Source organism: Bradyrhizobium guangxiense (assembly GCF_004114915.1).
Classification (GTDB): domain Bacteria; phylum Pseudomonadota; class Alphaproteobacteria; order Rhizobiales; family Xanthobacteraceae; genus Bradyrhizobium; species Bradyrhizobium guangxiense.
In genome coordinates this window covers 6,308,236-6,364,175 of the sequence record NZ_CP022219.1, presented here as the reverse complement: position 1 = coordinate 6,364,175, position 55,940 = coordinate 6,308,236, and the positions used below count along the sequence as shown (strand labels likewise).

The window sequence follows — 55,940 nt, the reverse complement described above, 5'->3', positions numbered from 1 at the left end:
GGGCCATGTGCTCCTCGGGCTCGGCCTTCAGCCAGATCGTGTAGAACGAGGTTAGGATCTGGTCGAAGGTGAGCGGCTCGGAAACGATGCCGCCGCCGGTTGCCAGCACCATCAGCTCGTTGCGCGCGAGCAGCTGCTGCAGCGCCGCCTGTTCCATGCGGCGAAAGCCTTCCTGGCCGTACAGCGCGATGATCTCGGCAACCGAGAGGCCGTTCTGCTGCTCGACCTCCTTGTTGAGCTCGACGAAGGTCCAGCCGATCTTCTTTGCGAGCATTCTCCCGAGCGTGGACTTGCCGCCCCCGCGCAGCCCGATCAGCGCGATGCCGCAGAATGGCGCGCGGCGCGGTGCGGTTGCGCTGCCGCCGGTGAGCAAATCCTTGGCCTGCGCGATCTGCGCCGGCGTTGCCTTGCGCAAGAGGTCGCGAAACATCTGCCAGTCCGGCGTCGGCTCGGCCGAGGGAAGCAGGTCCTCCAGATGCGCGCCCATCGCGTCCGAGACACGGCGCAACAGCACGATCGAGACGTTGCCCTTACCGCTTTCGAGCTGCGCGATGTAGCGCTCCGAGATTCCTGACACCTTGGCGAGCACTTTGCGCGACATGCCGCGCAGCGCGCGCATGGTGCGCACGCGTTGGCCGAGCTGTTCGAGAAAGCGGGATTCGGCGTCGGGACTGTCGGTCATGAGCCTTCTTTACAGATGCCCTCTTGAATGAGGTCCTGCGGCGCGTTTTAATGAAACATAGTGCCTGCTGGCATTGACAGCAAGCCGACGCGGTGTCTTTCTATGAATTATAATTCTAAAATTCAGGGGAGAAGTCCGTGAGCGAGGGATCCTACAACGCGGTGACCTGGCTGCTCGATCGTAACGTCGAGGAGGGCCGGGGCAGCAAGCTGGCGTTCGACGACACCGTCTCGCGGCTCACCTATGGCGAGCTGCAGCAACAGCCCCGCCGCGCCGCCAACATGTTGCGCCGGCTCGGCGTTCGCCGCGAGGAGCGCGTGGCGATGATCATGCTCGATACGGTCGACTTTCCGGTCGTGTTCCTGGGCGCGATCCGCGCCGGCATCGTGCCGGTGCCGCTCAACACGCTGCTGACCGCGGACCAATACGCCTACATTCTCGCCGACTGCCGCGCGCGTGTGCTGTTCGTCTCCGAAGCGCTCTACCCTGTCATCAGGGACGTCGTCGGCCGCATGCCGGATCTCGAGCATGTCGTGGTCTCCGGCGCCAAGCAGAACGGACACAAGCAGCTCGCCGAGGAACTCGCCGGCGAGAGCGATCAGTTCACCACCGCGGCGACCCATCCGGACGAACCGGCGTTCTGGCTCTATTCGTCGGGGTCAACGGGCATGCCGAAGGGCGTGCGCCATATCCATTCCAATTTGCAGGCGACCGCCGACACCTACGCCAAGCAAGTGCTCGGCATCCGCGAGAGCGATGTGTGCCTCTCCGCGGCAAAGCTGTTCTTCGCCTATGGTCTCGGCAATGCGCTGACCTTCCCGATGTCGGTCGGCGCCAGCGTGATCCTGAACAGCGAGCGCCCGACGCCGGCGCGCATGTTCGACCTGATGAACCGCTACAACCCCTCGATCTTCTACGGCGTGCCGACCCTGTTCGCGGCGATGCTCAACGATGAGGCCATGAAGGCCGAGCGCGGCGGCAAGAGCTTGCGCATCTGCACCTCTGCCGGCGAAGCGCTGCCGGAATCGGTCGGCAACAGCTGGAAGGCGCGCTTCGGCGTCGACATTCTCGATGGCGTCGGCTCGACCGAGCTCTTGCACATCTTTCTCTCGAACGCGCCCGGCGACATCAAATACGGCTCGTCCGGCAAGCCGGTGCCGGGCTATGCGGTGCGGCTCGTCAACGAAGCCGGGCAGGACGTTGCCGATGGCGAGGTCGGCGAACTGCTGGTCGACGCGCCCTCCGCCGGCGAAGGTTACTGGAATCAGCGCCACAAGAGCCGCCGTACCTTCGAAGGACCGTGGACCCGCACCGGTGACAAATATGTCAGGGACGGCGAGGGCCGTTACACCTTCTGCGGCCGCGCCGACGACATGTTCAAGGTCTCCGGCATCTGGGTCTCGCCGTTCGAAGTGGAGAGCGCGCTGATCACGCATCCGGCCGTGCTGGAAGCCGCCGTCGTGCCCGAGGCCGATCCGGAAGGGTTGCTGAAGCCCAAGGCCTTCGTGGTGCTGCGCCCCGGCGCGACGACGACGGAGTTGCAGGAGGCGCTGAAGGAGCACGTCAAGCAGAAGATCGGTCCGTGGAAATATCCGCGCTGGATCGACGTGGTGGACTCGCTGCCGAAGACGGCGACGGGCAAGATCCAGCGGTTCAAGCTGCGGGAAGGGGCGCATTGATGGTGCAGGCGGCGGACTCGCTTCCTTACCCTCTCCCTCCAGGGGAGGGTGGGCATCTCGGTATTGGCTAGGAATGGGAATTCGACCATGACCCAACTCACCCCCACCGGTTTCCTCAGCATCGATGGCGCCAGCCTCGAATACAAATGGCTCGCGCCGCAATCCGCGGATGCGCCCACTATCGTCATGCTGCATGAAGGTCTCGGCTCGGTCGGGCTGTGGGGCGACTTCCCCGAGAAGCTGCAACAGGCCATCGGCGCGGGCATCTTCGCCTATTCGCGCGCGGGCTACGGTCAGTCGAGCCCGGTGACATTGCCGCGGCCGCTGGACTACATGCAGCGCGAGGCGCTCGATGTGCTGCCGAAAATCCTCGGCGCGATTCCGTTCAGGCGCGGCCTCCTGCTCGGCCATTCCGACGGCGCCTCGATCGCTGCGATCTACGCGGGAGCACATCAGGACCATCGCTTGAGCGGCCTCGTGCTGATTGCGCCGCATTTCATCGTCGAGGACATCTCGGTGAAATCGATCGCGGAGATCAAGACGGCGTTCGAGACCACCGACCTCAAGACAAAGCTGGCGCGCTGGCACAAGGACGTCGACAACGCCTTCTACGGTTGGAACGGCGCCTGGCTCGATCCGAAGTTCCGCGATTGGGACATCTCCGACGATCTCGGCTATATCCGCGTCCCTGTCATGATCGTGCAGGGCGTGGACGACCAATACGGGACGCTGCGCCAGGCGGAGATCGCGCAACAGGAATGTTACTGCCCGGTCGATCTGAAGGTCATTGCCGGCGCAGCACACTCCCCGCATCGCGAGACCCCGGGGCCCACGCTCGATGCTATCACGCAGTTCGCCAGAGCCGCCCTGCGGGACGATCCTGGGCTTGAGGCCGCATGAGGCGCATGTCCGTCGGGATGAAGCAAAGTGCATGCGATGCCTAGGTTTGGGCTAGACTCACCCGACAAGATGCATTATTGTGCATCTAACGCTACGACGAAAATGCATAATCAAGCTCAGGGATGACCCATGGCCGGGGAAGATCGGCGCCTCGCAGGCGGCGCGACATTCATCGATTTCCAGACCGAACCGTCCCGCTACAAGCATTGGAAGCTCGCGGTCGACGGCGATGTCGCGACGCTGACCATGGACGTCGACGAGAATGGCGGCCTGTTCGAGGGCTATCTGCTCAAGCTCAACTCCTATGATCTCGGCGTCGACATCGAGCTCGCGGATGCGGTCCAGCGGCTACGCTTCGAGCATCCGGAAGTGAAGGTCGTGGTGATGCGCTCGGCCAAGAACCGCGTGTTCTGCGCCGGCGCCAACATCCGCATGCTTGCTGGCTCCACCCACGCCCACAAGGTCAATTTCTGCAAGTTCACCAACGAGACCCGCAACGGCATGGAAGACTCCTCGGAGAATTCCGGCCAACGCTTCATCACCGTGGTGAACGGCTCGGCTGCCGGCGGCGGCTACGAGCTGGCGCTTGCGACCGACCACATCATCCTGGCCGACGACGGCTCCTCCGCCGTCGCGCTGCCCGAGGTGCCGCTGCTCGCGGTGCTGCCCGGCACCGGCGGGCTGACCCGCGTCGTCGACAAGCGCAAGGTGCGGCGCGACCATGCCGACTTCTTCTGCACCATCGAGGAAGGCGTGAAGGGCAAGCGCGCCGTGCAGTGGCGCCTCGTCGACGAGATCGCGCCGAACTCCAAGTTAGAGGCCAAGATCGCCGAGCGTGCCAAGGAGTTTGCGGCGGCTTCGAAGCGCAACGGCAGCGGCAAGGGCATCGCGCTGACGCCGCTCAAGCGCGTCATCGACGACACCAGCATCCGCTACGGTTTCGTCACGGTCGACATCGATCGTGCGGCGCGCATCGCCACCATCTCGATCAGGGCGCCGGAGGCTGCGCCCCCCGCCGACATCGACGGCATGATGGCGCAGGGCGCGTCGTTCTGGCCGTTGCAAGTGGCACGCGAGCTCGACGACGCCATCCTGCACTTGCGCATCAACGAGCTCGAGATCGCCATGTTGGTGTTCAAGAGCCACGGCGACCGTGCCCATGTGCTCGCGGCCGACGCCTTCCTCGAAGCCAACAAGGCGCATTGGCTGGTCAACGAGATCCGCCATTACTGGAAGCGCGTCCTGAAGCGCATCGACGTCACCTCGCGCACGCTGGTGACGCTGGTCGAGCCCGGCTCCTGCTTTGCCGGCACGCTCGCCGAGCTCGTCTTCGCCGCCGACCGCTCCTATATGCTGATCGGCACGCGCCAGGGCGACAACCGCCCGCCGCCGTCGATCGAATTGTCGGCCATGAACTTCGGTCCCTATCCGATGAGCCATGGCCTGACGCGGCTGCAATCGCGCTTCCAGGCCGATTCCTCGGATGTCGAGCGCGCGGAAGCCACGCTCGGCACCGCGCTCGATGCCGAGCAGGCGGAGGAGCTTGGCCTCGTCACCTTCGCGCTCGACGACATCGACTGGGACGACGAGGTCCGCGTGTTTCTCGAGGAGCGCGCCAGCTTCTCGCCCGACAGCCTCACCGGCATGGAGGCGAGCCTGCGCTTCGTCGGCCCCGAGACGATGGAATCAAAGATCTTCGCGCGCCTGACGGCATGGCAGAACTGGATCTTCCAGCGCCCGAACGCGGTCGGCGAGGAAGGCGCGCTGCGCCGCTACGGCAGCGGCCAAAAGCCGAAATTCGATATGACGAGAGTTTAAGGAGCGCACGGCCATGAACATGAACATCATGAACGTCGACTACTCGACCAAGATTCCCAACAACGTCAATCTCGCCGAAGACCGCCAGGTGCTCAAAGCGCTGGAAGGCTGGCATCCCGGCTATATGGATTGGTGGAGCGACATGGGGCCGGAAGGTTTCCAGGAATCGCTGGTCTATTTGCGCACTGCCTATTCGGTCGACCCGCGCGGCTGGGCCAAGTTCGACTATGTGCGCATGCCCGAATATCGCTGGGGCATTCTCCTTGCGCCCCAGGAAGAGAATCGCGTCGTACCGTTCGGCGAGCATTATGGCGAGCCGGCCTGGCAGGAGGTGCCGGGCGAGCACCGCGCCATGCTGCGCCGCCTGATCGTGATCCAGGGCGACACCGAGCCGGCCTCGGTGGAGCAGCAGCGCCATCTCGGCAAGACCGCGCCCTCGCTCTACGACATGCGCAATTTGTTCCAGGTGAACGTCGAGGAAGGCCGTCACCTCTGGGCGATGGTCTACTTGCTGCAGAAATATTTCGGCCGTGACGGACGTGAGGAAGCCGACGATTTGCTGCGCCGCCGCTCCGGCGATGCCGATGCGCCGCGCATGCTGGGCGCTTTCAACGAGGCGACGCCGGACTGGCTATCCTTCTTCATGTTCACCTACTTCACCGACCGTGACGGCAAGATGCAGCTGCACTCGCTGGCGCAGTCCGGCTTCGATCCCTTGTCGCGCACCTGCCGCTTCATGCTGACGGAGGAAGCGCACCACATGTTCGTCGGCGAGACCGGCATCACCCGCGTCGTGCAGCGCACCTGCGATGCGATGCGCGCGGCCGGCATCACCGATCCCACCGACATCGCGAAAGTCCGCGCCCTCGGCGTGATCGACCTGCCCACGATCCAGAAGAAGCTGAACCTGCACTACACGCTGTCGCTCGACCTGTTCGGCTCCGAGGTCTCGACCAACGCGGCCAACGCCTTCAATGCCGGCATCAAGGGCCGCTATCACGAGACCCAGATCGAGGACGACCACCAGCTCAAGAACTCCACCTATCCGGTGCTCAAGCTGATCAACGGCGAGATCAAGCTGGTCGACGAGCCGGCGCTGACCGCGCTCAACATGCGCCTGCGCGACGATTACAGCCAGGATTGCGTCAAGGGCATGCTGCGCTGGAATAAGGTGATCACGACCGCGGGCTATGACTTCCAGCTCAAGCTGCCCAACGTCGCCTTCCACCGCCACATCGGCGAGTTCAAGGACGTGCATGCGACGCCGGACGGCATCCTGATCGACGATGCCACCTGGGCCAAGCGCAAGGACGAATGGCTGCCGTCGGCAAGCGACGGCGACTTCATCACCTCCCTGATGCAGCCCGTCACCGAAATCGGCCAGTTCGCCTCGTGGATCTCGCCGCCGAAGGTCGGCATCGACAACAAGCCGGGCGACTTCGAGTACGTGAAGATCGAGTCGTAACAGACGGGTTTCGAAGCTCTCACAACGCAAATGCTGTCATCGCCCGGCGATCCAGTATTCAAGAGACGATTGTGCCATAGCCGAGAGGCCGCGGCGTACTGGATGCTCCGGTCAAGCCGGGGCATGACAGCGGAGTGTGAGACGAGCGCACCACGCTAAGCCCCCCGGTCTACCCCGCGATCTCCAGCCCGGCATTCGCATACACCACGCCGCCGTCGACCGCGATGGTGTTGCCGACCACGTAATCGCCCGCACGCGAGGCGAGATAGATCGCCACCCCTGCCATGTCCTCGTCGGTGCCGATCCGCCGCGCCGGGATGCGCTTTGCAACCTCGTCCGCGTGGTCGCGCGCGGCGCGGTTCATGTCGGACTTGAACGCGCCCGGTGCGATCGCGGTGACGTTGATGTTGTCCTTGACCAGCTTGGTCGCCATGCGCCGCGTCAGATGGATCACGGCGGCCTTGCTGGCGGCGTAGGAATAGGTTTCGCCCGGATTGACGAAGATGCCGTCGACCGAAGCAATGTTGATCACTTTTGCGGGCCGCTCCGCGCTGGCTGCCGCGCGCAGCGGCTTCGCCAGCGCCTTGGTCAGGAAGAACAGCGACTTCACGTTGAGATCCATCACCTTGTCCCAGCCGCTTTCGGGGAATTCGTCGAACTCCGCGCCCCAGGCCGCGCCGGCGTTGTTGACGAGGATGTCGAGCTTCGGCTCCAGCTTGATGATCTCGGAAGCCAGCCTGTCGCAGCCTTCGACGGTGGAGATGTCGATCGGCAGCGCGATGCATTCGCCGTCATATTGCGCGGTGAGCTCCTTGGCGGTCGCCTCGCACGGCCCGGCCTTGCGCGCGGGGATGTAGACCTTTGCGGCGCCGGCACTGAGAAACCCCGCCGCGATCATCTTGCCGATGCCGCGCGAGCCGCCGGTCACCAGCGCGACGCGGCCTTTGAGCGAGAACAGGTCGTTGAACATGAATGCCTCCCTTGGTTGGCGCCCGTTGTGAGCGGGGCGGGGAGGGGAGTCAAGGAAGGCTGCTGATGTATGTGCGTGTGACGCGACGCCAGTCCCATTTGATCGGTGTCGTCCCGGACAAGCGACAGGGCAGATCCGGGACCCATAGCCACAGGGAGACGTTTGGCGAAGATTCGACGTTCGGTACTTCTACCAACGGAGACGGATAGATTCCGCGGTATGGGTCCCGGATCTGCGCCCGCTTGTCCGGGACGACAGCGCAGAGCGCAGCTACGCCGCCGCGATCCGGCGGAAACCGTTCCACATCGCGGTCGCGGCGCCCGAGGTCAACACCGGCAGGATTCGCGCATCCTGGTAGTTGCCGTTGAGCGAGACGCGCGGCAGCGCCGTCATCTGGCTGGCATTCTCCGCGAACAGCATGCCGGGCCGCGTCGTCACCGCGGTCTTGAAGCCCGCTGTCGCTGCCAAGCCGAATTCGCGCATTCCCGCGGCCTCGCGGTCGCCGTAGGGATAAGCGAGGTGCAGCACGGGGCGCTGCAGCGCCTGCTCGATCCGCGCGCGGCTCATGGCCATCTCCTGCGCGGCGTCGTCTTCCGCCAGCTTGGCGAGGTTGCAATGGCTGACGCTATGCGCGCCGATCGTGACCAGCGGATCGGCGGCAAGGGACTTCAGCTCGGCCCAGGACAGGCAGAGGCTGCGGCACAGCGCAGCCATGTCGATGTCATACGTCGCGCAGAGCGCCTCGATCTCCCGCTTGAGGTCGTGCTCGCCCGGCAGCGCGCGCAGCCAGTCGTGCAGGCGGTCGAACGCCGCCTGCTTGGCTGCGGGCGTCGTCGCATCGAGCTGCAGCGCGGAATGGCCGATCTTGATGTCGATCTGCGCGGCCTTGGCAATCACCGCCTCCAGCGCCGCCCACCACAGCCGTCCGGTACCTTCGGCAAAATCGCTCGCGACATAGACCGTCAGCGGCGCGTCGAATTCGCGCAGAACCGGCAGCGCAAAGTCCAGATTGTCGCGATAGCCGTCGTCGAAGGTGAAGGCGGCGAAGCGGCGGTCGAAGCGGCCCTGCACCAGCCGCTGATGCAGCTCGTCCATGGTGACGATGTCGATGTCACGCGAGCGCAAATGGCATAGCGTGGCGCGCAGGAATTCGGGCGTGACCTCGAGATGCCGGTTCGGCTGGAACGCGGCCTGTCGGGCCGGCCGCACGTGGTGCAGCATGAAAATGGCGCCGACGCCCGACAAAAGCGGGCGCAGCAGATGGTGTGCCCCGCTGAAATAGAGTGCTCCCAGCCCGGCGCGGATGACGTTGTTACGCAGTTGTTTCATGACCGGCTGGCGGGCTTTGGCATTCCGTCTTCAACTTACGGAAGAACCCTTGAAGAAAAAGTTATTCGGATTGTCCAGCCGGTGCCTTCGGAAGGGCGCCATTTCCGGTTTGACAGCCTGCCAAGGGTTTGTTTTGTCTCCGGTTCCAGAGTTCGGGTCGTCGAATGCAGAAGCTTTTCAGGTGGGCCAGCAAATGGTGGCCGGGGCTGATTCCCCTGGCCGTCATGTGGGGATTTGCGGCCTGGAATAATACCTTACCGGTCGAAGCCGACCTGTCGGCCCGCAGCTCGGCGGCGCTGAAGGGGACCGTCCTGGACAAGACCCGAATCGCAGTCGACGGCCGCGACGTCAGCTTGGCCGCGGACGCCTTCTCCGAGGAGGGGCGCCGCGACGCCGTGATGGCAGTCGAGACCGTGCCCGGCGTGCGCCTGGTCGACGACCGGACCCGCCTCGTTCCCGAGGCCAAGCCCTTCGTCTGGAATGCCGAGCGCGACGTCGTGCGGGTGACGCTGTCGGGCTCCGCGCCCTTGCCGTCGATGAAGGCGCGCCTGACCGAGGCGGCCCGCAAGGAGGTCGGTGGGGTCGAGGTGGCTGACCAGATGGGCTTGGCGCGCGGTGCGCCGCCGCGCTTCGAGGCGGCCGCGATGCTGCTCTTGGATCAGATCGGCAAGCTGAAGGACGGCAAGATCACGATCACGGACACCAAGGTCAATCTGTCGGGCATGGCGCGCGAGCTCGGCGGCCGCGAGGCGATCGCCGCGGCGCTGAAGAACCTGCCCGAGGGCTTTTCGATCGCCGCCAACGACGTCAAGGCGCCGCCCTATATCTTCCAGGCCTACAAGGATCCGGTCGCGGCGACCGTGACGCTGACCGGCTACGTGCCCGACAACAATGTGCATGCGGCGATCGCAACCAGCGCCGCGCGAAAGTTTTTCACCGAGAAGGTCGTCGACAATCTCAAGGCCAGCATCGGCGCCCCCGGCTCCTTCAACACGGCCGTGATCGCAGCGCTCGGCGCGCTGTCGCGACTGTCGACCGGCACGCTCGTCGTCTCGGACCGCGAGGTGAAGCTGTCGGGCGATGCGCTCTACGAGGCCGCCGCCAACGACATCCGCGCCGGCCTCGGCAAGGACTTCCCGAAAAACTGGCAGTACAAGCCGGAGATCACCGTGAAGCCCGCGGCAGGCCCGGTCGACGGCACCGTGTGCCAGCAATTGTTCACGGACCTCCTGGCCAAGGGCAAGATCCGCTTCGTCGCCAAGCGCGCCGACATCGATCCGGATTCCGCCGCCATCCTCGATCATCTGATCGAGACGGCGCTGCGCTGCCCCACCACCAATATCGAGATCGCCGGGCATACCGATGCCGACGGCGAGGACGGGTTCAACCGGGCCCTCTCCGAGAAGCGTGCGCAGGCGGTGATCGACTATCTGGTCAAGGCCGGCCTGCCCGCCAGCCGCTTCACCGCGGTCGGCCATGGCAGCACTCAGCCCGTCGCCGGCAACGACACCGACGAAGGCAAGGCGCAGAACCGCCGCATCGAATTTCTGGTGAGGTGACGATGCCCTATCTCGTCTCGTTCCATCTGGGTTGGCTGATCGGCTCGGTGCTGCTGGGCTTCTGCATGGGCTGGATTTCGGTGGTCCAGCGCGGCAACGGCACCTCGAAGGTGACAGCGCGCTGGCTTGCCGCGCTGGTCGCCGCCCTGGTCGCGGCCTCGTTCGCCCATGTAATCCCCGGTCGCTTCGGCTACTGGCTCGACCTCGGCCTGATCATGTTCGCCTGCTACCTCGTCGGCTGCACCATCGGGGCCTGGCTGCGCGACCGCGTGGTCTCGCGGAGCCAGCCCGCGGCCTGAGTCTTCGGCCCGCCTTTCGGCGCCGCGACCATCAGGCGCATCGGAAAAGCCGTGAACGACGCCGGGATGGCCCCCTCTTTCAACAGGCGGGCCCGGCCCATAGATTGACGTCGGCTTAAGGCGTGACGGAACATTGTGCGGCTGAAATCATCAAAACTTCATGGCGTCTGCGCAGGATTGCCAAGGAGATTCGCGTCACGTCCTGCCGCGGAAGGCGCCAAACCGTGCATCAGGAGCCTGCAATCTGCCTAAAACATTGAATGCACGCGTTTTTGTTCCATTTGGCGAATTCCACTCCGCCCGAAAACGCGCTAGTGGAGAGGCGGGGGGCATGCGCGATGCCGGATCCGGCGGCGCGGGGTCGTTGAGTGCCTGTGCGTCGTCTGCCTGTCCGCCGGCCGCTCTGGCCGCTGAAGCGTTGTTTGAGGTCTAGATGCTGGAAGCCATCCGCAGGGCGATGACGTTTCTGCGCCAGAAGCAAATCCTGCATAAGCTCGGAGTTGTGATCAGCATCGCGGTCATCGGCGTCGCTTGCTATGTGCTCTACCACATGCTGCGCGGCATCGATTTCAACGAGGTTATCGAGGCGATCAAGAGCACCGAGCCGAGCCAGATTGCGATGGCGGCGCTGTTCGTCGCCGCGGGCTATTTCACGCTCACCTTCTACGACCTGTTCGCCACGCGCGCGATCGGCCATGCCCATGTGCCCTATCGCATCAACGCGCTCGCCGCTTTCACCAGCTATTCGATCGGCCACAATGTCGGAGCATCCGTCTTCACCGGCGGCGCGGTGCGCTACCGCATCTATTCGGCCTACGGGCTGAACGCGATCGACGTCGCCAAGATCTGCTTCCTCGCCGGCCTGACCTTCTGGCTCGGCAATGCCGCGGTGCTCGGCCTCGGCATCTCCTATCATCCCGAGGCCGCCGCGGCGATCGACCAGCTCCCGCCCTGGCTGAACCGGACGCTGGCGCTGGCGATCATCGCAGGCCTGGTCGGCTACGTGGTCTGGGTCTGGACCCAGCCACGCGTGGTCGGCCGCGGTCCCTGGACCGTGGTGCTGCCGGGCGGTCCGCTGACGCTGCTCCAGATCGCGATCGGCATCATCGATCTCGGCTTCTGCGCACTCGCAATGTACGTGCTGGTCCCGGACGAGCCCAATCTCGGCTTCGTGGTGGTCGCGGTGATCTTCGTGTCGGCCACGCTGCTCGGGTTCGCCAGCCACTCGCCCGGCGGGCTCGGTGTGTTCGACGCCGCCATGCTGGTCGGCCTCTGGCAGATGGACCGCGAGGAGCTTCTGGGCGGCATGCTGCTGTTCCGCGTCCTCTATTATCTGTCCCCCTTTGTCATATCTGTAATCTTGCTGACGTTTCGCGAAGTTATCATCGGCGCACGATCGAAGCGCTTGCAGCAGGCGGCGCTCAAGCTCGACCCCGGTCCGGCGCGTGAAGCCGCCTATGTGAGAGAGCGTAGCGACAGCGGTGTCTGACGGCGCCAGGCCTTCAGACGAGACAAGCCCCAGGAGAAGTCCGCCCCGATGGCGATCGACGCCCCATCTTCTCCCTCCGCGCAGCCCTGGTCCGACCGGTTGCGGCACTCGACCATCATCCTGATCGCTGCGGCGCTGGCGCTGTCCGTCATCGTCACGCTCGGCGAATTGTCGGCGCTGCATGCCGCGATCGTGTTCCTCTGCATCGCGGCCGCCGCATTGATCCCGTGGCGCCTGCATGACCCCGCCGCCTCGCGCGACGACGTCAGGCGCATCAACCCTGTCGAGAGCGCGGCCGTGGCCGCGGTCGTCGCCGGCATGCCGGATCCGGCGGTGCTGCTCGACCGCGCCGGCCGTGTCATCCACCTCAATGCCGCCGCCGCCCAGCTCGCGCCGGCGCTGCGCAGGAACGAGCTCGCCCAATTCGCGCTGCGCTCACCGGAGATCATCACGGCGCTGCGCGAGGCGATCGCGACCACCGAGCCGCGGCGCGCAAGCTATCTCGACCACGTCCCGGTCGATCGCTGGATGGAGCTCATGATCACGCCGGTGCCGGTGCCGACCAGCTTCGGCGGCGCCGACAAATGCATGCTGATGACCTTCCACGACCAGACGCCGCTGCGCCGGGTCGAGGAGATGCGCGCCGACTTCGTCGCCAATGCCAGCCACGAGCTGCGCACGCCGCTCGCCGCGCTGTCGGGCTTCATCGACACGCTGCAGGGCCAGGCCAAGGACGATCCCAAGGCGCGCGAGCGCTTCCTCGGCATCATGCACAACCAAGCCACGCGCATGGCGCGGCTGATCGACGATCTCTTGTCATTGTCGCGGGTCGAGCTGTCGGCCCATGTCCGGCCCGACACCCTGGTCGACCTGCTGCCGATCATCCGCCAAGTTGCCGACGGGCTGGAGCCGCTCGCACGCGAGCGCCAGGTCGAGGTCGAAATCCATCTGCCTGAGGGGCCGGTGATGATCCCGGGCGACCGCGAGGAGCTGCTCCGCCTGTTCGAGAATCTGATCGAGAACGCGCTCAAATACGGCGCCTCCGGCGGACGCGTCATCGTGTCGCTGACCTCGGCCGCGGCGACTGACGGAACTCAGGAAATCCGGATCATGGTGCGCGATTTCGGCCCCGGCATCGCGCCCGAGCACCTGCCGCGGCTGACCGAGCGGTTCTACCGGGTGGACGTCGGCGACAGCCGCTCGCAAGGCGGCACCGGGCTTGGATTATCGCTGGTGAAACATATTCTTAACCGCCATCGCGGCCGGCTTTTGATCGAAAGCGTGCCCAAGCAGGGGGCAACTTTCACCGCCTGTTTTCCCCAAGGCAAGGCCCCGGCAGCGACCTGAAATATAAGCGATTTCAGTCGCTTGTTGGCGTCATCCAACTGTCATGAAACCTTCGTAAAAGCACAGCCGACCGCTCCTAAAGGGGCGGCGCGGGGAGCGCGATCGGGCGCAGATGGCGCTTCGTTCCCCTGTATGGAGACCAGCATGAATTTCCTCAAGACGATGGTCGTTGCCGGCTTGGTCGCCGCATCGACGACGGTGGCCTTTGCGGCCGACATCACCGGGGCCGGCGCGACCTTCCCGTTCCCGATCTATTCCAAATGGGCTGACGCCTATAAGAAGGAGACCGGCAACGGTCTGAACTACCAGTCGATCGGTTCGGGCGGCGGCATCAAGCAGATCCAGGCCAAGACCGTGACCTTCGGCGCCAGCGACGCCCCGCTCAAGGCCGAGCAGCTCGAGAAGGACGGCCTCGTCCAGTGGCCGATGGTGATGGGTGCCATCGTTCCCGTGGTCAACATCGAGGGCGTGAAGCCGGGCGAACTGATGTTCGACGGCGAGACGCTGGCCAACATCTATCTCGGCAAGATCACCAAGTGGGACGACGCCGCGATTAAGAAGCTCAATCCGAACGCGAAGCTGCCCGCGGAGGCGATCACCGTGGTCCGCCGCTCGGACGGTTCGGGCACCACCTTCAACTTCACCAACTACCTCTCCAAGGCGAGCGCGGACTGGAAGAGCAAGGTTGGCGAGGGCACCGCGGTCGAGTGGCCGGTCGGCGTCGGCGCCAAGGGCAACGAAGGCGTGTCGGGCAACATCAGCCAGACCAAGAACTCGATCGGCTATGTCGAGTACGCCTATGCCAAGCAGAACAAGCTGACCTACGCCGGTCTCGTGAACAAGGCCGGCAAGCCCGTGCAGCCGACCGTCGAAGCGTTCCAGGCGGCCGCCTCCAACGCCGACTGGGCCAAGGCGCCCGGCTACTACGTCATCCTGACCGACCAGCCCGGCGACAAGTCCTGGCCGATCACGGCGGCTACCTTCATCCTGATGCACAAGGACGCCACCGACAAGGCGGCCTCGCAGGAAGCCATCAAGTTCTTCCGCTGGGCCTTCAAGAACGGCGGCAAGGCGGCTGAAGAGCTCGACTACATCCCGATGCCGGACGGCGTCGTCAAGCTGATCGAGAAGACCTGGGCTGCCGAGATCAAGAGCTAACGCTCCTGTCCCGGACATCACGCCGGGATATCGAAAAAACCTCCGCTCCGGATCGGCCTTGCGCCGCGTCCGGAGCGCAAGACCACAACAACCGGCAACAAGCGTATATAACGGGTACAGGGGATTGGCGTGGCTGAGATGGCCGTTCAGAGCGATGTAATCGACGACGCCGGACCGTATGACCGCGCCAAGGCCTTGAGCGCGTTCAAGCTCGGCGACGTCACCTTCTACTGGATCACGCGGTTGTCCGCGATATCGGTGCTGCTCATTCTCGGCGGCATCATCGTCTCGCTGATCGTCGGCGCGTTCCCGGCGATGAAGGAATACGGCCTCTCCTTCCTGTGGACGCAGCGCTGGGCCCCGTCGGCCGATCCGCCCGTGCTCGGCGCCCTCGGGCCGATGTACGGCACGCTCGTCACCTCCTTCATCGCGATGCTGATCGCCATTCCCGTCGGTCTCGGCATCGCCATCTTCCTCACCGAGCTCTGCCCGCAATGGCTGCGCCGCCCGATCGGCATGGCGGTCGAGCTGCTCGCCGGCATCCCCTCGATCATCTACGGCATGTGGGGGTTCTTCGTGCTCGGCCCGTTCCTGGCCAACACGTTCCAGCCCTTCATGATCAGGATCTTCGACGGCGTCCCCGTGCTGGGCGCGATCTTCGCAGGTCCTCCGTCCTATCTCAGCCTGTTCAACGCCGCGCTGATCCTCGCCATCATGGTGCTGCCCTTCATCACCTCGATCTCGGTCGACGTGTTCAAGACGGTGCCGCCGGTCCTGAAGGAAGCCGCCTACGGTGTCGGCTGCACCACCTGGGAAGTCGTCCGCAGCGTGGTGATCCCCTATACCCGCGTCGGCATCATCGGTGGCGTCATGCTGGCGCTGGGCCGCGCGCTCGGCGAGACCATGGCGGTGACCTTCATCATCGGCAACTCGTTCCGCATCTCCTCGTCGATCTTCGCGCCGGGCACCACGATCTCGGCGGCGATCGCATCGGAGTTCGCCGAGAGCGACGGTCTGCACCAGTCCGGCCTGATCCTGCTCGGCTTGCTCCTGTTCGTGCTGACGTTCTTCGTGCTCGCGGCCGCGCGGCTGATGCTGCTGCGTCTGGAAAAGAAGGCGGGGAAGTGACATGAACCCGATCTACGTACGCCGCCGCCGCAAGGACATCGTGGTCCGCGGCCTCTGCATCGCCGCCGCCGCCTTCGGCGTCACCTGGCTCGCGCTGATCCTGATGACGCTGCTCTACAACGGTGTGAGCGGTCTGAACCTGCAGATCTTCACCGAGAACACGCCGCCGCCCGGCTCGACCGAAGGCGGCCTGCTCAACGCTATCGTCGGCTCGCTGATCATGACCGTGCTCGGCGTCGGCATCGGCGCGCCGCTCGGCCTGTTCGCCGGCACCTATCTCGCCGAGTACGGCCGCAACGACAAGCTGACCTCGGTGATCCGCTTCATCAACGACATTCTGCTCTCGGCGCCCTCGATCATCATCGGCCTGTTCATCTACGGCGCCGTGGTGGTGCCGATGCGCGGCTTCTCGGCGATCGCGGGTGCGCTGGCGCTCGCCGTCATCGTCATCCCGGTGGTGCTTCGCACGACCGAGGACATGCTGCTGTTGGTGCCGAACGCGCTGCGCGAGGCGGCAAGCGCGCTCGGCCTGCCGCGCTCGCTGGTGATCAAGCGCATCGCCTACCGCGCCGCGCGCTCCGGTCTCATCACCGGCGTGCTGCTCGCCACCGCCCGCGTCGCCGGCGAGACCGCGCCGCTGCTCTTCACCGCGCTGTCGAACCAGTTCTTCAGCCTCAGCCTGAACAAGACGATGGCGAACCTGCCGGTCACCATCAACAACTTCGTGCAGAGCCCCTACGCCTATTGGAAGCAGCTCGCCTGGAGCGGCGCGCTGCTGATCACGATCACCGTGCTTGCCCTGAACATTGGCGCGCGCATCCTCGGCGCCGAGAGGACTGCAAAATGACCGACCTTTCCGTATCCGTGAGTTCCAACGCTCATCTTGCCTCGCAGCAGCCGCTGCCGGAAGCGCCCGCCAAGGTGACGGTGCGCAACCTCAACTTCTATTACGGCGAGCACCATGCACTGAAGAACATCAACCTGACGCTGGGCACCAACCGCGTCACGGCGTTCATCGGCCCGTCGGGCTGCGGCAAGTCGACCCTGCTGCGCATCTTCAACCGGATGTACGACCTCTATCCGGGGCAGCGCGCTACCGGTCAGCTCATGCTCGACCAGACCAACATCCTCGACCCCAAGCTGGACCTGAACCTGCTGCGCGCCCGCGTCGGCATGGTGTTCCAGAAGCCGACGCCGTTCCCGATGACGATCTACGAGAACATCGCCTTCGGCATCCGGCTTTATGAAAAGATCTCGAAATCCGAGATGGACGACCGCGTCGAGAAGGCGCTGCGCGGCGGCGCGCTGTGGAACGAGGTCAAGGACAAGCTCAACGCCTCCGGCCTGTCGCTTTCCGGCGGCCAGCAGCAGCGCCTGTGCATCGCCCGCACCGTCGCGGTGCGGCCCGAGGTGATCCTATTCGACGAGCCCTGCTCGGCGCTCGACCCGATCTCGACCGCCAAGGTCGAGGAGCTGATCCAGGAATTGTCCGAGAACTACACGATCGCGATCGTCACCCACAATATGCAGCAGGCGGCGCGCGTCTCGGACAAGACCGCCTTCATGTATCTCGGCGAGTTGATCGAGTTCGACGACACCAGCAAGATCTTCACGTCGCCGAGCGACCGGCGTACGCAGGATTACATCACCGGCCGGTTCGGCTGAGGAGACGGGACATGGGTTCTGAACATACCGCAAAGGCTTTCGACACCGACCTCCAGGAGCTCACCCGCCTGGTCGCCGAGATGGGCGGAATCGCCGAACGCATGATCGTCGAGTCCGTCGACGCGCTGATCCGCCGCGACGTCGCGCTCGGCCAGCGCGTCGTCACCACCGACGCCGACCTCGACGCGCTGCAGAAGCGCATCGAGGAACGCGCGGTGCTCACCATCGCCCGGCGCCAGCCGATGGCGGTGGATCTGCGCGAGATCGTTGGCGCCATGCGCGTTGCGACCGACCTCGAGCGGATCGGCGACCTCGCCAAGAACATGGGCAAGCGCGTCGCGGCGCTGGAGACCGACTTCCATCCGCTCAAACTGTTCCGCGGCCTGGAGCACATGACCGACCTCGTGCAGCAGCAGGTCAAGAGCGTGCTGGACGCCTATGCCGCGCACGATCTGCCGGCGGCGATGGCGGTGTGGAAGGGTGACGAGGAAGTCGACGCGATCTGCACCTCGCTGTTCCGCGAGCTCCTTACCTACATGATGGAGGATCCGCGCAACATCTCGTTCTGCATCCATCTGATGTTCTGCGCCAAGAACATCGAGCGGATCGGCGACCACGCCACCAACATCGCCGAGACCGTGTTCTACATGATCGAGGGCCAGGCGATCACCGACAAGCGGCCGAAGGGCGACATGACCACGTTCGCCACGACGATCCCGAATACCTGAAGACTTAAGGAGCGACGACACCATGGGCGCACGCATTATGGTGGTTGAGGACGAGGAAGCTCTCACCGAGCTTCTGCGCTACAACCTCGAAGGCGACGGCTATGACGTCGAGACGGTGATGCGCGGCGACGATGCCGATCCCCGCCTCAAGGAGCACATTCCCGACCTGATCGTGCTCGACTGGATGCTGCCGGGCCTGTCCGGCATCGAGCTGTGCCGCCGCCTGCGCACCCGTCCCGAGACCAAGCAGCTGCCGATTATCATGCTCACCGCGCGCGGCGAGGAGAGCGAGCGGGTGCGCGGTCTTGCCACCGGCGCCGACGATTACATCGTCAAGCCGTTCTCGGTGCCGGAGCTGCTGGCGCGCGTGAAGGGCCTCTTGCGGCGCGCCAGCCCGGAGCGGCTCGCCACCGTGCTCGCTTATGGCGACATCGAGCTCGACCGCGACAAGCGCCGTGTGGCGCGCTCGGGGCGGCCGATCGATCTCGGCCCGACCGAATATCGCCTGCTGGAGTTCTTCCTGGAGCATCCCGGTCGGGTGTTCTCGCGCGAGCAGCTGCTCGACAGCGTCTGGGGCCGCGACATCTACATCGACGAGCGTACCGTCGACGTCCATATCGGCCGCCTGCGCAAACTGCTCAATCTCGGCCGCGAGCAGGACCCGATCCGCACCGTCCGCGGCGCCGGCTACGCACTCGACGATCGCTTCGCGAAGGCCGAGCAGACGTAACGTCTAATCCAGAGAGGTCAACAAAAAGCGCACCGGCCGGCGCGCTTTTTCGTCTCGATGTTACCTGGCTGATCTCACCGCGGGCCCGGCTTGGCCGGTGCGCGCCGGCGATCCGCCGCGGGCTGATACGCCACGCGCGAGTGCTGGGCGCAATAGGGCAGGCCGGACAGCGCCTTGCCGCCGCAGAAGAAGAAATCCGGGCTCGAGGGATCGCCGACCGGCCAGTGGCAGGTCGCCTCGTTCAATTCGAGCAACGACAGCCGCTGGCTCATCGGGACCACGTTGTCGTAGGTAACGGGTTCGGCCTCGACCTCGACCTCGAAGGCCTGCGCCAGCGCGGTGTTGCCGCGCGCGATGGGGCGGCTCACCCGCATCATGTGCTGTGCCGGACGCGCCTTGCGCGGCCGGGGCGCGGCCGATGACGGGCTCTTGGCGCGGCCGGACAAACCGAGCCGGTGCACTTTGCCGATCACGGCATTGCGGGTCACATTGCCGAGCTCTGCTGCGATCTGGCTGGCCGAAAGCCCGGCCTCCCAGAGCTTCTTAAGCTGCTCGACGCGATCATCGGACCAGGTCAAAACCGTCATTGCACCCTTTCCCTCGCCGCGCGGCTGCCGTCCTGGCGCCGTTGCGGCGAATGCCTAAGCCTCGAAAAACCCGTGCCGTCAGAATCCCTTAAGGCTCGCCGGGCGCGTGACTAACGCCCGAACGTTTACGCCGGTACATGAGGACTCTTGGGATCAGAACCGCTGCACGAGATGTCGTATCTGACAGTTCAAACGCTACAATATGGCGTGACTCACGCGCAAGAGTCCGCCGACTCGCTTCCACATGTTCCGTGGTGAAAAACCCGCAAAATCGCCACCGCAAGACTACGGAATCAGCGTTTCCCGAGGCTTTCCAGGTGGCATTGACACCAGTTTCGCCGAGCATAAGATAGTTGCGCGTGCCGCCCTTAAAAGGCGGCACGTTTCGTTTTCCGGGCCGGTCGATGGTGCGTTGCGCAATGCACGCCTCACGCCGTCCGCAACATTCAAGTGACCGTCATGACTAACAGCGCAGCGCCGCATTTGCTCCCCGTTTTCGCCAGGGCCAACCTCGGTTTCGAACGCGGCGAAGGCTGCTGGCTGATCGCGACCAACGGTGATCGCTATCTCGATTTCACCTCGGGCGTCGCGGTGAACGCGCTCGGCCATTGCCATCCGCATCTGATCAAGGCGTTGCAGGAGCAGGCGACCAGGCTGTGGCACATGTCGAACCTGTTTCAGAGCCCGGACGGCGAGAAGCTCGCCGCGCGCCTGTGCAGCGAGAGCTTTGCGGACTTCGTGTTCTTCTGCAATTCCGGCGCCGAGGCGCTGGAGGGCGTGATCAAGCTGGTCCGCCATCATCATTTCTCCAAGGGCCATCCGGAGCGCTACCGCATCATCACCTTCGAAGGCGCCTTCCACGGCCGCACGTTGGCGACGCTGGCTGCGACGGGCTCCGCCAAATATCTCGAAGGGTTCGGCCCGCCGATGGACGGCTTCGACCAAGTGCCGCATGGCGACCTCGAAGCCGTCAAGAAGGCGATCGGCCCCGGCCCCGCCGGCATCCTGATCGAGCCGATCCAGGGCGAGGGCGGCGTGCGCTCGGCACCTCCCGGCTTCCTCAAGGCGCTGCGCCAGCTCTGCGACGAGAAGGGCTTGCTGCTCGCATTCGACGAGGTGCAGACCGGCATGGGCCGCGCCGGTGATCTGTTCGCCCATCGGCGCACCGGCGTCGCACCTGACGTGATGTCGCTGGCGAAGGCGCTCGGTGGCGGCTTCCCGATCGGCGCAATCCTGGCGACCGCTGATGCGGCTTCAGGCATGGGGCCTGGCTCGCACGGCTCGACCTTCGGCGGCAATCCGCTGGCGATCGCCGCGGCCAACGCCGTACTCGACGTCATGCTCAAGCCCGGCTTCTTCGACCACGTGCAGAAGATGTCGCTGCTTCTCAAGCAGAAGCTCGCCTCCGTGATCGACCGTCATCCCGACATCGTCAGCGAAGTGCGCGGCGAGGGCCTCCTGATCGGCATCAAGGCCGTCGTGCCGTCGGGCGATCTCGTGGCCGCCTTGCGCGACGAGAAACTGCTGACCGTCGGGGCCGGCGACAATGTCGTCCGCTTCCTGCCACCGCTGATCGTCAGTGAAGCCGAGATCGAGGACAGCGTCGGGCGGCTGGAGCGTGCCTGCACCGCATTGTCGGCGGGCCAGACCAAGCGGGCGGCAAGCTGATGAGCAAGTCCCCCACCAAGACGCCGAAGCACTTCCTCGACATCAACGAGCTGCCGCTGTCGGAGCTCAAGCGCATGCTCGCCGCCTCCTCCGCGATGAAGGCGAAGCAGAAGGCACAACAGCCGGTGCGGCCGCTCGAAGGCAAGACGCTGGCGATGATCTTCGAGCGGCCCTCGACCCGCACGCGGGTCTCGTTCGACGTCGCCATGCGCCAGCTCGGCGGCGAACCCATCATGCTCACCGGCGCCGAGATGCAGCTCGGCCGCGGCGAGACCATCGCCGACACCGCACGCGTGCTGTCGCGTTACGTCGACGCCATCATGATCCGCATCCTCAATCACGAGGCCCTGCTGGAGCTTGCGGCCAACGCCACCGTGCCCGTCATCAACGGCCTGACGCGGCGTTCGCATCCCTGCCAGGTGATGGCCGACCTCATGACCTATGAGGAGCATCGCGGTCCGATCGAGGGCAAGACGGTGGCCTGGACTGGCGACGACAACAACGTTCTGGCGTCATGGGCGCATGCCGCCGAGCGCTTCAAGTTTCAGCTCAACGTCGCCACCCCTCCGGAGCTCGCGCCGAAAAAGGCGATGCGCGACTGGGTCAAGGCGACGGGCGCGCCGATCGTGCTCGGCACCGATCCGGAAGCCGCCGTGCGCGGTGCCGATTGCGTCGTCACCGACACCTGGGTGTCGATGGGCGACAAGGAAGGCGAGCATCGCCACAACGTGCTCAAGCCCTACCAGGTCAACAGCAAGCTGATGTCGCTCGCCAAGCCCGATGCGCTGTTCATGCACTGCCTGCCCGCCCATCGCGGCGAGGAGGTCACCGACGAGGTGATCGACGGTCCGCAATCGGTCGTGTTCGACGAGGCCGAAAACCGCCTGCACGCGCAGAAGGGCATTCTGGCCTGGTGCTTTGACGCGGTGAAGTAGGTTCGCTGGAGTCCGGCTGCCACCTTACACCAACTGGCGTCCCTGCCGGGTGCGCAATTGCGCACGGGCGCAGGGACCCATACCGCGGAATCTCTCTTTGTGGCAGGCTCGCGGAGGCGAACAGTCTTCGTCAAATCGCATCCTGTGATGATGGGTCCCGGAGCTGCGCTTACGCTTGTCCGGGACAACATCGAATTTGCCGCAACCTTGTGCAACCTAATCGCATCGGGAACACACCACCCCGCGCCCCCTTCCATTTCCGCCCTCCGACCCCAGATAAAGCGCCATGGTTTCCCAATCCCCTGACATGAAAACCGGGCCTGAAGGCCTGGTTCGCGCACCATCGGCGGTTCCGATCGACGACGCTGTGCTGCCTTACGAGGTCGACGCGCTCGACGTGCGCGGCCGCCTGGTGCGGCTTGGTCCGGCGCTCGACGACATCCTGACCAAGCACGATTATCCCGCTGCCGTGGGCAAGCTGCTCGGCGAGGCCATCGTGCTGACGACGCTGCTCGGCTCGGCGCTGAAATTCGAGGGCCGCTTCATCCTGCAGGCCCAGACCGACGGTCCGGTGTCGTTCCTGGTGGTGGACTATCAGGCGCCGGATCGGCTGGGCGCCCATGCGCGCTTCGATGCCGCGCGCCTCGGCGACGTCCAAAAATCTGGCTTGGATTCCGGCACACTGCTTGGCCGCGGTCATCTCGCCATGACCATCGACCAGGGCCCCGACATGAGCCGCTACCAGGGCCTGGTCGCGCTCGACGGCGGCAGTCTGGAAGACGCCGCGCACGAATATTTCCTGCGCTCCGAGCAGATCCCGACGCGCGTGCGCCTCGCGGTTGGCGAGGAATGGCGCTCGAGCGACGGCGGCAAGCATCGCTGGCGCGCCGGCGGCATGCTGATGCAGTTTCTGCCCAAGGCGCCTGAGCGCGCGCGCCAGGCGGACCTGCATCCCGGCGATGCCCCCGACGGCGTCGAGGTGCACAGCGTCGCCGAGGACGACGCCTGGGTCGAGGCGCGTTCGCTGATCGAGACGGTCGAGGACGTCGAGCTGATCGACCCCGAGCTCTCCGGCGAGAGGCTGCTGTTTCGCCTGTTCCACGAGCGCGGCGTGCGCGTGTTCAATCCGATAGTCCTCAAGGCGCAGTGCTCCTGCTCGCGCAATGCAGTCGCCGCGATGCTCAAGAGCTTTTCGCCGGACGATCGTGCCGCGATGGTCAAGGACGACAAGGTCGTCGTCACCTGCGAGTTCTGCTCGTCGGTGTACGATTTCACGCCGGATGAAGCGGGCGTCGAGGACGCGTAGGAGTCGTAGCGTCGTAGGTGGGCAGAGCGAAGCGCGTACTGGATTCCCCGCCTTCGCGGGGAATGACAGCGACAGTTGGAGAACGAAGCTGTCACGCCATCTCCGCCATTTGTGAGGCCGTTAATTCAACACCCGCTTGCTGTCCGGGCTGTCGAGCGAAAACGCCGGCACGTCGATCTCGAAGCGCTCGCCGCTTTCGCTCACCATCTGATAGCGCCCGGTCATGAAGCCGGAGGCGGTCGAGAGCGGCACGCCGGAGGTATATTCGAAGCGCTCGCCGGGGGCGAGGATCGGCTGCTCGCCGACCACGCCTTCGCCCTTCACCTCCTGCTGGCGGCCGGAGGCGTCGGTGATGATCCAGTGCCGCGTCTTGAGCTGCACGGTTTCCTCGCCGGAATTGGTGATGACGATGGTGTAGGACCAGAAGTAGCGGGAGCGGTCGGCCGACGACTGCTCCGGAACAAAGTTCGGCTCGACGGTCACTTCGATCTGGCGGGTCACGGCGCGGTACATGGCTAATACCATACCGAAATCCGGCTCCGGAACCAAACGCCGCCCGCGGCCTTGGCCACCATCGTCCCGCCAGAATTCGAAGGGAATGACATCCCAGGGAAACACCCCGAAGCAAATACCCCCCAAAGGGGAAACATCCACGGGGGACCTCGTGTGATCCGGCCGCTTTGCGAGATGCCGACCGGACCGGTACACTCATTGAGACGTCGCGACCTGCGGAAGGGTTTTTGGGCCCCGATGACCATTGCCGACCAAGTGACGGGATCGACCATCGCGGGAACTGCCCAGCCTGCGGAGACGAAGCCGCGTGCGAGGGCGCCGGCCATCACATTGCCCGCCATCGGCGAGCGCGAGCTCCGGCTCGACCTGTTCCGCGGGCTCGCGCTATGGCTGATCTTCATCGACCATCTGCCGCCCAGTCTCTTGACCTGGTTCACGATCCGCAATTACGGCTTCAGCGACGCCACCGAGATCTTCATCTTCATTTCCGGCTACACCGCGGCCTTCGTCTATGGCCGGGCGATGCTGGAGAGCGGCGTCGTCATCGCCACCGCGCGCATCCTGCGCCGGGTCTGGCAGATCTACGTTGCCCACGTCTTCCTGTTCACGATCTTCCTCGCCGAAATCTCCTACGTCGCGACCAGGTTCGAGAACCCGCTCTATACCGAAGAGATGGGGATCATGGACTTCCTCAAGCAGCCCGACGTCACCATCGTGCAGGCGCTGCTGTTGCGCTTCCGTCCCGTCAACATGGACGTGCTGCCGCTCTATATCGTGCTGATGCTGGCGCTGCCCTTGATCCTGTGGTCGATGAAATGGCGGCCCGACGTCACGCTCGGCCTCTCGGTCGTGCTCTACGCAGTCACCTGGGAGTACGATCTCTATTTGTCGGCCTATCCGAACGGCTTCTGGGCCTTCAATCCCTTCGCCTGGCAATTGCTGTTCGTGTTCGGTGCATGGTGCGCGCTCGGAGGTGCGCGCCGCATGTCACGCATCCTGGCCTCGCCGGTGACGATGTGGATCTCGATCGCCTATCTCGTCGCGGCGTTCTACGTGACGCTGACCTGGTACGTGCCGCAGCTCTCCCAATTCATGCCGAAGCGGATCGAGCAGTGGATGTATCCGATCGACAAGACCGATCTCGACGTGCTGCGCTTCACGCATTTCCTGGCGCTGGCCGCGCTCACCGTGCGCTTCCTGCCCCGGGACTGGCCGGGCTTGAAATCGCGCTGGTTGCGGCCTTTGATCCTGTGCGGCCAGCATTCCCTCGAGATCTTCTGCCTCGGTGTCTTCCTGGCCTTTGCCGGCCATTTCATTCTCGCCGAAGTCTCCGGCGGCGCAGCCATGCATGCGCTGATTAGTCTCTCCGGGGTCCTGATCATGTGGGGCGTGGCCTGGGTGATTTCGTGGTACAAGAGCGTGGCTGACAAGAGCGGTGCGAAAACCAAAAACGCCGTCGGCAACGCCGATTTGGCGGGAGGGGGCTGATGAAGGCGAAGGTTCTCCTGAGCCTGATCCTGCTATGCGGTGGCCTCGCCGCGCCCGTGGCGCGCGCGGGCGAAGCCGCGTCCGCTGCTCCCCCCGCGCCCTCGGCCTGCGAATTGCCGCCCTATCTGCTGACCAGCGAAAGCCAGCTGCCCAAGGTCGCCGACGCCATCAAGGCCGGCAAGCCGCTCGATATCCTGGTGATCGGCAGCCGCTCGACCACGATTCCGTCCTCGGAGGGCAGCTCCTATCCGGCACGCATGGAGGCGATCCTCAGGGAGAAGCTGCCGCCTTCGGAATTGGTGCACGTCTCCGTAGAAATACAGAGCAAGAAAACCGCAGAGGAGACCGCCTCCACCTTCGTTAAGCTGATGGAAGCAAAAACGCCTACTTTGGTCATCTGGCAGACCGGGACCGTGGATGCTATCCGATCCATCGATCCCGACGAATTTCGTGGCGCGGTGACCGACGGGGTTGCTGCGCTGCAAAAGGCAGGGGCTGACGTCGTCTTGATGAATTTGCAATACAGCCCGCGCACCGAAACCATGATCTCGGCGCAGCCTTTTCTCGATAATATGCGCGTCGTGGCGCAGGAGCACGACATCCCGCTGTTCGATCGTTTCGCGATTATGCGGCAGTGGAATGATCAGGGCCAGTTCGACCTGTTCAGCCCGTCCCGCGGGCCTGAGCTGGCGAAACAGGTCCATGATTGCCTTGGCCGGGCGTTGGCACAGTTCGTGATCGACGCTGCCCATCTGGAGCCGGCCCAGCAGCAAAATTGAGGTCTAGCGTTAATGAGTTCTCTCCGCCCTTTTTGCCTGACGTTACGGCTGGCTGCGCCCGCTATGGCGGCGCTGCTGTTGCTGACGCCGGCCTCGTATGCGCAGACGCCAGCCGCACAGCCGGCCCCCGCACCCGCGCAGTCGGCTGATCCCGCGCCCGCTGCGTCCTCCCAGACCACCGTCGCGGCAAGGTCGCCCGAGCAGCGCGGCGTCACGTCGCGCGCCATCGATAAGGTGAAGGAGGTCGCGAAGTCCACCGCCGACATCTTCAGCCGCGTGCCTTGTCTGCCGCCGAAAGGCGGCTCGAAGGCGATGGGCTCGCTGCCGCATGTCGCAAGCAAGCTGGTCGCCGGCCAGCCCGTGGTCATCGTCGCGTTCGGTTCGTCGTCCACGGCAGGATTCGGCGCGAGCTCGCCGGAGTTCAACTATCCGAACCGTCTCGCCGCGCAGCTGCGGCGTCACTACCCGACTGCCGACATCACCGTCATCAATGCCGGCGTCGGCGGCGAGGATGCGCCCGAGATGATGAGGCGCCTCCAGACGCAGGTGATCGACGTGCATCCGGACATGGTGATCTGGCAGGTCGGCACCAACGCCGTGCTGCGCAATCTCGATCCCGGCGACACCGCCAAACTGGTCGAGGACGGCATCAGCCGCATCCAGGCCGCCGGCGGTGCCGATATCGTGCTGGTCGATCCGCAATATTCGCCGGCCGTCAACCAGCGCAAGGAGAGCGCCGGCAAGATGATCAAGCTGCTTGGCAAGGTCGCCGAGCTCCGCAAGGTCGGCATCTTCCCGCGCTTCGAGGTGATGCGCGACTGGCACGAGAACCAGTCGATCCCGGTCGAGAGCTTCGTCATCGCCGACGGTCTGCACATGAACGATTGGGGCTATGCTTGCTTCGCCCAGCTGCTTGGCGACGACATCATCCGCTCCGTCGGCCAGATCAAGCTCGGCGTGAACGTGCCTGCCGATGTGAGAACGTATCGGCCGATGTAGGGCTGCTTCACCCTCCCCTCGATCGCGCGCTGCGCGAGCGGGTGGGGTGATCTCTCCATTCGGGCACTGTTGGATGTGGAGAGACCGCACCCCACCCCGTCTCACATTTCGCTGCGCTCTATGCGAGCCGACCCTACCCCTCCAGGGGAGGGTAAGAAGATCACGCCTTCTCCAGCGCCGCCGTCAGATCCTCGATCAGATCGTCGGCATGCTCCAGCCCCGCGGAGAAGCGGATGAACCCCTCGCTGATGCCGAGCGCGGCGCGATCCTCCGGCTTCAGGCGCTGATGCGTCGTCGTCGCCGGATGGGTGACGAGGCTCTTGGCGTCGCCGAGATTGTTCGAGATTTTCGCAAGCTTGAGCTCGTTGAGCACGCGGAACGCGGCCTGCTTGCCACCCTTGACCTCGAAGCCGACCAGTGTCGAGCCGCCGCGCATCTGCTTCTTCACCAATGCCGCCTGCGGATGATCGGCGCGGCCGGGATAGACCAGCCGCGAAATCTTCGGATGGCTCGCCAGCACCTCGGCGACGCGTGCGGCCGTGTCGGTCTGCGCGCGCACGCGCACGCCCAGCGTCTCCAGGCCCTTGAGCAGAACCCAGGCGTTGAACGGCGAGATCGACGGGCCGGTCTGGCGCATGAAGTTGTGGATGTGCTCGGCGATGAAGGCTTCCGACGACAGGATGATGCCGCCGAGGCAGCGGCCCTGGCCGTCGATATGCTTGGTCGCGGAATAGACCACGACGTCGGCTCCGAGCGCGAGCGGGCTCTGCCAGATCGGTGTTGCGAACACATTGTCGACGACGAGCCGCGCGCCGCCCTTGTGCGCGATCTCGGCAATCGAGGGAATGTCGAGCACGTCGAGCGTTGGATTGGTCGGGCTCTCCAGGAAGAACGTCTTGGTGTTGGGCTTCACCGCGCGCTGCCATTCATCGAGATTGGCACCGTCGACCAGCGTGGTCTCGATGCCGTAGCGCGGCAACAGGTCCTGAATGACGTAGAGGCACGAGCCGAACAGCGCGCGCGAGGCGACCACGTGATCGCCGGCCTTGAGCGGCGCCAGGATCGCGGTGGTCACCGCGGCCATGCCGGTCGCCGCCGAGCGCGCCGCCTCGGCGCCCTCGAGCTCGATCATGCGGCGCTCGAACATCGCGATGGTGGGGTTGGAGTAGCGCGAATAGATAAAGCCCGGGTCCTCGCCCTTGAACCGCGCCTCGCATTCCTCGGCGCTGTTGTAGACGTAGCCCTGCGTCAGGAACAGCGCCTCCGACGTCTCGCCATATTGCGAGCGCAGGGTGCCGGAATGGACCAGGCGGGTTTCGGGACGGTAAGCAGCAGGCGACTTCGACATAGGACCCTCCGACATGACCGTGAATGCGAAAACGGTCACAAAAAAACCGGCCTGGATATCTCCACGGGCCGGGATCACAGAGGTCCCCGGCCTGTTTAGCGACTTATTTAACGTGGCTGCAAGCCGGCCGGCTCAAATCACCACGGGATAAGTGATGCTCATATTCCGCAATGCCCTTTCCGTCAAGGCGTCCATCGGATAGCCGTAAAAGACTTGTATTTCCCGCATGTCCGGATGCACTTGACCCCTGATGAGGACCCCCCGTTGACGTTCACGGTCGCGCCCGACGCCAATGGTATCCTGCCCGACCGCATGATCGCGGCGATGGCGGAGGCGGGGCTCATCCTGCCCGCCTACGACTTCGTCGAGAGCCAGATCCAGCCGGCCAGCCTCGATCTCCGCCTCGGCGACATCGCCTATCGCGTCCGTGCCAGCTTCCTCCCCGGTCCTGGCGCCACCGTCGCCGAGCGCATCGACGAGTTGAAGTTGCACGAGTTCAGCCTCGCCGACGGCGCGGTGCTGGAGACCAACTGCGTCTACATCGTGCCGCTGCTGGAAAGCCTGGCGCTGCCGCCGGAGATCGTTGCGGCCGCCAATCCGAAGAGCTCGACCGGCCGGCTCGACGTCTTCCCCCGCGTGATCGCCGATGGCACCCGCCGCTTTGACATGATCGGCGCCGGCTACCACGGCCCGCTCTATGCCGAGATCAGCCCGAAGACGTTTCCGGTGCTGGTGCGCGAGGGCTCGCGCCTCAGCCAGGTCCGCTTCCGCACCGGCGATGCCATCCTCAATGCCGACGAGCTCGATGCGCTGCATGCGGCCGAGCGTCTCGTCGACATCGACGATGCCGATCTCTCCGGCGGCGTTGCCGTCTCGGTCGATCTGTCGGGCGAGAAGGCGAATGGTTTTGTCGGCTACCGCGCCAAGCGCCACACCGGCGTCGTCGATGTCGACCGCCGCTCCGGCTATGCGGTGGAGGATTTCTGGGAACCGATCTCGGCCCGTCCCGATGGCAGCCTGATCCTCGATCCCGGCGAGTTCTACATCCTCGCCTCCAAGGAAGCCGTGCAGGTGCCGCCCGATTACGCCGCGGAGATGGTGCCGTTCGATCCCCTGGTCGGCGAATTCCGCGTGCATTATGCCGGATTCTTCGATCCCGGCTTCGGCTATGCCGGCGCGGGCGGGCTAGGATCGCGCGCCGTGCTGGAAGTGCGCTCGCGCGAAGTGCCGTTCATCCTGGAGCACGGCCAGATCGTCGGCCGCCTCGTCTACGAGAAGATGCTGGCCCGTCCCGACGCGATGTACGGCCAGCGCATCGGCTCGAACTACCAGGCGCAGGGCCTCAAACTATCGAAGCATTTCCGGGTATAGCTGCACACTCTACTGTCATGCCCCGGCTTGACCGGGCCATCCAGTACGCCGCGGCCTCCCGATTTGATCACTTCCGCCTCGGAGTACTGGATCGCCCGATCAAGTCGGGCGATGACACCGAACGTGGGTCACGATACGCAAAACCAGCTACATGCGAGGTGGCGACATGACCGATCAGTTCCAACTCGACGCACAGATCATCGGCGACGTCGCGGACGCGCTGATCTATTCGGATCGCTCCGGCACGATCATGCGCTGGAACCGTGCAGCGACGGCGCTGTTCGGCTTTTCCGCGGCGGAAGCACTCGGCCAGAATCTCGATTTGATCATTCCCGAGCATCTGCGCGCCGCGCACTGGAAAGGGTTTGAAGCTGCCCTGGCCAGCGGCGCGATGAAGCTTGCGGGCAAGCCGACGCTGACCCGCGCACTGCACAAGAGCGGGCGCAAGCTCTACATCGAGATGACCTTCGCCTTGGTGCGGGATTCCAGCGGCAACGTCCTCGGATCTGTCGCGATGGCGCGTGATGCCACCGAGCGGATCGAGCGAGAGCGCGCGGCCAAGGCGCCGCCGCAAAACTTCGTGATGCGGAATTGGCGAGCGCTCGTGCAGAGCGCCTTGCGTGGACGTCATGTTGCCTGCCGTGGGGTGCAGTGACACACTCGATCAAAACATCGATCGGGAGCAAACATGACCACCGCATCAGATCCCGCGCAGGAAGCCCAATGGAAGCGCTGGCGCGCGGTCGCCGACCTCTATCACGCCTATTTCACCGGCCTCGTCCTCACCGTCGTCACGCGTCGTAGTACCGCCGATGCGGCGGAGTTTGTTTTCCGCGTCTTCCGCCGTCAGCAGCAGGAGCGCTTCCTGCCGGGGCTCAGGAAGCTCGGCATCGATCATCTGCCGCCGGCGGTCGCGGCCGCACAATATCACTACCTCTCCAACTGGATCGGCGGCGTGCATGTCGAATACATGTATGAGAGCGACGCCAAGGCCTGGATCCGTTATCCGCCGCCGCGCTGGATCTGGAAAGGCACCGCGATCTGCGGCGTGCCGGGTGAGGTCTCCCGCGCGATGCTGCGCGGCTGGCACGCCAACAACGGCGTCGCGCTCGGCGATACCAGGCTTGGCTTCGTCTGCACCAAGCAGAGCGTCGACGGCCAGGACGGGCTGGAGGGTTACTACCACCAATACGACCATCCGCTCGAGCTCGACCTGCGTCTGGTGTTCGCGCGGCATCTGGAGGCGCCGTTGTTCGACCCGAAGACAGCGCCGGCATTACCCGTGGCGAGCTGGCCGAAGCCGCGGCTCGAAAAAGCCTATCGCAACTACGCCATGGAATATGTCCGCACCGCCGCGCCCGTGATGGTGCAGCTGTTCGGCCCCGAAGATGCCGGCTATCTGCTGCATCTCACCGGCAAGCTGATCGGGATGCAATATTTCGACGAGGTCGCGGCAGCACTGTCGATGGCCCGCGGCGGCGCGAAAGAGTTTGCCGCTTTCCTGAACGCGCTGTCTGCTGCGCAGGATGATTCGGCTGAGACGACGCAGTCTGAAGGCAGTTTCGAGATCCGCCAGCAGAGCTGGAAGTTGATGGATGATGTCGCCGACTATCATCCTGCCTGCGCAAAAGTGCTGGAGGGATTGTTTGAAGGGTTGGCTGCGGGATGCGGCCGACATCTCGGTGTGCATCTGCGGCCGACGGCAGCAGCGCGGCCACCGCTGGTGTGGACGATTGGGTGATTTCACCTATTGGAATGCGCTGCCGCAGGGCACGCCTGCGCGCTACGCAGGAGGAATCGGCAATCGCCGTGCTAACAAGCCCCGCGCCGCGCCCTGCGCGCGAATGAATTAATTGGCACACCTACGCATTGCCGCGCCGCCAATGGCGCTCGTGCCCCGGAGGGGAAATGTCCGACATCGCCGAAATCCCGGTCGATGAGCAAGAGCGTCCGCTGCCGCCGCCTCCGCGGCCGATACGAAGCGCGCTGACGGACGGGCCGATCCTGCGCACGCTGCTCGGCCTCGCCTGGCCCAACGTGATCGCGCTGTCGGCCGGCACCTGTACGGTGATCGCGGAGACATCCTATATCGGCCGGCTCGGCGTCGAGGCGCTGGCTGCGATGGCGCTGGTGTTCCCGACCGTGATCCTGACCATGACGATGTCGGGCGGCGCCATGGGCGGTGCGGTGGCGTCCGCCATTGCACGCGCGCTCGGCGCCGGGGACCGCGATCGCGCCGGCACGCTGGCCGTGCACGCGATGCTGATCGGCATCAGCTTCGGCCTCGTCTTCATGCTGGGCATGCTGATCTTCGGGCCCAAAGTGCTCGAGATGTTGGGCGGCCGCGGCGATGTGCTGACCCATGCGGTCGCCTACACGCAGGTGTTCTTCGGCGGCGCCGTGCTGCCCTGGCTGCTCAACACCATGGCCGGCGTGCTGCGCGGCACCGGCAACATGAAGCTGCCGTCGTTCCTCATCCTCAACTCCGCGGCCTGGCAGATCGTGCTCGGCGGCACGCTCGGCCTCGGGCTCGGGCCGGTGCCGCAGTTCGGCATGCGCGGCGTCGCCGCCGGCGCGCTGATCGCCTACACCATGAACATCGGCATCATGGGCTGGTACCTGTTCTCCGGCCGCGCGCGGATCACGCCGCGGTTGCGCGGCCTGCGGATCCAATGGGCGATGTTCTTCGACATCCTGAAGGTCGGCGCCATTGCCTGCTTCTCGCCGCTGCAATCGGTGCTGACGATCTCGATCTTCACCCACATGCTGGCGAAGTTCGGCACCGCGATCCTCGCCGGCTACGGCGTCGGTGCGCGGCTCGAATTCCTGCTGACCTCGATCGCATTCTCGTTCGGCATCGCCTGCGTGCCGATGGTGGGGATGGCGATCGGCGCAGGCAACATCGCGCGCGCCCGGCGCGTCACCTGGATCGCCAGCGCTGCCGCCTTCGTCGCCGTGGGCGCGCCCGCATGCATCGTGGCGACGTTCCCCGATCTCTGGATCAACATCTTCACCGACAGCGCAGCCGTGCGCGCCGCGAGCCATCAATATCTCTCGACGGTCGGACCGTTCTACGCGTTCTTCGGCCTTGCCACGACGATGTATTTCTCATCGCAAGGCGCCGCCAAGGTGATCGGGCCGGTGCTGGCGCAGACGGCACGGCTGATCTACATCTCGGCCGTCGGCTGGTGGTTGACCACCCACGAGGCCACCGCGCAAAGCTTCTTCTGGCTGGCTGCGAGCTCGATGGTCGTGCTCGGCCTGCTCTCATGCTCCAGCGTCGTGTTGACGCGCTGGGGACCGCGTGGCGGCAAGACTGCGATCAGGCCGGCTCTGTCCGGTCTTGCCGACTAGCGATGCTTGTGGCGGCGATGCCCGCCGCCGCCGCCCATCGGCGTGTAGCCGCCGTAATCGGGCGCGCCGACACCACCGCCGAGAGTGCCGCCACCAAGACCGCCCCCAAATCCGCCGCCGCCGTTCTCCATCATGCCGCTCATCATCGGGCTGGCGAGGGCAGAGCTCTGTGAGGCAATGCACAGAGGGCAGTCAGGCCGCGGCAGGCGGAAACGCCTTCTGAATGGCGATGACGGCGTCCTTGGTCTGTCCCAGCACGTAGGGTGCAAGCTCGTTCGGCAGCATGTCGATGATCCACACCAGGCGGCTTCTCTGCTCGCCGTCGTCGATCACCTGCACCGAAGCGCTGTAGTGCTTCAGTCGCTCGTTGTTGATGGCATAGACGAGACGCCGCCGCGCATCGTCGCAATCGACCAGCCCCTCGCGCGCCACCGAGCCGTTGGCGAAGGTGACGATGCGTGCATCGCCGTCGAGCGTGCAGGCGGTGACGAAGCCGGGCACCAGCCGTTCATGCAGCGCGCCGAAGTCGCGCACCGCGTCCCAGACGTCGTGCGCCGCGGCGTCGATGGGAATGTCGTTGTGAATGGAGGCCATGGGAGTTTCCTCAAATGCAGTCTTGTAGAGTGGAAGGCGCGCAGTGCCGTGCCCACCATTTGGATTGATGCGGTCGGTCGGTGGGCACGCGCCGCTTTGCCCACCACGAAATCTCGTCAGCGGCTGGAGCTCAGCTACAAACCGCCTCGACATTGTTGCCATCGGGATCAATCAGGAACGCCGCGTAATAGGTCGGGCTGTAATCCTTGCGCGGGCCGGCGCCGCCATTGTCACGGCCACCACTCTTCAAGCCTTCGCTGTGGAACGCCTTGACCGCGTCATGGCTCTTGGCGCGAAATGCAATGTGCGCGCCGTCGGCCTTGTGGCCCTTGTTCAGGTGCAGCCACAACGCCGGCTCGCCCTTCGGCCCGAAGCCGGCATAGCCTTCGCCGCTTGAGCACAGGACATAACCGAGCGGCGCCAGCGCCGCGGTGTAGAAGCGTGTCGCGGCGTCGAGGTCGGCAACGCGAAGTCCGATGTGGTCGTACATGCTCGTCTCCAGTTCCAAAGCGCGCCGAAAGTGGCGCGCGCCGGAGATGAACCTATTTAATTGGGGGCGAGCTGCTCTTGGAGAATCTTGCGCTCCCCGCGCGAGGCCTGGCGGAACTTGCTCGGCGAGACGCCGGCGGCGCGGTGGAAGGTGCGGACGAAGTTGGAGAGATCGCCGAAGCCGACGTCATAGGCGACGTCGGTGACGGCGATGTCGTCGTCAGCGAGCAGCCGAGCCGCGTGCCGCAGTCGCGAGCGCACCAGATATTGATGCGGGGTGACGCCGAGCACACTCGAGAACAACCGCAGGAAATGGAACGGGCTGAGGCCCGCCTGCCGTGCTGCCTGTTCGAGGTCGACCTCGGCATGCGAATTGTCGTCGATCCACAGCGCGGCCTCGACCGCGCGGCGGCGGTCGCGCGCAGTCGGCGTGGCCGGCTTGCGCGGCTTGCCAGAAACCACGTCGACGAAACGTCCGGCCAGGATCTGGCCGACTTCGTCGAGGCCGATGTCGCTGTTGCCATCTGCCGCCGTCTGGGCGAGCTCGCCCAGCACCATCAATTCGGGCAGCGGCGGCGTGGCGCCGACCTGCCAGATCTCGCGCCGGCCGCCGAGCGCATCGACCATGTCCTCGCTGAGGAAGAACGACAGGCAGACATCGCCGCTGACATGCTCGTGCGTGCAGGTGTATTCCTCGCCGGGCGCGCCGACCAGCATGCAGCCCGCCACCAGATCGAAGAAGCCGGCGCGGCAATGGCAGCCAAAGCTGCCCGAGCGGACATAGGCGATGGAATGCCCGGTACGGCATTCGGCGAACGGCGTGTCGTCCGGTCCCGCGTCGCAGCGAAACTCGGAGACGGTCATCGATTGTGACGTTAGCAGTGTGGTCGCGTCCATGCCGCCTTATCTAGGTGGGCGGCCGCGACGGGGCAACGGGCAGCAGCACCTCAAACAGCGTCTTGCTGGCGACGGGGTGGGCCCCCTCGAGCGCCAGCAGCCGCCGCTTGGAGATTACTCCCCCATAGGGCGAGAGCCGGTCGGTGTAATTGCCGGCTTCCAGCACCCGGTGGCACGGCACGATCAGCATGTAGGGATTTTTGGCGATCGCCTGCGCCACCGAATGCGCCGCGCCGGAGGCGCCCAGCGCCTTGGCGACCTCGTGATAGGTTCGCGTTTCCCCGCGCGGAATGGAGCAGGCGAATTCATAGACGCGCCGATTGAAACCGGACACGCCGCCCGCATCCAGGCTGACCTCGGAAAAATCAGGTTCACCGCCTTGCAACAGGCCAATGATGCCCTCGATCGCCAGTTCGGCGTTCTCGGAGGGCCGCTGCTCGCGCGCTTCGGGATCGATCTGGAAGATGCGGCGCCGGGTGTCGATCTCCCGCGCCGCCGGCAATTGCACGGCGACGACGCCGGTCGCACTCCAGATGATGCCGCAGCGGCCGATGGCCGTGTCGAATATCGCGTAGCCGCACCCCACCATGCACACGCCCCACTCAGCGCACGTCTCCCCCAAACATAAAATCATAACACCGCCACAATCCGGCGCACCCAGAATCTTGCCAAAACGTCAAGAAGCGTTCGGGTTGGGCCGCCAAACCGCTTGGCGGCGGCCGTCGTCTCGGCTAATCAGGACGGGCGCGCAAGCCGCGCATGAGCGGGCGTAGTTCAATGGTAGAACGGCAGCTTCCCAAGCTGCATACGAGGGTTCGATTCCCTTCGCCCGCTCCAATACTTAGTCCGGCAGGCTTCGCAGGAACTCCACGATCGCCGCGTTCACCTCCGCCGGCCGCTCCTGCTGCGTCCAGTGACCGCAGCCGGGCAGCATTTTGATCCCGCGCAACTGCGGCACCCATTGCTTCATGTTGGCGAGGTGCTCGGCCGCGCCGGGGAAGGCGACGACCATGTCGTGGTCGCCGGCGATGAAGAGCGAAGGCACGATCACCTTCACCCCCTCGAAAGCCCCCATCAGCTCCCAGTTGCGATCGATGTTGCGGTAGTAGTTGAGCGGTCCGCGAAATCCGCTGCGAGCGAATTCGGCGCCGTAACGGTCGAGGTCGGCGGCGCTCAGCCACGGCGGAAGCGGCACCTGCACTTTCGGCAGCATCCCGTCCTTGCGCGAGACCATGCCGACGCCGACGGTTCGGCCCTGACGCTCGGCATTGGCGCGGATCGCCGCCGCACCCTCGCCGGAGCCGCCGTAGAGCATGGCGCCAAGCGTTGCGCGCGGATCCCTTTCGAACTCCGCTTCGGCAACACCCGGCTCCTGGAAGTACAGTTGATAGAACTGCGCATCCGCCGTTTGCGGCATGACGCTCGTCGGCCTCACCGGGCTCCGTGGCCGAAAAGGCACGCTGAGGATGGCGGCGGCGCGGAAGCGATCCGGCCGCAGGCGCGCCGTGTGCCAGGCGATCGTCGCGCCCCAGTCGTGCCCGACGATAACGGCGTCTTTCGCCTCGAAGGCGTCGAGCACGCCGACGAGATCGCCGACCATGTGGAGGATCGTGTACTGGTCGATCGCTTCGGGCCGGTCGCTCTTGCCATAGCCGCGCATGTCGGGTGCGACCGCGTGGTAGCCCGCCGCGGCCAGTGCCTCGAGCTGGTGGCGCCAGGAGTACCAGCCTTCCGGAAAACCGTGGCAGAGCAGCACCATCGGCCCCTCGCCCTGCTCGGCGATGTTGAGGTTGATGCCGTTCGCCGTGATCGTCCGCTGCGTCGGCTCGCCCATGTCATCGCCTCCCCGTTCACCGCGGTTGGCCCATTCTAATCCGCGCTGCAGGCTCCGCAAAGATTCTAATATGTTAGCCTCTTGCTTCCGGCACGCACGCCTCGCCCGCCCTAAGCTCCTCTTGCCCGGCGGATGCGGTCCCTGCGCCGGACAATGTTCGGATGAAGCCATGGACCAGCAGAAACTCGACCGTGCGATCGGTCGTCGCTTGAAGACGCTGCGGACGCAGGCGGGCATGACGTTGAACGAATTGGCAGGCCGCTCCGGCGTCAGCCGGGCCATGATCGGGCGGGTGGAGCGGGCGCAGAGCAGTGCGACCGCAGCGCTGCTCGGCAAGCTCTGTGCCGCGCTCGACGTGTCGCTCAGCGATGTCGTCGCTCTCGCCGAGAAGCCGCCGGAGCGGCTGATGCGGCTTGCGGACCAGCCGCATTGGCGCGACCCCGACAGCGGCTACCGCCGGCGGCACGCCTCGCCGCCGGATGCGGCGAGCGGCATCGAGATCATCGTGGTCGATCTTCCCGCCGGCGCGCGCGTCTCCTACAGCCCCTGGGGCCGCAACGCCTTCACTCAGCAGCTGCTGATGCTGGAGGGCGCGATCGCCGTGTACATCGACGCCAAGACGCTGCGCCTGCGCGGGGGCGACTGTCTGGATTTCGACGTGATGCGGGCGGTGACGTTCGAGAACGAAACCAAACAGGACGCGCGCTACGTCATCATCACGCGGCGCGGCTCCTCCTACGGGAAGATGTGATGCCGCCGATCGCGCGCAAACGTAAAATGAGGCCCTGACCATGCAGATCCGCACCGGCGACACCTTCGATGCGCGCGTCGTCGCGCTGCTCGATCATCATGTCACCTCCGCGCGGGCACAGACCGCGCCGGGCAGCGCGCATGCCCTCGATCTGGCGGGCCTTCGCGCCAGCGACGTCGCGTTCTGGACCGGCTGGGACGGCGACACGCTGGTTGCCACCGGCGCGCTGAAGATGCTCTCGGCCGTCCATGGCGAGGTGAAGTCGATGCACACGCTTCAGACCACGCGAAGGCGCGGCTTCGGCGGCCAGATGCTCCGCCACATCATCGCGGAGGCCCGCGCGCGCGGCTTGAGGCGGCTGAGCCTCGAGACCGGTTCATGGGACTATTTCAGGCCGGCGCATGCGCTCTACCAGACGCACGGCTTCGTCCCCTGCAGCCCGTTCGAAGGCTATGTCGAGGATCCCAACAGTCTGTTCCTGACGCTCGATCTCACTGCCAGCTGAGCCAATCGGCGCGAGGCGCATCAAGCCTCAACCCTTTCGCGTCTCCTCGAGCTTGTCGAGCACCCGCTCGGGCGCGATGTCGCGGGCAGCTTCCTCCAGCTCGCGCTTCGAGTCAGGTTTGACGTCGAGCCGCTCGGCGATCTGGGTGAGCAGGCGGGCGACCTTGGTCAGCTCGTGCTCGGCGAGCAGGCTGATCTGGAGGTCGAGATCGGCGCGCTTGTCCGCGGCGGCCGTCATGCGGTTCTGCGAGATCAGGACGAATGTCGAGAGGAAGATTGCTTCCACCGAAGCGATCATCGCCAGCACCACGAAGCTCTCGTCCCAGACCGGGATTCCCGGCACCCAGTGCAGATTGGCGATGATCCAGAAGCCGAACAGCGCGAGGTGCAGATAAACGAAGGTCATGCTGCCGGTAAAGGCCGTGATCGCGTCGGCGAGCTTCTCTTGGCCCGACGCAGCCCGCTGCTCCCCACGGCGGCGCTCGACCAGCGCCTGGATGTTGCGCTCGAGCGTTGGGCTCAGGCCTTCGCCGGGATCATGGGTGATGTCGTTACGCACCGGCGGCAACGAGCGCCGGGAAGAGCCGTTCCTCGGCACCGGGCAGCGCAAAATGACGGCCGCTTCCTCAAAATGAGTTGCGTACCTCAAAAAACCTCTGCTAGCCTTCAGCCATGGCCGAGACCCTCACCACGACCGCATTGACGCTGAAGGACATCGCCCGCGAGGCGGGCGTCAGTCTCGCGACGGTCGATCGCGTGCTGCACAACCGACCGGGGGTGCGGCCGGACACCGTCCGCCGCGTCAGGGCGGCGATCGAGCGCAACTCCTTCCAGCCGCATGTGGCGGCCGCGGAACTCGCGCGCGGCCGCGCCCGCCGCTTTGCCTTCGTGATGCCGTCGGGGCCGAACCCGTTCATGCAGCAGATCGAGGCCTATCTTGGCGAGATGTCGGCCTGGCTTTCGGCGCGCCGCCTCGGCGTCGAGATGGTGGCAACCGACGTGTTCGATCCCGCAGTGCTTACGGCCTCGCTCGAGGCGCTATCAGGCGATTTCGATGGCGTCGCCGTGGTGGCGCTGGACCACCCCAGCGTTCGCGCCGCGATCAATGATCTGGTCGATGCCGGCACCAAGGTGGTGACCCTGGTCTCGGACGTACCGTCGTCGCGCCGCCACCATTATGTCGGCATCGACAATATCGCGGCGGGCCGCACCGCCGGCGCGCTGGTCGGACGGCTGGTCGGCCGGCGATCCGGCAAGGTCGCGATCGTCGCGGGCTCGCAGGGCCTGCGCGACCATGCCGAACGCATCTTCGGTTTCAACCAGGTGATGGCATCGGAATTCCCCGACCTCAACGTGCTGCCGGTCCTGGAAGGGCGCGACGAGGACGATCGGTCCGAACAGGTGTTGGCGCGGTTGCTCGGCCGGCATGCCGACATCGTCGGCCTGTACAATGTCGGCGCCGGTACGCAAGGCGTCGCCAAAGCGTTGAGCGATGCCGGCCGCGACAAGCTGGTGTTCGTCGGTCACGACGTTACCGTGCTGACGCGCCGGCTGCTGCTGCAGGGCGTGATGGATGCCGCGATCTCGCAGAACCCCGGACATGAAGCGCGTGCCGCCGTGCGCGTGCTGCTCGCGCTCGCCCGTGGCGAGCCGATCTTGAGCGAGCAGGAGAAGATCAGGATCGACATCGTGATGCGGGACAATCTGCCCTAGCGGCAGGCTTTTATCGAACGGGCCGTGGCGCACAGCGCGACATCAAGATCGCGCATCGCAATGGGTAAGGAGGAGGACGATTTGTATCTCGGATTGGACATCGGCACGTCCGGCGTGAAAGCGGTGCTCGTGAGCGAAGCCGGCGCGATCCTCGCGACGGCAACGCGCGAGCTTGCGCTGTCGCATCCGCGGCCGTTGTGGTCCGAGCAGGATCCCGATTCCTGGGTCGATGCGGCGACCGGTGCGGTTGATGATTTGGCGGCCCGCCATCCGCGCGAGGTTGCGAACGTGGCCGGCATCGGCCTGTCGGGCCAGATGCACGGCGCGACGCTGCTCGACGAAGATGGCAGGCCGCTGCGGCCCGCGATCCTCTGGAACGACGGCCGTTCGCAGGCCGAATGCACCGCGCTGGAGCGGCGCTGTCCCTCACTGCACGCGATCGCCGGCAATCTGGCGATGCCCGGCTTCACGGCGCCGAAGCTGCTGTGGGTCGCGCGGCATGAGCCAAAGATCTTCGAGCGCGTCGCAAAAGTGCTGCTGCCCAAGGCCTATGTCCGCTATCGTCTCACCGGCGAGATGGTCGAGGACATGTCCGATGCCGCCGGCACGCTGTGGCTCGATGTCGGCGAGCGGCGCTGGTCGGCCTTGCTGCTGCATGCCACCGGGCTCGATCTTCACCACATGCCGCGCCTCGTCGAGGGCAGCGCGATCAGCGCGGTGCTCGCGCCAAGCTACGCGCAGCGCTGGGGCATGGCGAAGAATGTCGTGGTCGCCGGCGGTGCCGGTGACAATGCCGCGAGCGCGATCGGGCTCGGCGCGATCGCGCCAGCCGATGCGTTCCTGTCGCTGGGCACGTCCGGCGTCCTGTTCCGCGTCACCGACCGTTTCGCGCCGGCGCCGGCGTCGGCCGTGCATGCGTTCTGCCACGCGCTGCCCGGCCTCTGGCATCAGATGGGCGTGATGCTGTCCGCCGCGGCTTCGCTGGCCTGGCTCGCCGGCGTGATGGAGACGCCGGCCGCAGCGCTCCTGGCGCCGCTCGGCGAGCGCGTCGATGCGCCGAGCCCAATCAAGTTCCTGCCTTATCTCGACGGCGAGCGCACCCCGCACAATGACGCTGCCGCGAGCGGCGCCTTCGTCGGTCTGCGCGGTGCAACCGGCCGCGGCGAGATCGTGCAGGCCGTGCTCGAAGGAGTCGCCTTCGCCGCGCGCGACAATCTGGCGGCGCTGGGCGCGGCGAGCGGGCCCATTGCCGAGGTCGATCTGGTCGGCGGCGGTTCGCGCTCGCCGCTGTGGGCGCAGATCTGCGCCGATGTGCTCGGCATTCCCGTTCACCGCGTCGAGGAAGGCGAGGTCGGAGCGGCCCTCGGCGCCGCTCGGCTCGGCCGGCTCGCAGCGACCGGTGAGCGACCTGAAGAGGTCTGCACCCGTCCGCGGCGGCTCGCCAGCTTCACGCCCCGGAAGCCCGTCGCTGAGGCCTATGACGAGGCCTATCAGCGGTGGCGGGCGCTTTATCCCGCATTGAAGGAGACTCCTTAAGTGAACGCGCCAGCCAAATTCTTCGATGCAACTGCACCTGTCGCCTTTGCCGGCCAGGGCGCGGGACAGGCGCCCGCCTTCCGCTGGTACGACAAGGATCGCATGGTCCATGGCCGCCGGCTCGAGGATCACTTACGCTTTGCGGTCTGCTATTGGCATTCGTTCTGCTGGCCGGGTAGCGACCCCTTCGGCGGCGAGACGTTCTTGCGTCCCTGGCACCACGGCACCGATGCGATGGCGCAGGCGCGCGCCAAGGCCGATGTCGCTTTCGAGCTGTTCCGCCTGCTCGACGTGCCCTACTTCACCTTCCACGATGTCGATGCCGCGCCGGAGGGCGCCTCGCTCGCCGAGTCCGTCGCCAATCTCAACGCGATTGCCGACCTGTTCGAGCAGAAGATGGCTGCGAGCAAGGTGCGCCTGCTCTGGGGCACGGCAAACCTGTTCACGCATCGGCGCTATATGGCGGGGGCGGCGACCAATCCGGACCCCGAGATCTTCACCTATGCTGCCGGCCAGGTCGGCGCCGCGCTCGAGGTGACGCACCGGCTCGGCGGCCAGAACTACGTGTTGTGGGGCGGGCGCGAGGGCTACGAGACGCTGCTCAACACCGATCTCAAGCGCGAGCTCGACCAGCTCGGCCGCTTCGTTTCGCTCGTCGTCGAGCACAAGCACGAGATCGGCTTCAAGGGCCCGATCCTGATCGAGCCGAAGCCGAAGGAGCCGACCAAGCATCAATATGATTTCGACGTCGCCACCTGCTACGGCTTCCTCGAGCGCTACGACCTTCTGAACGACGTCAAGCTCAACATCGAGCAGAACCACGCCATCCTCGCCGGCCACTCCTTCCATCACGAGGTCGCGCTGGCCGAGGCGCTTGGCGTGTTCGGCTCGCTCGACATCAATCGCGGCGACGATCTGCTCGGCTGGGACACCGACCAGTTCGCAATGAATGTGCCGGAGCTCGCCCTGGTGTTCCACGAGATCCTGAACCGCGGCGGCTTCACCTCGGGCGGGCTCAATTTCGACGCAAAAATCCGGCGGCAATCGATTGACCCCGATGATCTTATCCACGCCCATGTCGGCTCGATGGATGCCTGCGCGCGGGCGTTCCTCGCCGCCGCAGACATGGTGGATGCCGGCGTGCTCACCGGGCCGCTCGCGAAGCGTTATGAGGGATGGTCCGGCCTAGAGGGCCGCGCCATTCTCGCCGGCCAGCGTTCGCTCGCCGATCTCGCCGACCGCGCGCTCCAGCCCGGCTTCGATCCGCAGCCGCGCTCCGGCCGGCAGGAATATCTGGAATCCCTGGTCAACCGTCATGTCTGAGAAAGTCCACTGATGGCACATGCTGACGCTACCCCGGTGCTCGAGCTCTCCGGTATCGGCAAGGAATTCGGCGCCATCCGCGCGCTGCACGACGTCGATCTGCAGGTCTTGCCGGGCGAGGTGGTCGGCTTGATGGGCGACAACGGCGCGGGCAAGTCGACCCTGGTCAAGATCATCGCCGGAAATTTCCGTCCCGGCCACGGCGAGATCCGCTTTGCCGGCAACGCGGTCCATTTCAGCCGGCCGGTCGATGCCCGCGCCGTCGGCATCGAGGTGGTGTACCAGGACCTCGCGCTCGCCGACAATCTGACGGCCGCAGCCAACGTGTTCCTCGGCCGCGAGCTGAAGCGAAAATTTGGACCCGTCGCCTTGCTCGACCACAAGGCGATGGCGGCGCGGGCGTTGGAGCTGTTCGGCGAGTTGCGCTCGGAGACGCGTCCCGACGATCTCGTCAAGCAGATGTCGGGCGGCCAGCGCCAGGCGGTCGCGATCGCGCGGACACGGCTCTCCAATGCGCGGCTCGTCATGATGGACGAGCCGACCGCGGCGATCTCGGTCCGCCAGGTCGAGCAGGTGCTCGGCCTGATTCACCGGCTGAAGGAGCAGGGCGTCGCAGTGATGCTGATCTCGCACCGCATGCCCGACGTATTCGCGGTGTGCGACCGCGTCATCGTCATGCGCCGTGGAGAGAAGCGGGCCGAAAAGCCGATCCACGAGACTTCGCCGGAGGAAGTCACCGCCCTCATCACCGGCGCGAAGGAGGCAGCGTGATGGCCATGCCGATGGAATCTCCGATCAGCTTCACCAATGTGGGCCGGATCAAATGGTGGCAGCGCGGCATCTTTGCGTCGCAGACCGGCTACGTCCTGCTCGCGCTGGCGGTGCTGCTGGTGATCATGCATTTCGCCAGCCCCTATTTCTTCACCCAGGGCAACATGCAGAACGTGGCGAAGAACTTTTCCTTCATCGCCATCGCCACGCTCGGTGTCACCTTCGTGATCATCACCGGCGGCATCGACCTCTCGGTCGGCTCGATGATGTGCTTCTCGGCCATGATCACCTCCATGGTCATGACCGAGCTGTCGGCGCCCGGCTCGTCGTGGGTGCACATGGCGGCCGACGGCAAGACCGTGCTGGCGAACGTGCCGGGCCTGATCCTGCTGGTGTCGGTCCTCGCCGGACTCGGCGTGGCGCTGATTGCCGGGCTCGTCAACGGCTTCTGCATCGCCGTGCTTGGGCTTTCGCCTTTCGTCACCACGCTTGGCATGCTCTCGATCGTGCGCGGGCTGGGCTATGTCGTCTCCAACGGCCGCGGTAGCTTTCCCGGCGGGCCCGATGCCGACTATTTCTACGCGCTCACCTCGGGCGACGTGCTCGGCGTGCCCGCGCCGTTCATCTATCTCGTGATCCTCGCGCTGATGATGGCCGGGGTGTTGCACCATAGTGCGTTCGGTCGCCACGTCTTCGCGCTCGGCGGCAACGAGAAGGCGGCCGAGCTCACCGGCATTCCGGTGGTGCGGGTGAAGATCGAGGTCTACGTGATCTGCGCGCTCGCCGCAGGCCTTCAGGGCATCATCATTTCCGGCTGGCTCGGCTCCGCGCCCGCCCACATGGCGACGTCCTACGAGCTCAACGTGATCGCGGCGGCCGTCATCGGCGGCGCCAACCTTGCCGGCGGCATCGGCGGTCCGCTCGGAGCCATCGTCGGCTGCGTGCTCCTGGAAGTGATCCGCAACGGCCTCGTGCTGGCGCAGGTCTCCTCCTACTGGCAGCAGACGCTGGTGGGCGTGATCATCATCTTGGCTGTGCTGGTCGATCGCATCCGCTCGCGGATGACCTGACGTGACGTCGTCTCGGGAAGGCCAAAAAATGCGCCTGTCCGCTTCCCGGGCGTCTCTCAAGAGGATGGGCACCAAACAAGGGTGGAGGAGACAATGAGGAAACTTCTTCTTGCCGGTATCGCCGTTGCGATGATGGCGACGCCGGCGCTGGCCGCGAACTACCGCTTCGTCATCGTGCCGAAGGCGATGAACAATCCGTTCTTCGATTTCGCGCGCGACGGCTGCCTGAAGCGCGCCAAGGAGCTCGGCAACATCGAGTGCATCTACAAGGGGCCGGTCGAGCACGAGCCGGCGACGCAGGCGCAGATCATCCAGGACTTCGTCACCCAGAAGGTCGACGGCCTCGCCATCTCGGTCGCCGACGTTGCGGCCATGACCAAGTCGATCGAGGCGGCGACCGCGGCCGGCATTCCCGTCATCACCTTCGATGCCGATGCGCCCGGATCCAAGCGCATCGCCTATATCGGCACCAACAACAAGGAGTTCGGCGTTGCGCTCGGCAAGCAATTGCTGAAGATGCGGCCCGACGGCGGCAAATACGCCATGGTCTCCGGCGGCCCCGGTGCCAAGAACCTTGCCGAGCGCGTCGATGGCGTGCGCGAGGCGCTGAAGGGCTCGAAATGGACCGAGGTCGCGGGCTCGCCGACCTTCTGCAACGACGATCCCGCGCTCGCGGTCCAGCAGATGACGGACATGCGCACCGCAACGCCCGATCTCGCCGCGATCGTTCCCATCGGCGGCTGGCCGATGTTCGCACCCGAAGGCTTCAAGGCCTTCGCCAGCAGGAACAAGAAGGACATCGATTCCGGCAAGTTCACGCTTGTCGTTGCAGATACGCTGAAGATGCAGCTCGAGCTGCTGCGCGACGGCTATGCCAATGCACTGGTCGGCCAGCGTCCGTTCGAGATGGGCGAGAAGGCGATGGACACGCTGCTCGCCATCAAGAAAGGCGAGAAGGTGCCGGAGATCGTCTACACCGGCCTCGATCTCGTCACCAAGGACAACGTCGGGCAGATGTTGAAGTAGGAGCGCCCGCCAGCCCCGCGCTCCTGCATGCCTCTCCCGCTTGCGGAAACCGCAAGCGGGAGAGATGATTTGGACGGTTGGAATGAAGACAAGGCAATGGGAATGAAACGGTCGCGGCTCGGCTCGCTCGACGTCACGTCAATCGGCCTCGGTTCCGCCCCGCTCGGCGGATTGTTCGCACCCGTCAGCGATGCCGATGCGGAGGCGACGATCGCGCGCGCCTGGTCGCTTGGGGTGCGATTCTTCGATACCGCGCCGCTCTACGGCTTCGGCCTCGCCGAGCGGCGGCTCGGGGCCTTCCTGCGGCAGCAGAAGCGCGAGTCCTACGTCATCTCGACCAAGGTCGGCCGTCTGCTGCGCGTGCCTGAAGGCGCAGCTAGCGAGGACGAGCACTACAAGGGCACGCCGCGCGAGCGGCCGGTGTTCGATTTCAGCTATGACGGCGTCATGCGGTCGGTGGAGGAAAGCCTCGCCAGGCTCGGGCTCGACCGCGTCGACGTCCTGCTGGTGCATGATCCCGATGATCACTATGACGAGGCCGTCGGAGGCGCCTTCCGAGCGCTCCAGCGCCTGCGCGAGGACGGCACGGTCAAGGCGATCGGCGCCGGCATGAACCAGTCGGAGATGCCGATTCGCTTCGCGCAAGCCGTGCCGGTCGATTGCTTCCTGCTCGCCGGCCGCTACACGCTGCTCGACCAGGGCGCGCTCGATGCGCTGTTTCCGCTCTGCCAGGCGAGGAACATCGGCATCCTGCTCGGCGGCATCTATAATAGCGGCATCCTGGCCGATCCGCATGCGGGCGCGAAGTTCAACTATCAGGACGCCGATGCGTCGCTGGTAGCGCGGGCGCTCGAGCTTGATGCGCTCTGCCGCAAGCACGGCACCGCGTTGAAAGCCGCCGCGCTCCAGTTCTGCATGACGCATCCGGCGGTCACGGTCGCGGTGATGGGCGCGCGCAATGCGGCGGAAATTGCCGACAACATCGCCATGTCGGAGGCAACGGTGCCGGCCGCGTTCTGGCAGGAGCTGCGCGCGCGAAACCTCATTGACGTGCGCGCGCCGCTGCCGGCGGGAGCGTAAGGCATGATCATCGACGCCCATCAGCATTTCTGGGATCCCGCGCGCGCCGATTATCCCTGGATGGACGCGCCTGAGCTGACGCCGACCCGCCGCGCGTTCGGCCCCGCCGATCTCGCGCCGCTGCTGAAGGCGAGCGGCATCGACGCCAGCATCGTGGTGCAATGTCGCTCCTCGCTCGAGGAGACAGAGGAATTCTTGAGCGTTGCGCATGCCGCGCCGTCGGTGATCGGCGTCGTCGGCTGGGCCGATCTGACCGACGGCGCGCTCGGCGAGACGCTCGAGCAGCTGCGCGGCCTGCCGGGCGGGGACAAGCTCGTCGGCATCCGTCACCAGGTGCATGATGAGGTAGATCCCGATTGGCTGCTCCGCGAGGACGTCCAGCGCGGCCTCACCGCAGTATTCGCGCACGATCTCACCTATGATTTTCTCGTCCATACCCGCGAGCTGCCCGCCGCGATCGCAACTGCGCAGGCCTTCCCTCAAGCGCGCTTCGTGCTCGACCATGTGGCCAAGCCGCCGATCGCCGACGGCGGCAGCGCCGAATGGTCAGATCGCATCAAGGCGCTCGGGGCTTGCGGTAATGTCTGGTGCAAGATCTCGGGGCTCGCGACGGAGGCAGTCTGGAACGACTGGGATGCGGAGCGCCTGGCTCCGTTCGTCGCGCACGCTGCCAGCTGTTTCGGCGAGGACAGGTTGATCTTCGGCTCGGACTGGCCGGTGTGTCTGCTCGCGGGCAGCTATGGCGAGATCAAGAGTGCGCTGGAAGCCTGCCTGGCGAAGCTTGGCCCGCCTGTGCGGGACAAGGCGTTTGGCGTGAATGCAGCGCAAGCGTATCGGCTGGCGATCGCAGGTTAGTGCCTGAGCGTGCGCCTGCTTCCTGCCTCTCCTGGCGGGGCAGGAGAGGGGGAGCAGCGGCGCCCGCCTCGTCCCCCTGACTACTCCGACATCGGCTTGTCCGAGATGTCCCAGTCCTTGCCGGTGAAGGTCGAGATGAACAGCGTCTTCATCGGCGTGTAGTCCTCGGGCGTATAGCTGTAGGTGACGCCGTCGAGGAAATAGGGCGAGTGGAAGCCCGCGAGCGTCGAGGCCTGCTTCAGCACATTGGCGCGGGTGAGGTCGTCGCCGCAGCGGCGCAGGATCTCGCCCATGGTCGCGGCCTGGCCGTAGCCGGCGAAGGCGATGGTGTTGTCCGGGTCGATGCTGGGCAGATATTTCTTGCGCAGCTCCTCGAACGCCATCACATCAGGATCCTTCTCCCATTTCGGCAGGCCGACCTCCTTGTTGTAGCGGATCGCGACGATGCCAGTGCAGTTCTCCAGGCCGGCGGCGCTGAGGATCGAGCGGCCGGTCGAGCCCGCCGACAACAGCTGCAGCGGCTTCCAGCCGAGCTCGGCGACTTTCCGGATCGACTGCGACGAGGCCTTGCCGGTGGAGATGTTGTAGAAGACGTCGGCGCCGGATTTCGAGAGATTGATGAGCTGCGAATCGACGGTCGGGTCCGTGAGATCGTAGGTCTGCTCCATGATCACCTTGGCGGTGCCGCCGGCATCGGCCAGCACCTTCTTGAACGGCCCTAGGAAGTCGCGGCCGAAATCGTCGTTCTGGTAGAGGATGCCGACCTTCGCGTTCGGGTTCACGCTGACGACGTGGCGGGCCAGGATGCGCGCCTCCGTCGGATAGAGCGGCAGGGCCGCCATCGTCCATTTGAACTCTTTCGGGTTATTCCACTTCGAGGCGCCGGTGTTGAGCAGCAGCTGCGGCACGCCCTTGGAGTTCAGGTATTTGTGCACGGCGGTCTGCGGCGCGGTGCCGAGCGAGCCGTACAGCGCAAGCACCTCTTCCTGCTCGACCAGGCGCCGCGTCGCCTCGACGCATTTCGGCGCGCTATAGGCATCGTCCATGGTGAGAAACTTGACCTTGCGTCCGTTGATGCCGCCCTTCTCGTTCAGCATCTGGAAATAGGCTTCGCCGATGCGACCGAGCACGCCGTAAAGCGAGCCGGGGCCGGAATGCGGCACGGTCTGCCCGATCTTGATCTCGGTGTCGCTGGCGCCCGCATCGTATTTCTTCTCGGCGGCCCAGACGCAGGGCGCGGGCAAGGTGGATGCGGCAATGGTGGCGAGCGCGGCGGCGTTGAAATCGCGCCGCGATGGATTCTTGGCCATTATTGTTTCTCCCTTGTGCGCGCATTGTGCTGGCATCGCAGCACGGCTCGCAAGTGGGAAGTCGCTACGTTGCGACGCAATGACGCTTAAATTCCAGAGCGTTAGCGCCTAGACTCAAGTTTTCTCGGCGACCACGACGAGGCCGCGCACAGGCTCGTTGTTCTCGTTGCGCGGCGAAGCCGGCTCGAGCGTCAGCAGCTTCAGTCCGGCGTTCACAATCGCACCGCGCACATATTCCGCCGAATGGGCATATCGCAGGCCTTCGCCGAGCACGACGCCGCTGCCGGCATGCGTCTCCAGCGTGAAGGCGAGCACGCCGCCGGATACGAGCACGCGCTTCGCTTCGGTCAGCACCGGCGCGAGATCGGAGAGATAGACGAAGGCGTCCGCGGCCACGACGAGGTTGGCGCATCCGTCACTCTTGGTGCGCAGGCCTTCGATCATGTCGGCGACTTCGAGCTCGGCGTAGAGGTTGGTGGCGCGCGCCTCCTTGATCATGCCGGGCGACAGATCAATGCCGATGAAATGGTCGACCTGCTTGGCGAAGGCCGCGGCCGCGAGCCCGGTGCCGCAGCCGAGGTCGATGGTGCGCTTGAAGAAGGCCGGCTTCTTCGCGGCGACGCGCGCGGCCAGCACCGCCTTGAAGATCAGCTCGGGGGCGCGATAGCCGAGATCGTTGATCAGTGCGTGCTCGAAGCGCGGCGCGTACTGGTCGAACAGGGCCTGCACATAGGCCTTGGGCATCTCCGCCATCCCGGCGTCGCCGAGGCGCATCAGGTGCAGACCGGCGCCGTGCTGATCCTCGGGGTCGCAGTCACGCGCCTTGCGAAACGCTTCGATCGCCTTGTCGTGCTGGCCGAGCTGCTGGCGGATCTCGCCCAGCGTGAACCAGGCCGAGGTGAAGTTCGGCGCCAGCTCGATGGCCTGCTCGATCAGGTCCGCGGCGGCCGGCAGGTCGCCCTTGAGTTGGAGGTCGCGCGCGAACTCGAAACGGCGGTCGGCCATGAGATCGCCGGAGGTCTGGAACAGGCGGAGCGGCATTAGGGAACCAATTCGTCATTGCCGGGCTTGCCCCGCCTGCCGGGCCGAAGCCCCTCCGGCGCGGCGAAGGCCCGGCAATCCATCAAGAAGGAACTGTTTAGGGCGATGGATGCGTGGGTCAAGCCCGCGCATCACGCGTGAATATTGGGTACCGCCGCCTATATGACCATCATGCGTCCCCAAGACATCCTGCTGCCAGTTGCTGCCGGCCTGTGCTGTAAGCCCGGCGGTTTCCATATTGACCCCGTCCGCCCGGTCGAGCGGGCCGTGATCACCCACGGCCATTCCGACCATGCCCGCGCCGGCCATGGCGCGGTGCTGGCGACGCAGGAAACGCTGGACATGATGCGGTTGCGCTATGGCGAGAACTTTGCCGGATCGACGCAAGCCATCCGCTATGGTGAGGAGATCCGCCTCGGCGATGTCCGCGTCAAGTTTCACCCCGCCGGCCACGTGCTGGGTTCGGCACAGATCGCCGTCACGTGCAAGGATACCTGCATCGTCGCTTCCGGCGATTACAAGGATGCGCCCGACCCGACCTGCACGCCGTTCGAGCTGGTGCCCTGCGACATCTTCATCACCGAGGCCACCTTCGGCCTGCCGGTGTTCCGACATGGCGATGCAGCCGATGAGGTCAAGAAACTGCTCGGCTCCGTCGCGCTGTTTCCGGAGCGCGCGCATCTCGTCGGGGCCTACTCGCTCGGCAAGGCGCAGCGCGTGATCAGGCTGCTGCGGCAGGCCGGCTATGACGCGCCGATCTATTTGCATGGCGCGATGGAGACGATCACGCATTACTACCAGAGCCGCGGCATCGAGCTCGGCGACCTCAGGCCGGTGAAGGGTGTCAAGAAGGCGGCGCTGGCCGGCACCATCACGCTGGCGCCGCCGTCGGCGACCTCCGATCTCTGGACACGGCGCTTTCCCGATCCGGTCACCGCCTTTGCCTCGGGCTGGATGCGGGTGCGCGCCCGGGCGCGGCAGCGCGGCGTCGAGCTGCCGCTGGTGATCTCCGACCACGCCGATTGGGACGGCCTCACCGCTACGATCGGTGCGACCGGCGCCGGCGAGATCTGGGTCACCCACGGCCAGGAAGATGCGCTGGTGCATTGGTGCCGAAGCAAAGGTCTGAAAGCGCAGCCGCTCGATCTCGTCGGCTATGGCGACGAGGAGGAGAGCGAGACGACGCCTGCCGCCGACGAGGCCGAAGCATGAACCGCTTCGCCGAATTGCTCGACCGCCTCGCCTACGAGCCCGGCCGCAACAACAAGCTGCGACTGCTCACCGGCTACTTCCGCGAGGTCGGCGATCCCGACCGCGGCTATGCGCTGGCGGCGCTCACCGGCGCGCTCAGCTTCAAGCACGCCAAGCCGGCGTTGATCCGCGACCTCATCGCGGCCCGCACCGACGAAGTGCTGTTCGGGTTGAGCTATGATTATGTCGGCGATCTCTCCGAGACGGTGGCGCTGATGTGGCCAAGGGCGGAGCTCGCCGCCCACAACAATCCGCCACCTCCCACCCTCACCGAGGTCGTCACCACGCTCCGCACGCTCGGCAAGACCGAGCTGCCGAAGCAGCTCGAGCGCTGGCTCGACGAGCTCGATGAGACCGGCCGTTGGGCGCTCTTGAAGCTCGTCACCGGGAGCTTGCGTATCGGCATCTCCGCGCGCCTCGCCAAGACTGCCGCCGCAGCGCTCGGCGACAAGGACCCGCATGAGGTCGAGCTGATCTGGCCGGGGCTCGCACCGCCCTATCTCGACCTGTTCGCCTGGCTGGAGGGCCGTGCCGAGAAGCCGGTCAATCGCAATCCCGCGCCGTTCCGGCCCGTGATGCTGGCGCATGCGATCGAGGACAGCGATTTCGCCGCACTCGATCCCGCCGACTACATCGCCGAATGGAAATGGGACGGCATCCGCGTGCAGGCGGTGGCGGGGCGCGACGATCGCGGCCACGTCACGGCCCGGCTCTATTCACGCACCGGCGAGGACATCACGGGCAGCTTCCCGGATCTCGTGCCATCGCTGCGGCTGCCGGGTGCGATCGACGGCGAGCTCCTGATCTTGCGTGAGGGCCGGGTGCAGAGTTTCAACGTCCTGCAGCAGAGGCTCAACCGGAAGGTCGTTTCGCCGAAGCTGATCAAGGAGTTTCCGATCCATCTGCGGGCCTATGATCTGCTTGGCGACGACGAGAACGATCTGCGCGAGCTGCCGTTCGCGGAGCGGCGTGAGCGGCTGGAGAGCTTCGTTGCAAAGCTCGGTGATCTCCGCATCGATCTGTCGCCGACCGTTCCCTTCGTAAGCTGGGAAGCATTGACCGCCGCGCGCGCCGACCCGGCGAGTGCCGGCGCCGGCGAAGACGCAGACGCGGTCGAGGGCGTGATGCTGAAGCGGCGCGATGCGCCCTATCTGCCGGGCCGGCCGAAGGGCCAATGGTGGAAGTGGAAGCGCGATCCGCATATCATTGATGCCGTGCTGATGTATGCGCAGCGCGGTCACGGCAAGCGTTCGTCCTATTATTCCGACTACACCTTCGGTGTCTGGACCAAAGGCGACACCGGGGACGAGCTGGTGCCGGTTGGCAAGGCCTATTTCGGCTTCACGGACGAGGAGCTGCTGCAGATCGACCGCTTCGTCCGCCGCAACACCACGGAAAAATTCGGCCCCGTCCGCCATGTCGTGCACGAGGGCGACAAGGGGCTGGTGCTGGAGGTGGCGTTCGAGGGCCTGCAGCGCTCGCCGCGGCACAAGTCCGGCGTCGCCATGCGCTTTCCCCGCATCAGCCGCCTGCGCTGGGACAAGCCGCCGCGGGAGGCGGACCGGCTGGAGACGCTGGAGAGGATGCTGAAGGCGGAGGTGGCGGAGATTGAGGTATGAACTGTTGCCTCTAAGGCGAGGCAAGGAGCGAGCTCGCGGCCGCAGAGTGCCCCAAATCAAAGCCGGGCGCGCGACCCGAATTAAACTCCCGTAACCCCGATTGACGCCCCCTTGCGGGTTCCCCATGTGCCTCGCCGTGCCCTATAATGGGGACCGAATCCGACTGAGGAGTTTGCGATGGTCCAAGACGTCAGAGATTTGCCGGCCGGCCGCAGTGACGGCCTGAACCGCTTTCTCGGCGGCTCCCCGCTGGCGGTCGCGTTTCGCCTGGTCCTGCTCTCGATCCTGGTCGGCGTCGTGCTGGCGGCGATCGGCTTCGATCCTTGGAACATCATCACCAGCATTCGCCTGTTGTTCCAGCGGCTCTGGGATCTCGGCTTCGACGCGGTGAACTGGCTGTGGCGCTATTTCCTGCTCGGCGCGGTCATCGTAATTCCGATCTGGCTGCTGTCGCGCGTGTTCGGCGCGCCGCGCGGCCGGTAAGGATTCGGGAGTTCGCAGCCAATGCAATTGCGCTTTGTCGGCTGCGGCGATGCTTTCGGCTCCGGCGGCAGGCTCAACACCTGCTTTCACGTCGTGGGGCGCCAGGCCAACTTCCTGATCGATTGCGGCGCGTCGGCTTTGCCGGCGCTGAAGCGGCTGGAGGTCGACCGCAACGAGATCGACCTCATCCTGATCACGCATTTCCACGGTGATCATTTCGCCGGCCTGCCGTTCGTCCTGCTCGACGCGCAATTCTCGCGGCGGACGCGGCCGCTGACGATCGCGGGCCCGCAAGGTATCGAGCGGCGGCTGCGCGAGGGGATGGAGGTTCTGTTCGAGCACTCCTCCAAGACGAAGCAGCGCTTCGAACTTGATGTCGTCGAGCTCGCACCCGAGCAAAGCCGGGCTTTCGGCACCGTGACGGTGACGCCCTACCCAGTGGTGCACGGCGAATCCGGCGGCCCCTTCCTGGCCTACCGCGTCGAGGCCGAGGGCCGCACGCTCGCCTACAGCGCCGATACGGAATGGACGGAGACGCTCATTCCGCTGGCGCATGGCGCCGACCTTTTCATTGCTGAGGCCTATATGTACGAGAAGGTGGTCAAGAACCATCTCAGCCTGAAGACCTTGGAACAGCATCTGCCCGACATCGGCGCAAAGCGCCTCGTCCTCACCCATATGAGCGACGACATGCTGGCGCGTCTCGACACGCTGCCCTACATGGCGGCCGAGGACGGCATGGTCGTCGTGTTCTGACCATGCACGCGCCCGTCCATCCCAGGGTTGGCTCACGCGACGTGTTCGCGATCGCAGGTCCTGCGATGGTCGCGAATCTGACCACGCCGCTGATCGGCGTGGTCTCGACCACGGCGATCGGACGGCTCGACGATGCTGCGCTGCTCGGCGGCGTCGCGATCGCGTCGATCATCTTCGACTGCCTGTTCTGGCTGTTCGGCTTCCTGCGGATGAGCACGCTCGCCTTCACCGCGCAGTCGCTGGGCGCAGGTGACAAGGGCGAGCCGACCGCGATCCTGGCGCGGGGCTTCATCGTTGCTGCTCTGATCGGCGCCGCGCTGATCGTCCTGCAACTGCCGCTGGCCGCGGTGCTGTTCGAGCTCATGGGCGGCAGTGTGGGGGTGACGCAGGCTGCGAAGACCTACTTCACGATCCGGATCTGGTCGTCGCCCTTCGCGCTCGCCAATTACGTCATCCTCGGTTGGCTGATCGGCCGGGCGCGCGCCAATTCAGCGCTACTGCTTCAGGTCGTGATCAATCTCGTCAACATGGCGGCGACGATCCTGCTGGTGCTGGTCTACGACGCCGGCATTGCCGGTGCCGCGATCGCCGCGCTGGTGTCGGAAGCGATCGGGTTCGCGCTCGGCGTGATCGTCTGCCGCCATTATGCCGATGGCGGCTTCGCCGTGCCGTATGCGACGCTGCTCGACCGCGACAAGCTGTTGCGGATGCTGGCGGTGAATTCCGACATCATGATCCGCACGGCGGCGCTGATCACCGTGTTCCTGTTCTTCACCGCTAAAGGCGCGCAGGCCGGCGACGTCACGCTGGCCGCCAACTCCGTGCTCAACAATTTCCTGCTGGTCAGCGCGTTCTTCCTCGACGGTCTTGCCAACGCAGCCCAGCAGCTTTGCGGCCGCACCCTCGGCGCACGCGATGCAAAAGGCTTTGCCGATTCGACCCGGCTGGTGCTGCTCTGGGGGCTCGGCTTCGCCATCGTCGTCGCCGTGCTGTTCGCGCTGTTCGGGCCGGCGCTGATCGATTTCATGACGGCGAGCGAGGACGTCCGCCGCGCCGCGCGCGAATTCCTGCCGTTCGTCGTGCTCGCGCCGATCCCCGGCGTGTTCGCCTTCGGGTTCGACGGGATCTATATCGGCGCGACCTGGGCGCGCGAGATGCGCAATCTGATGCTGGCCTCGCTGGGGATCTTCCTCGTCACCTGGTGGGCGCTGCAATCGCTCGGCAATGCCGGACTGTGGTGCGCGCTGATGGCCTCTTATCTCTCGCGCGGCGGCTTGCAGGCCGCGCGCTATCCGGCCCAGTTCAAGGCGACGTTCCCGAAACCGTAAACCATCCGGGCTACGAGGGCTTCGCTACACCCCCGGCCAGTCTTCCGCCGTCAGGGTCGCGGCATCTGCGCCGACGATCTCGGACAGTGAATCCCGCCCGGTGCGGAGCAGCGTCGAGGTGAGGTCGCGCTTGATCTCGTCGACGAGGCCGAGGCCCTTGTAGACCAGCGACGAATAGAGCTGGATCAGGCTCGCGCCTGCGCGGATCTTGGTCAGCGCGGCACCGCCGGAATCCACCCCGCCGACGCCGATCAGCGGGAACGCGCCCTCGACGCGCACATAGGTCTCCGCGACCATCCGCGTCGACAGGCGAAACAGCGGCCGGCCGGACAGGCCGCCTTGCTCTTTGGCTCGCATCTGCTCCCGCAGCGTGCTCGGCCGCGCGATCGTCGTGTTCGACACGATCATGCCGTCG

Annotated in this window: 55 protein-coding genes, 1 tRNA gene and 1 riboswitch (2 of these 57 only partly in view); of the genes, 40 read left to right on the top strand and 16 right to left on the bottom strand. The window is 65.4% G+C overall.

The genetic code is table 11. From position 1 onward, the window contains the following. A protein-coding gene (locus tag X268_RS30565; protein ID WP_128928381.1) for a helix-turn-helix transcriptional regulator crosses the window boundary here: on the bottom strand, positions 1–682 show its 5' portion. It extends 227 nt beyond the left edge of the window; the window shows 682 of its 909 coding nt (coding positions 1–682); it begins with the start codon at positions 680–682; its stop codon lies beyond the left edge, outside the window. A gap of 137 nt (positions 683–819) precedes the next feature. Here X268_RS30565 and X268_RS30560 point away from each other — a divergent pair, with 137 nt between their 5' ends. The 4 genes from X268_RS30560 to boxB all read left to right on the top strand — a co-directional run bounded on the left by X268_RS30560 (position 820) and on the right by boxB (position 6,544). Then, entirely contained in the window at positions 820–2,361 is a 1,542-nt protein-coding gene (locus tag X268_RS30560; RefSeq protein ID WP_128928380.1) for a benzoate-CoA ligase family protein, read from the top strand. Positions 2,362–2,448: 87 nt separating this feature from the next. Beyond that, positions 2,449–3,261 (top strand): alpha/beta fold hydrolase, encoded by an 813-nt coding sequence (locus X268_RS30555; protein ID WP_128928379.1) that lies wholly within the window; start codon positions 2,449–2,451, stop codon positions 3,259–3,261. A 129-nt stretch (positions 3,262–3,390) separates the two neighbouring features. Further along, a complete protein-coding gene (gene boxC, locus X268_RS30550; RefSeq protein ID WP_128928378.1) occupies positions 3,391–5,079 on the top strand; it encodes a 2,3-epoxybenzoyl-CoA dihydrolase in 1,689 nt (562 codons plus the stop codon). A gap of 13 nt (positions 5,080–5,092) precedes the next feature. Then, positions 5,093–6,544, top strand: coding sequence for a benzoyl-CoA 2,3-epoxidase subunit BoxB (gene boxB / locus X268_RS30545; protein ID WP_128928377.1), 1,452 nt, complete (start codon positions 5,093–5,095; stop codon positions 6,542–6,544). A 169-nt stretch (positions 6,545–6,713) separates the two neighbouring features. On the opposite strand, the gene X268_RS30540 is transcribed toward boxB, so the two are convergent. Both X268_RS30540 and X268_RS30535 read right to left on the bottom strand, forming a co-directional pair. Further along, positions 6,714–7,514, bottom strand: a complete 801-nt coding sequence (locus X268_RS30540; protein ID WP_128928376.1) for an SDR family oxidoreductase — start codon at positions 7,512–7,514, stop codon at positions 6,714–6,716. A gap of 270 nt (positions 7,515–7,784) precedes the next feature. After that, positions 7,785–8,843, bottom strand: coding sequence for a polysaccharide deacetylase family protein (locus X268_RS30535; protein ID WP_128928375.1), 1,059 nt, complete (start codon positions 8,841–8,843; stop codon positions 7,785–7,787). A 164-nt stretch (positions 8,844–9,007) separates the two neighbouring features. On the opposite strand from X268_RS30535, the gene X268_RS30530 reads away from it, so the two are divergent. From X268_RS30530 to phoB, 10 genes are all read left to right on the top strand, one after another. Next, entirely contained in the window at positions 9,008–10,402 is a 1,395-nt protein-coding gene (locus tag X268_RS30530; protein WP_128928374.1) for an OmpA family protein, read from the top strand. A gap of 2 nt (positions 10,403–10,404) precedes the next feature. After that, positions 10,405–10,701 (top strand): hypothetical protein, encoded by a 297-nt coding sequence (locus X268_RS30525; protein WP_164938008.1) that lies wholly within the window; start codon positions 10,405–10,407, stop codon positions 10,699–10,701. 433 nt (positions 10,702–11,134) lie between these two features. Continuing rightward, positions 11,135–12,190, top strand: a complete 1,056-nt coding sequence (locus tag X268_RS30520) for a lysylphosphatidylglycerol synthase domain-containing protein (protein WP_128928372.1) — start codon at positions 11,135–11,137, stop codon at positions 12,188–12,190. Positions 12,191–12,238: 48 nt separating this feature from the next. Beyond that, positions 12,239–13,537, top strand: a complete 1,299-nt coding sequence (locus X268_RS30515; RefSeq protein WP_128928371.1) for an ATP-binding protein — start codon at positions 12,239–12,241, stop codon at positions 13,535–13,537. Between the two features lie 144 nt (positions 13,538–13,681). After that, positions 13,682–14,695 carry a phosphate ABC transporter substrate-binding protein PstS gene (gene pstS / locus X268_RS30510; RefSeq protein ID WP_128928370.1) on the top strand — a complete coding sequence of 338 codons (1,014 nt, stop codon included), beginning with the start codon at positions 13,682–13,684 and terminating at the stop codon, positions 14,693–14,695. A gap of 138 nt (positions 14,696–14,833) precedes the next feature. Beyond that, the gene (gene pstC, locus X268_RS30505) at positions 14,834–15,823 is read left to right on the top strand and encodes a phosphate ABC transporter permease subunit PstC (protein ID WP_164938203.1); all 990 of its coding nucleotides are present in this window, start codon (positions 14,834–14,836) and stop codon (positions 15,821–15,823) included. Position 15,824: 1 nt separating this feature from the next. Continuing rightward, complete coding sequence (gene pstA / locus X268_RS30500) at positions 15,825–16,670, top strand: phosphate ABC transporter permease PstA (RefSeq protein WP_128928368.1); 846 nt, start codon at positions 15,825–15,827, stop codon at positions 16,668–16,670. Continuing rightward, complete coding sequence (gene pstB / locus X268_RS30495) at positions 16,667–17,488, top strand: phosphate ABC transporter ATP-binding protein PstB (RefSeq protein WP_092289110.1); 822 nt, start codon at positions 16,667–16,669, stop codon at positions 17,486–17,488. The genes pstA and pstB overlap by 4 nt, the downstream gene beginning before the upstream one ends. A gap of 11 nt (positions 17,489–17,499) precedes the next feature. Continuing rightward, the gene (gene phoU / locus X268_RS30490; protein WP_128928367.1) at positions 17,500–18,216 is read left to right on the top strand and encodes a phosphate signaling complex protein PhoU; all 717 of its coding nucleotides are present in this window, start codon (positions 17,500–17,502) and stop codon (positions 18,214–18,216) included. A 22-nt stretch (positions 18,217–18,238) separates the two neighbouring features. Then, positions 18,239–18,946, top strand: a complete 708-nt coding sequence (gene phoB, locus X268_RS30485; RefSeq protein ID WP_128928366.1) for a phosphate regulon transcriptional regulator PhoB — start codon at positions 18,239–18,241, stop codon at positions 18,944–18,946. A 74-nt stretch (positions 18,947–19,020) separates the two neighbouring features. Here phoB and X268_RS30480 read toward each other — a convergent pair whose 3' ends face one another. Beyond that, positions 19,021–19,533, bottom strand: coding sequence for a GcrA family cell cycle regulator (locus tag X268_RS30480; RefSeq protein WP_015689154.1), 513 nt, complete (start codon positions 19,531–19,533; stop codon positions 19,021–19,023). A 459-nt stretch (positions 19,534–19,992) separates the two neighbouring features. Between X268_RS30480 and X268_RS30475 the strand changes: the two genes are divergently transcribed. The 3 genes from X268_RS30475 to X268_RS30465 all read left to right on the top strand — a co-directional run bounded on the left by X268_RS30475 (position 19,993) and on the right by X268_RS30465 (position 23,442). After that, on the top strand, positions 19,993–21,201 hold the full coding sequence (locus X268_RS30475) for an aspartate aminotransferase family protein (RefSeq protein ID WP_164938007.1): 1,209 nt from the start codon (positions 19,993–19,995) through the stop codon (positions 21,199–21,201). After that, the gene (argF, locus tag X268_RS30470; RefSeq protein ID WP_128928364.1) at positions 21,201–22,136 is read left to right on the top strand and encodes an ornithine carbamoyltransferase; all 936 of its coding nucleotides are present in this window, start codon (positions 21,201–21,203) and stop codon (positions 22,134–22,136) included. The genes X268_RS30475 and argF overlap by 1 nt, the downstream gene beginning before the upstream one ends. A gap of 286 nt (positions 22,137–22,422) precedes the next feature. Next, positions 22,423–23,442: an Hsp33 family molecular chaperone gene (locus tag X268_RS30465; protein ID WP_128928363.1), complete on the top strand. Its 1,020-nt coding sequence runs from the start codon at positions 22,423–22,425 to the stop codon at positions 23,440–23,442. A gap of 120 nt (positions 23,443–23,562) precedes the next feature. On the opposite strand, the gene apaG is transcribed toward X268_RS30465, so the two are convergent. After that, positions 23,563–23,955 carry a Co2+/Mg2+ efflux protein ApaG gene (apaG, locus tag X268_RS30460; RefSeq protein ID WP_164718924.1) on the bottom strand — a complete coding sequence of 131 codons (393 nt, stop codon included), beginning with the start codon at positions 23,953–23,955 and terminating at the stop codon, positions 23,563–23,565. A gap of 237 nt (positions 23,956–24,192) precedes the next feature. Here apaG and X268_RS30455 point away from each other — a divergent pair, with 237 nt between their 5' ends. The 3 genes from X268_RS30455 to X268_RS30445 are packed head-to-tail and all read left to right on the top strand — an operon-like array spanning position 24,193 to position 27,221. Next, positions 24,193–25,443, top strand: a complete 1,251-nt coding sequence (locus tag X268_RS30455) for an OpgC domain-containing protein (protein WP_128928361.1) — start codon at positions 24,193–24,195, stop codon at positions 25,441–25,443. Continuing rightward, the gene (locus X268_RS30450) at positions 25,443–26,222 is read left to right on the top strand and encodes an SGNH/GDSL hydrolase family protein (RefSeq protein ID WP_128928360.1); all 780 of its coding nucleotides are present in this window, start codon (positions 25,443–25,445) and stop codon (positions 26,220–26,222) included. The genes X268_RS30455 and X268_RS30450 overlap by 1 nt, the downstream gene beginning before the upstream one ends. Positions 26,223–26,234: 12 nt before the next feature. Further along, positions 26,235–27,221 carry an SGNH/GDSL hydrolase family protein gene (locus X268_RS30445; protein WP_128928359.1) on the top strand — a complete coding sequence of 329 codons (987 nt, stop codon included), beginning with the start codon at positions 26,235–26,237 and terminating at the stop codon, positions 27,219–27,221. Between the two features lie 160 nt (positions 27,222–27,381). Here X268_RS30445 and X268_RS30440 read toward each other — a convergent pair whose 3' ends face one another. After that, a complete protein-coding gene (locus X268_RS30440; protein ID WP_164938006.1) occupies positions 27,382–28,569 on the bottom strand; it encodes an O-succinylhomoserine sulfhydrylase in 1,188 nt (395 codons plus the stop codon). 74 nt (positions 28,570–28,643) lie between these two features. Continuing rightward, a riboswitch (SAM riboswitch) is annotated at positions 28,644–28,723 on the bottom strand. Between the two features lie 80 nt (positions 28,724–28,803). On the opposite strand from X268_RS30440, the gene X268_RS30435 reads away from it, so the two are divergent. From X268_RS30435 to X268_RS30420, 4 genes are all read left to right on the top strand, one after another. Further along, on the top strand, positions 28,804–29,940 hold the full coding sequence (locus X268_RS30435; RefSeq protein WP_128928357.1) for a 2'-deoxycytidine 5'-triphosphate deaminase: 1,137 nt from the start codon (positions 28,804–28,806) through the stop codon (positions 29,938–29,940). A 166-nt stretch (positions 29,941–30,106) separates the two neighbouring features. Beyond that, positions 30,107–30,595, top strand: coding sequence for a PAS domain S-box protein (locus X268_RS30430; RefSeq protein ID WP_245477712.1), 489 nt, complete (start codon positions 30,107–30,109; stop codon positions 30,593–30,595). Positions 30,596–30,628: 33 nt separating this feature from the next. Next, positions 30,629–31,681, top strand: coding sequence for a hypothetical protein (locus X268_RS30425; RefSeq protein ID WP_128928356.1), 1,053 nt, complete (start codon positions 30,629–30,631; stop codon positions 31,679–31,681). Between the two features lie 167 nt (positions 31,682–31,848). Continuing rightward, on the top strand, positions 31,849–33,294 hold the full coding sequence (locus X268_RS30420) for an MATE family efflux transporter (RefSeq protein WP_128928355.1): 1,446 nt from the start codon (positions 31,849–31,851) through the stop codon (positions 33,292–33,294). On the opposite strand, the gene X268_RS39690 is transcribed toward X268_RS30420, so the two are convergent. The 5 genes from X268_RS39690 to X268_RS30395 all read right to left on the bottom strand — a co-directional run bounded on the left by X268_RS39690 (position 33,291) and on the right by X268_RS30395 (position 35,863). Continuing rightward, positions 33,291–33,428 (bottom strand): hypothetical protein, encoded by a 138-nt coding sequence (locus X268_RS39690; RefSeq protein WP_164937437.1) that lies wholly within the window; start codon positions 33,426–33,428, stop codon positions 33,291–33,293. The genes X268_RS30420 and X268_RS39690 overlap by 4 nt on opposite strands. 58 nt (positions 33,429–33,486) lie before the next feature. Next, positions 33,487–33,888: an SRPBCC family protein gene (locus X268_RS30410; protein WP_128928353.1), complete on the bottom strand. Its 402-nt coding sequence runs from the start codon at positions 33,886–33,888 to the stop codon at positions 33,487–33,489. A gap of 130 nt (positions 33,889–34,018) precedes the next feature. Next, complete coding sequence (locus X268_RS30405; protein WP_164938004.1) at positions 34,019–34,378, bottom strand: VOC family protein; 360 nt, start codon at positions 34,376–34,378, stop codon at positions 34,019–34,021. 56 nt (positions 34,379–34,434) lie between these two features. Further along, complete coding sequence (locus X268_RS30400) at positions 34,435–35,274, bottom strand: helix-turn-helix transcriptional regulator (RefSeq protein WP_128928352.1); 840 nt, start codon at positions 35,272–35,274, stop codon at positions 34,435–34,437. Positions 35,275–35,284: 10 nt separating this feature from the next. Then, positions 35,285–35,863, bottom strand: coding sequence for a methylated-DNA--[protein]-cysteine S-methyltransferase (locus X268_RS30395; protein ID WP_128929438.1), 579 nt, complete (start codon positions 35,861–35,863; stop codon positions 35,285–35,287). 174 nt (positions 35,864–36,037) lie between these two features. Here X268_RS30395 and X268_RS30390 point away from each other — a divergent pair. Then, positions 36,038–36,111: transfer RNA gene (locus X268_RS30390), tRNA-Gly, on the top strand. Between the two features lie 4 nt (positions 36,112–36,115). Here the strand turns inward: X268_RS30390 and X268_RS30385 are convergent. Further along, positions 36,116–37,108, bottom strand: a complete 993-nt coding sequence (locus X268_RS30385) for an alpha/beta fold hydrolase (protein ID WP_128928351.1) — start codon at positions 37,106–37,108, stop codon at positions 36,116–36,118. A gap of 169 nt (positions 37,109–37,277) precedes the next feature. On the opposite strand from X268_RS30385, the gene X268_RS30380 reads away from it, so the two are divergent. Continuing rightward, on the top strand, positions 37,278–37,859 hold the full coding sequence (locus X268_RS30380; protein WP_128928350.1) for a helix-turn-helix domain-containing protein: 582 nt from the start codon (positions 37,278–37,280) through the stop codon (positions 37,857–37,859). Between the two features lie 40 nt (positions 37,860–37,899). Continuing rightward, the gene (locus X268_RS30375) at positions 37,900–38,364 is read left to right on the top strand and encodes a GNAT family N-acetyltransferase (RefSeq protein ID WP_164938003.1); all 465 of its coding nucleotides are present in this window, start codon (positions 37,900–37,902) and stop codon (positions 38,362–38,364) included. Positions 38,365–38,391: 27 nt separating this feature from the next. Here the strand turns inward: X268_RS30375 and X268_RS30370 are convergent, their stop codons facing one another. Then, positions 38,392–38,922 carry a DUF1003 domain-containing protein gene (locus X268_RS30370; protein ID WP_128928348.1) on the bottom strand — a complete coding sequence of 177 codons (531 nt, stop codon included), beginning with the start codon at positions 38,920–38,922 and terminating at the stop codon, positions 38,392–38,394. Between the two features lie 113 nt (positions 38,923–39,035). Between X268_RS30370 and X268_RS30365 the strand changes: the two genes are divergently transcribed. From X268_RS30365 to X268_RS30330, 8 genes are all read left to right on the top strand, one after another. Beyond that, positions 39,036–40,076 carry a LacI family DNA-binding transcriptional regulator gene (locus tag X268_RS30365; protein ID WP_128928347.1) on the top strand — a complete coding sequence of 347 codons (1,041 nt, stop codon included), beginning with the start codon at positions 39,036–39,038 and terminating at the stop codon, positions 40,074–40,076. An 81-nt stretch (positions 40,077–40,157) separates the two neighbouring features. Continuing rightward, positions 40,158–41,612: a xylulokinase gene (xylB, locus tag X268_RS30360; protein WP_128928346.1), complete on the top strand. Its 1,455-nt coding sequence runs from the start codon at positions 40,158–40,160 to the stop codon at positions 41,610–41,612. Next, positions 41,613–42,935, top strand: a complete 1,323-nt coding sequence (gene xylA, locus X268_RS30355) for a xylose isomerase (protein ID WP_128928345.1) — start codon at positions 41,613–41,615, stop codon at positions 42,933–42,935. It abuts the gene before it with no gap. Positions 42,936–42,947: 12 nt separating this feature from the next. Next, positions 42,948–43,706, top strand: a complete 759-nt coding sequence (locus tag X268_RS30350) for an ATP-binding cassette domain-containing protein (RefSeq protein ID WP_128928344.1) — start codon at positions 42,948–42,950, stop codon at positions 43,704–43,706. Continuing rightward, complete coding sequence (locus tag X268_RS30345) at positions 43,706–44,776, top strand: ABC transporter permease (RefSeq protein ID WP_164938002.1); 1,071 nt, start codon at positions 43,706–43,708, stop codon at positions 44,774–44,776. The genes X268_RS30350 and X268_RS30345 overlap by 1 nt, the downstream gene beginning before the upstream one ends. 93 nt (positions 44,777–44,869) lie before the next feature. Continuing rightward, entirely contained in the window at positions 44,870–45,802 is a 933-nt protein-coding gene (locus tag X268_RS30340; RefSeq protein ID WP_164938001.1) for a sugar-binding protein, read from the top strand. Positions 45,803–45,904: 102 nt separating this feature from the next. Next, positions 45,905–46,882: an aldo/keto reductase gene (locus X268_RS30335; RefSeq protein WP_128928341.1), complete on the top strand. Its 978-nt coding sequence runs from the start codon at positions 45,905–45,907 to the stop codon at positions 46,880–46,882. A gap of 3 nt (positions 46,883–46,885) precedes the next feature. Continuing rightward, entirely contained in the window at positions 46,886–47,737 is an 852-nt protein-coding gene (locus tag X268_RS30330; RefSeq protein ID WP_128928340.1) for an amidohydrolase family protein, read from the top strand. Positions 47,738–47,817: 80 nt separating this feature from the next. On the opposite strand, the gene X268_RS30325 is transcribed toward X268_RS30330, so the two are convergent. Together X268_RS30325 and X268_RS30320 are read right to left on the bottom strand one after the other, a co-directional pair. After that, positions 47,818–49,047 carry an ABC transporter substrate-binding protein gene (locus tag X268_RS30325; protein WP_128928339.1) on the bottom strand — a complete coding sequence of 410 codons (1,230 nt, stop codon included), beginning with the start codon at positions 49,045–49,047 and terminating at the stop codon, positions 47,818–47,820. Between the two features lie 114 nt (positions 49,048–49,161). Then, entirely contained in the window at positions 49,162–50,088 is a 927-nt protein-coding gene (locus tag X268_RS30320) for a class I SAM-dependent DNA methyltransferase (RefSeq protein WP_128928338.1), read from the bottom strand. A gap of 171 nt (positions 50,089–50,259) precedes the next feature. Between X268_RS30320 and X268_RS30315 the strand changes: the two genes are divergently transcribed. From X268_RS30315 to X268_RS30295, 5 genes are all read left to right on the top strand, one after another. Beyond that, positions 50,260–51,300, top strand: a complete 1,041-nt coding sequence (locus tag X268_RS30315) for a ligase-associated DNA damage response exonuclease (RefSeq protein ID WP_128928337.1) — start codon at positions 50,260–50,262, stop codon at positions 51,298–51,300. After that, positions 51,297–52,958: a cisplatin damage response ATP-dependent DNA ligase gene (locus tag X268_RS30310; protein WP_128928336.1), complete on the top strand. Its 1,662-nt coding sequence runs from the start codon at positions 51,297–51,299 to the stop codon at positions 52,956–52,958. The genes X268_RS30315 and X268_RS30310 overlap by 4 nt, the downstream gene beginning before the upstream one ends. Before the next feature lie 177 nt (positions 52,959–53,135). Then, the gene (locus X268_RS30305) at positions 53,136–53,441 is read left to right on the top strand and encodes a DUF6460 domain-containing protein (RefSeq protein WP_128928335.1); all 306 of its coding nucleotides are present in this window, start codon (positions 53,136–53,138) and stop codon (positions 53,439–53,441) included. Positions 53,442–53,462: 21 nt separating this feature from the next. Then, a complete protein-coding gene (locus X268_RS30300; RefSeq protein WP_128928334.1) occupies positions 53,463–54,197 on the top strand; it encodes an MBL fold metallo-hydrolase in 735 nt (244 codons plus the stop codon). Positions 54,198–54,199: 2 nt separating this feature from the next. Continuing rightward, a complete protein-coding gene (locus X268_RS30295; RefSeq protein ID WP_128928333.1) occupies positions 54,200–55,525 on the top strand; it encodes an MATE family efflux transporter in 1,326 nt (441 codons plus the stop codon). A gap of 24 nt (positions 55,526–55,549) precedes the next feature. On the opposite strand, the gene X268_RS30290 is transcribed toward X268_RS30295, so the two are convergent. Next, positions 55,550–55,940, bottom strand: the final stretch of a protein-coding gene (locus tag X268_RS30290; protein ID WP_128928332.1) for a quinone-dependent dihydroorotate dehydrogenase. Its footprint extends 707 nt past the window's final position; 391 of the gene's 1,098 nt are visible here — the last part of the coding sequence; its start codon lies off the right edge, out of view; its stop codon occupies positions 55,550–55,552.

Coding starts and splice junctions, on each gene's coding strand:
- X268_RS30430 (WP_245477712.1), top strand. CDS start 30,107: ATGACCGATCAGTTCCAACTCGACGCACAGATCATCGGCGACGTCGCG.
- X268_RS30440 (WP_164938006.1), bottom strand. CDS start 28,569: ATGTCGAAGTCGCCTGCTGCTTACCGTCCCGAAACCCGCCTGGTCCAT.
- apaG (WP_164718924.1), bottom strand. CDS start 23,955: ATGTACCGCGCCGTGACCCGCCAGATCGAAGTGACCGTCGAGCCGAAC.
- X268_RS30445 (WP_128928359.1), top strand. CDS start 26,235: ATGAGTTCTCTCCGCCCTTTTTGCCTGACGTTACGGCTGGCTGCGCCC.
- phoB (WP_128928366.1), top strand. CDS start 18,239: ATGGGCGCACGCATTATGGTGGTTGAGGACGAGGAAGCTCTCACCGAG.
- X268_RS30525 (WP_164938008.1), top strand. CDS start 10,405: ATGCCCTATCTCGTCTCGTTCCATCTGGGTTGGCTGATCGGCTCGGTG.
- phoU (WP_128928367.1), top strand. CDS start 17,500: ATGGGTTCTGAACATACCGCAAAGGCTTTCGACACCGACCTCCAGGAG.
- X268_RS30420 (WP_128928355.1), top strand. CDS start 31,849: ATGTCCGACATCGCCGAAATCCCGGTCGATGAGCAAGAGCGTCCGCTG.
- X268_RS30310 (WP_128928336.1), top strand. CDS start 51,297: ATGAACCGCTTCGCCGAATTGCTCGACCGCCTCGCCTACGAGCCCGGC.
- X268_RS30305 (WP_128928335.1), top strand. CDS start 53,136: ATGGTCCAAGACGTCAGAGATTTGCCGGCCGGCCGCAGTGACGGCCTG.
- boxC (WP_128928378.1), top strand. CDS start 3,391: ATGGCCGGGGAAGATCGGCGCCTCGCAGGCGGCGCGACATTCATCGAT.
- X268_RS30400 (WP_128928352.1), bottom strand. CDS start 35,274: ATGGACGCGACCACACTGCTAACGTCACAATCGATGACCGTCTCCGAG.
- X268_RS30350 (WP_128928344.1), top strand. CDS start 42,948: ATGGCACATGCTGACGCTACCCCGGTGCTCGAGCTCTCCGGTATCGGC.
- argF (WP_128928364.1), top strand. CDS start 21,201: ATGAGCAAGTCCCCCACCAAGACGCCGAAGCACTTCCTCGACATCAAC.
- X268_RS30455 (WP_128928361.1), top strand. CDS start 24,193: ATGACCATTGCCGACCAAGTGACGGGATCGACCATCGCGGGAACTGCC.
- X268_RS30325 (WP_128928339.1), bottom strand. CDS start 49,047: ATGGCCAAGAATCCATCGCGGCGCGATTTCAACGCCGCCGCGCTCGCC.
- X268_RS30395 (WP_128929438.1), bottom strand. CDS start 35,863: ATGGTGGGGTGCGGCTACGCGATATTCGACACGGCCATCGGCCGCTGC.
- X268_RS30295 (WP_128928333.1), top strand. CDS start 54,200: ATGCACGCGCCCGTCCATCCCAGGGTTGGCTCACGCGACGTGTTCGCG.
- X268_RS30335 (WP_128928341.1), top strand. CDS start 45,905: ATGAAACGGTCGCGGCTCGGCTCGCTCGACGTCACGTCAATCGGCCTC.
- X268_RS30555 (WP_128928379.1), top strand. CDS start 2,449: ATGACCCAACTCACCCCCACCGGTTTCCTCAGCATCGATGGCGCCAGC.
- pstB (WP_092289110.1), top strand. CDS start 16,667: ATGACCGACCTTTCCGTATCCGTGAGTTCCAACGCTCATCTTGCCTCG.
- X268_RS30320 (WP_128928338.1), bottom strand. CDS start 50,088: ATGCCGCTCCGCCTGTTCCAGACCTCCGGCGATCTCATGGCCGACCGC.
- pstA (WP_128928368.1), top strand. CDS start 15,825: ATGAACCCGATCTACGTACGCCGCCGCCGCAAGGACATCGTGGTCCGC.
- X268_RS30315 (WP_128928337.1), top strand. CDS start 50,260: ATGCGTCCCCAAGACATCCTGCTGCCAGTTGCTGCCGGCCTGTGCTGT.
- X268_RS30435 (WP_128928357.1), top strand. CDS start 28,804: ATGCACTTGACCCCTGATGAGGACCCCCCGTTGACGTTCACGGTCGCG.
- X268_RS30465 (WP_128928363.1), top strand. CDS start 22,423: ATGGTTTCCCAATCCCCTGACATGAAAACCGGGCCTGAAGGCCTGGTT.
- X268_RS30375 (WP_164938003.1), top strand. CDS start 37,900: ATGCAGATCCGCACCGGCGACACCTTCGATGCGCGCGTCGTCGCGCTG.
- X268_RS30530 (WP_128928374.1), top strand. CDS start 9,008: ATGCAGAAGCTTTTCAGGTGGGCCAGCAAATGGTGGCCGGGGCTGATT.
- boxB (WP_128928377.1), top strand. CDS start 5,093: ATGAACATGAACATCATGAACGTCGACTACTCGACCAAGATTCCCAAC.
- X268_RS30535 (WP_128928375.1), bottom strand. CDS start 8,843: ATGAAACAACTGCGTAACAACGTCATCCGCGCCGGGCTGGGAGCACTC.
- X268_RS30385 (WP_128928351.1), bottom strand. CDS start 37,108: ATGGGCGAGCCGACGCAGCGGACGATCACGGCGAACGGCATCAACCTC.
- pstC (WP_164938203.1), top strand. CDS start 14,834: ATGGCCGTTCAGAGCGATGTAATCGACGACGCCGGACCGTATGACCGC.
- X268_RS30410 (WP_128928353.1), bottom strand. CDS start 33,888: ATGGCCTCCATTCACAACGACATTCCCATCGACGCCGCGGCGCACGAC.
- X268_RS30340 (WP_164938001.1), top strand. CDS start 44,870: ATGAGGAAACTTCTTCTTGCCGGTATCGCCGTTGCGATGATGGCGACG.
- X268_RS30475 (WP_164938007.1), top strand. CDS start 19,993: ATGACTAACAGCGCAGCGCCGCATTTGCTCCCCGTTTTCGCCAGGGCC.
- X268_RS30330 (WP_128928340.1), top strand. CDS start 46,886: ATGATCATCGACGCCCATCAGCATTTCTGGGATCCCGCGCGCGCCGAT.
- X268_RS30540 (WP_128928376.1), bottom strand. CDS start 7,514: ATGTTCAACGACCTGTTCTCGCTCAAAGGCCGCGTCGCGCTGGTGACC.
- X268_RS30300 (WP_128928334.1), top strand. CDS start 53,463: ATGCAATTGCGCTTTGTCGGCTGCGGCGATGCTTTCGGCTCCGGCGGC.
- X268_RS30515 (WP_128928371.1), top strand. CDS start 12,239: ATGGCGATCGACGCCCCATCTTCTCCCTCCGCGCAGCCCTGGTCCGAC.
- X268_RS30425 (WP_128928356.1), top strand. CDS start 30,629: ATGACCACCGCATCAGATCCCGCGCAGGAAGCCCAATGGAAGCGCTGG.
- X268_RS39690 (WP_164937437.1), bottom strand. CDS start 33,428: ATGATGGAGAACGGCGGCGGCGGATTTGGGGGCGGTCTTGGTGGCGGC.
- pstS (WP_128928370.1), top strand. CDS start 13,682: ATGAATTTCCTCAAGACGATGGTCGTTGCCGGCTTGGTCGCCGCATCG.
- X268_RS30345 (WP_164938002.1), top strand. CDS start 43,706: ATGGCCATGCCGATGGAATCTCCGATCAGCTTCACCAATGTGGGCCGG.
- X268_RS30520 (WP_128928372.1), top strand. CDS start 11,135: ATGCTGGAAGCCATCCGCAGGGCGATGACGTTTCTGCGCCAGAAGCAA.
- X268_RS30380 (WP_128928350.1), top strand. CDS start 37,278: ATGGACCAGCAGAAACTCGACCGTGCGATCGGTCGTCGCTTGAAGACG.
- X268_RS30480 (WP_015689154.1), bottom strand. CDS start 19,533: ATGACGGTTTTGACCTGGTCCGATGATCGCGTCGAGCAGCTTAAGAAG.
- X268_RS30405 (WP_164938004.1), bottom strand. CDS start 34,378: ATGTACGACCACATCGGACTTCGCGTTGCCGACCTCGACGCCGCGACA.
- X268_RS30365 (WP_128928347.1), top strand. CDS start 39,036: ATGGCCGAGACCCTCACCACGACCGCATTGACGCTGAAGGACATCGCC.
- X268_RS30450 (WP_128928360.1), top strand. CDS start 25,443: ATGAAGGCGAAGGTTCTCCTGAGCCTGATCCTGCTATGCGGTGGCCTC.